Genomic DNA, 45,825 nt, shown 5'->3' on the forward strand with positions numbered 1-45,825 from the left:
GTGGGAAGCGGTCGATGTGTTTGGCAATCATGGCTTGTGCGGTTTGCCGGAAGAAGGTGCTCATGGAAAATCCCCTAAATGTCTTGGTGGGAATTTAGGGGATTTTGGGGAATTTTGCAAAGGTCTCTGCTTGTCAGTATCAGGAAAACAATCCAGACCGATACACCGCTATTGCATAGTGGATTAAATTTAAATCAGTACAAGGCGACGAAGCCGCAGACAGTACAGATAGTACGGAACCGATTCACTTGGTGCTTCAGCACCTTAGAGAATCGTTCTCTTTGAGCTAAGGCGAGGCAACGCCGTACCGGTTTACAGTTAATCCACTATAAATTAGCGGCTTTCCGCCCATCGTCAGGGCTTTAGGAAATCACCGCGTTGTTAACGCCACGCGGCGACAAACTCGTTCCAATGCTGCTTGTCCTGAGCCTGTCCGGTCAGGTAATGCTTCAGCCGTTTGACTTCCACTTCATACTCGTCCGCGTCCAAAGCGCCGCTCATCAGGCGGAAGCGCAAGAACATTAAATAAGTGTTTGCCGCATCGGTTTCGCAATAATCGCGGATGTCTTTCAGACGACCTGCGTGGAACGCCTCCCAAACTTTGCTGCCGTCCATGCCCAGTTTGCCAGGGAAGCCGCAAAGTTTCGCCATATCGTCCAGCGGCACATTGGCACGCGGTTGGTACAGGGCGAGCAGATCCATCAGGTCGCAATGGCGGTTGTGGTAGCGGCTGATGTAGTTGTTCCACTTGAAATCACGGCTGTCGCCGAAATCGCCCTCGCCCATATCCCAATAACGCGCCGCCGCAATGCCGTGTATCAGCGCGCGGTAATGCAGGACGGGCAGATCGAAGCCGCCGCCGTTCCAACTGACCAATTGCGGCGTATGGCTTTCGATAAGGTCGAAAAACTTGGCGATCATTTCCTCTTCGCTGTCGTGCATTTCGCCTATGGTGCCGACATGGATTTTGTCCTGCCCCCAGCGCATACAGCAGGAAATGGCAACTACTTGGTGCAGGTGGTGCTGCATAAAGTCAGAGCCGTTTTGGGCGCGGCGTTTCTGCTGGGCAAACAAGACCACCTCGTCGTCCGGCAAAGAGGCAGGCAGGTCGTACAACAGGCGGATGCCGTTCACATCAGGTACGGTTTCAATATCGAAAGCCAAAATCGGGGTCATGGGCGACTCCTCAAATTCAATCAAAACAGATTAAAACAGACAACAGGATAACGGCATTGTGGCATGTTTCCGCATTTATTGACAGTCAAATCACACCGCCGCCCCGTCATTCCATCTGCCTGTACACCTACCCAAAACACCGTCAAAACAGTAAAATCCCCCTTTTATCCCAATCCGAAACATAAGCCATGCTCACCTTCCAACAAATCATCTTCAAACTGCAAACATTCTGGGCAGACAAAGGCTGCACCGTCATCCAACCTTTCGACATGGAAGTCGGCGCCGGTACTTCCCACCCCGCCACCTGCCTGCGCGCGCTCGGTCCCGAGCCTTGGTTTGCTGCCTATGTCCAACCCAGCCGCCGCCCCAAAGACGGCCGCTACGGCGACAACCCCAACCGCCTGCAACACTATTACCAATTCCAAGTCGCCCTCAAACCCGCGCCCGCCAATATCCAAGACCTCTATCTCGATTCCCTGCGCGAATTGGGCATCGACCCCAAAGTCCACGACATCCGCTTCGTTGAAGACGACTGGGAAAACCCCACCCTCGGCGCATGGGGCTTGGGCTGGGAAGTCTGGCTCAACGGCATGGAAGTGACCCAGTTCACCTACTTCCAACAAGTCGGCGGCATCGACTGCACGCCTGTACTCGGCGAAATCACCTACGGCATTGAACGCTTGGCGATGTATCTGCAAGGCGTAGAAAACGTCTATGACCTCGTTTGGGCAAAAACGCTCGACGGCAACACCGTCACCTACGGCGACGTGTACCACCAAAACGAAGTCGAACAATCCACCTACAACTTCGAATACAGCGATGCCGACTGGCTGCTGCGCCAGTTCAACGACTACGAAGCGCAAGCCAAACGCCTGCTCGCCGAAGAAAACGCCAGCCTCGCCCTGCCCGCCTACGAGCTGGTCCTCAAAGCCGGACACACCTTCAACCTCTTAGACGCACGCGGCGCCATTTCCGTTACCGAACGCGCCACCTACATCGGCCGCATCCGCGTGCTGAGCCGCACCGTAGCGCAGAAATACGTCGAAAGCCGCGAAGCATTGGGCTTTCCTTTAATTAAATCAAAATCCTAATAGGTGTTGATATGTTCCGCAAAACGCTTGCTGCCGCAGCATTGTCCCTCGTTTTCTTTGCAAATGTTCAGGCTGCTCCTTTATCGTTTCAATCCAAAACCTTGGAAGCCAAATCCTGTGACGGAAAAAACAGTGAAGGCAAACCCCTTTGCCATCAACTTACTGTCGGCTATCCGATTACCGGCGATAAACATTTGGATGACTGGATCAGAAAACAAATGGGGGGCAAACTGCCTACGCAGAAATCGGTTCAGACGACCTTAATACGCGACAAAGACGTAAAGGAGACCAATCGGGAAAATAGGAAACTCGGCAAAGATGATGGCTCTCCTTGTGCGTTGGACTATGTGGATACGTTAGAACTGGAAGGCTATACGCCCAATTATGCCGTTTTCGGACAAGAAGACTGGGAATATACCTGTGGCGCACACGGAAACGGCGTGCACACGCTGATGGTGTTGAAACGCGGCATTGCCAATCCGAAGCCGCTTAAATTGGATGATATCCTGTTGCCCGGACAAAAAGCAAAGCTGACGCATCTGATTAAAGAAGCCTATGTCAAATACCTGAAGGAAAATAGTGATGACACCGAAGAAGAAGCACGTGATTACATTAGTGGATACAATAGTGACAAATTTTCCGCCACGGAAAACTGGCGTTTCGATAAAAACGGCTTGACTTTCCTGTATCAAAGTTACGAAATTGGTGCGTATTCTTTAGGCAGACCTGAATTGACCATTCCCACTAAGAATTTACAGGGAATTGTGAAACCTGAAATCCTGAAGGAAGCGGAGCATTTCATACAACCCAAAAAATACTTAAGGAACTGAAGTAGATTATCTCCCCTTAGCTTCTGACCGATTCAAGTATTTGCAGTTAATCTTCAAAAAAAGGTCGTCTGAAAACCTAATTTGGTTTTCAGACGACCTTTTAGCTTTGGCAAATCAAGCCTGACGGCTTATCGTCTGCCACGCGCCATAAGCGTTTATAGTGGATTAACTTTAAACCAGTACGGCGTTGCCTCGCCTTGCCGTACTATCTGTACTGTCTGCGGCTTCGTCGCCTTGTCCTGATTTAAATTTAATCCACTATAGTTTATTTGAACCACCGCGACAACGCCGGAATCCGCGACAGCAAAGCCGTATCCAAAATCCAAATCACGGCGATGGCGGCGATGGCAGTTGGGAACAATACCGCCACAATCAACAGCGGCACAGCCATTGCCCACCATACCGGCAGCTCGATTTTCTGCGCCGGAGGAACCAGTCCGCCCGCTTTTGTAGGACGGCGTTTCCACCACATCACGCAGCCGCTGACGCAGATGAAGATGACCGCCAAGCAGAACAAAACGTTCGCCAGCACGCTCCACCAACCCATCGTACCGATGTGCAGCGCGATGCTGACCGCCATGAATTTGCCGAAGAAGTTGTAATCGTCGTAATGGATGTCGGCAAGCACTTTGCCGCTGTATTGATCGATGTGTACCGTGCGGTCGGCGGTCGGACTCGGCATATCGTAGCTCATCGAGTCCTGAGACAGCGTCCACACGCCTGTTTCGCCTTTAGGCAGATTAAGCTTGTAGCGGCCTTCGAAACCGATTTCGCGGGCAAAGCGGTCAACCGTTTCCAAAGTCATCGGTTCGCTCGGATTGATGCCGTTTTCGCCCTTCGTCGTACCGGAAACAGGCATAGGCGTAAGCTCCAGAACCCACGGTACTTCTTTGATTTTGCCGTCGTTCAAGACATCGCCGTGGGTCGGCACGGTAGATACAGGGTTCGGTTCGACGCCCCATTTACCGGCAGGGAATTGGCTCCAAGACTGAACCAGCTTACCGCCCCAAATACCCGCCCAAGCAACGCCCGACAGGCAGAACAGCAATAGAAGCAAAGAAACCCAAGTACCGAATGCGCCGTGCATGCTGCGCCACCATGTGCGTCCTTTGCCTGCTTTCGGCACAAGCATGGATTTCAGGCTGCGCTGTTTCGCCCACCACAGGTAAATCCCGGTAATAATCATCAGGATAGTCAGCGAAGCCGCTGTTTCCAGTATATAGTCGCCCACCGGACCGATCATCATATCGCCATGGATTTCGTCCATGATGTGATACCAGCCGTCATTGCGCGGCGTTGAATTGACGACCTTCGCCGTATAGGGATCAACGGCGACCATCATCGAGTTGTCGCCATTGTCCACACGGAACACGGCAACCATATCATTGGCGCGCGGCGCGACATATTGCACCACCGACGCGGTTTCAGGGTTCACAGATTGCCGTGCCGCTTCTGCCTGCGCCGACAAAGGCTGCACTTGCGCCTGCGGGGTAACGTTTATACGCTCACCCTCTTTGCCGGTAATATTGGCAAACAGCAGCATTCCCAGACCTGTTACGGCAAGCAGGGTCAGAAAGGGAGCGACCAGAAGTCCGAAATAAAAATGCCACCGCCACACGGTCAGATAGCGGCGGTTGGCTTGTTGTTCGGAACGGGGAGTAGGTTTGGTTGTGTCCATAAATTCTCTCTGTTGTTTTGAGTGGATTGAGATAAAACGCCAAGCTCCTGCTTTGCCTGTTTATTTAAATCCACCGAGAAAAACGGCAATCGAAATACGCATCGCTGCCATTTTTTACATAACGGTCTTCAATCGGGCATTGGCAGATTCAGACTAAAAAGTGAATCTACAATAATGGATTATAAACCAAAAGCACTAATACTTTATGAGTATAATCAAATTTTCGGATATTAACAATTTTTGCAAATAAAGCCGTAACAAAAGACGATACCTTGGGAAAAGACAATAAAGAAGAAAAATAGTTAGGCATAAACACAGACTTGTCTCAAACCATCAGGCAGTAAAAGCCATCCCAAACCTCAAGCACGCCCAAACACACCTCAGATTTCCACCCATATTCAATAAATACCGCCAAGCCCGTTTTATGACAAAGGTCGTCTGAATCAAACTATACTTTCAGACGACCCCTATTCAATCACGGAGCTTATCCATGATCATCCGCATAACTGCCCTATCCCTCATACTCGCAGCCACAGCCTGCACGCCCACCGCGTCCCCATCGGCAGAAACTTCGCCAACCGTTACCAAAACCGCCATCGACACCGCCTACTGGACCGAACAGCCTTATTGCAGCGGCCGCTATCAATTGCGCCTGCCGTCCAAACGCCGTCATGGCAGTACGCACATGACTTACAACGGCTGGAGTGTGATGGTTATGTTTAATGATTGGGATAGAAACGTTAGGACTATCAATAGGTTCAAACATAGTGGGTATGATGGAACCGATATTGTCGTCGATACCCGCACCCTGATTCCGGATCGGGCAATGATGCAGGTAACACGCGGCGGATTCCATTGGGAAAATATTATCGGGAAAGATGGCATGCCTTACGAAGCCGATTTATATTTCAAGCTGGATAATGATGACGCTTATATCGTACGCAGTTTTTTCTATATCCCCGCCGAAAACGGCAAAGCTCCTGCCAACTGGAAAGCCCAAGAAAAAGAAGCGATAAACACCATAGAGAAAAAATTCCGCCAAGAAATCCTCAGCGGTTTGAAAACAAGACAGGAATTTGAAGTGCCAAATAAACACGGCATCTGCCTGATAGGCGGTTTTATCGCTGATGACGGTAAAATGCCGTTTGAGGTTCATAGCACCGTCGCATTTGCCAAACAACACGATATGAGTTTGGAAATCATGCACGGCGATGTGTTGAAAGCAGGCGAAGCGACACTGTTGAAACGCAAGGTTAATTTAGATAAGGGTGTAATGGTTAAAGCCCTAACGCACACCATCCGCCAAGGCAAACGTACCATCAACGGCATGTCGGGAGAGGAAAAATTGGTGAAATGGGGCGGTAACAAATATATGTTCTTTTGGGAGCGCGACGGTGGCGATCCGCGCATCATGATGCAGTTTGGCACTGAGAAAAAAGACGGGACGAAGCGCAGCGAAGCCGAAGTCCTTGCCATTTGGGATACGGTTTTGCCGACTTTGAAGCCTGTGAAGCAATAGCGATGAAAAGGTCGTCTGAAAACGCAGCTTCCATGGTATTAAACCTTGAACATAGCTTTCAGACGACCTTTCCTCACACTTTTCTCTTGATAGCCTTTCATCCTTCCAAACAACACAAGACCGTAAGACAAAATTTTCAGACGACCTCCAAACATAATCATTGTCATTCGAACTGGAAAATATCCAACCCGCCCTTCCCTCGCAAACGGTATCAAAACTATTCCACAAACCGCATGATGCCAAGCAGCCGGCAAACGAAAGGGCGTCTGAAAACCTGAAACAAGATTTTTCAGGCGACCTTTTGATTTGGACTTGTTATAGTGGATTAACTTTAAACCAGTACGGCGTTGCCTCGCCTTGCCGTACTATCTGTACTGTCCGCGGCTTCGTCGCCTTGTCCTGATTTAAATTTAATCCACTATAGAATGTTCTCCCCTATTTAAACTTATCCCAGCAAATTTTTCATATTTTCCAGTCAATCCAAAAAATAAAAAGCACGGTAATCAACCGTGCTTTTTGTAAAGCAAATCTGTTTATTTGTTTTTGTGCGAACGAAGATAATCCAAGGTTTTGAGCTGGGCAATCGCAGCGGCTAAGGCTTTGTGCGCTTCAGCCAACGACTTATCGTCTTTAGCTTGAGAAATGCCGGTTTCCGCCGCTTTTTTGGCAGCTTCGGCGCGCTCGCGATCCATCTCGGAACTGCGTACGGCAACATCCGCCAATACAGTAAGTTGGTTAGGCTGTACTTCCAGCACCCCGCCGGAAACGGCAACAAGCACTTCTTCGGCTTCGCCGGGCACGGTCAAACGCAATGCACCGGGACGTACCAAACTCATAATCGGCTCGTGTCGCGGATAAATACCGAGCTCACCTTGAACAGTCGGAACCACTACAAAACTGGCTTCGCCTGAATAGATGTTCTGCTCGCTACTTACCACTTCAACTCGCATGATGCTCATGCCGACCTCCTTAGTTTAAGGTTTTCGCTTTCTCGACCGCTTCTTCGATACCGCCTACCATGTAGAAAGCTTGTTCAGGCAGATGGTCGTATTCACCGTTCAAGATAGCTTTAAAGCCGGCAATGGTGTCACGCAGCGATACATATTTGCCGGGAGAGCCGGTAAATACTTCGGCAACGTGGAACGGTTGCGACAGGAAGCGTTGGATCTTACGCGCACGCATCACGGTCAGTTTATCTTCGTCTGACAATTCGTCCATACCCAGAATGGCAATAATATCGCGCAATTCTTTGTATTTTTGCAGGGTAGATTGTACGCCGCGGGCTACGTCATAGTGTTCTTGACCCAATACCATCGGATCCAGTTGGCGCGAAGTGGAATCGAGCGGGTCAACTGCTGGGTAAATACCCAAAGAGGCAATGTCACGGCTCAAAACGACAGTGGCGTCCAAGTGGGCAAATGTCGTTGCAGGAGACGGGTCAGTCAAGTCATCTGCAGGTACATATACGGCTTGAATAGAAGTAATGGAGCCTGTTTGGGTAGAGGTAATACGCTCTTGCAAACGACCCATTTCTTCAGCCAATGTCGGTTGGTAACCTACTGCTGAAGGCATACGGCCCAACAATGCGGATACTTCGGTACCGGCCAGGGTGTAACGGTAGATATTGTCCACGAAGAACAATACGTCACGACCTTTACCGCTTTCGTCTTTTTCATCACGGAAGTATTCGGCCATCGTCAAACCGGTCAAGGCTACACGCAGACGGTTACCCGGAGGTTCGTTCATCTGACCGTAAACCATCGCCACTTTGTCCAATACGTTGGAATCTTTCATCTCGTGGTAGAAGTCGTTACCTTCACGGGTACGCTCACCCACACCTGCGAACACGGACAAACCGCTATGTGCTTTGGCGATGTTGTTAATCAATTCCATCATGTTGACGGTTTTGCCTACACCGGCACCACCGAACAGACCTACTTTACCGCCTTTGGCAAACGGACACAGCAAGTCAATCACTTTAATGCCGGTTTCCAACAGCTCAGTAGTCGCAGACAGTTCATCAAATTTCGGAGCTGTCTGATGGATGGCACGGTGTTTGTCGGTATCAATCGGACCTGCTTCATCAACAGGCGTACCCAATACATCGACAATACGTCCCAACGTGCCTTTACCTACCGGCACTGTAATCGGCGCACCTGTATTGCTTACAGTCATGCCGCGTTTCAAACCATCCGAACTACCCATTGCAATAGTACGGACTACGCCGTCACCCAGAAGCTGTTGCACTTCCAAAGTCAGGCCGTTTGCATCCAATTTCAGGGCGTCGTAAACACGCGGAATGGCATCACGTGGGAACTCCACGTCAACTACCGCACCAATAATTTGTACGATTTTGCCTTGGCTCATTATCGTATCCTAATTTCCTGTTCAGGTTTTAGACGACATTAAACTGCCGCCGCACCTGCTACAATTTCTGACAATTCCGTGGTAATCGCAGCTTGACGCGATTTGTTATATACCAAACGCAACTCTTTAATGGCATTGCCCGCATTGTCGGTGGCCGCTTTCATTGCCACCATACGCGCAGCTTGCTCAGATGCCATATTATCACTCAATGCCTGGTAAACCACAGACTCTAAATAGCGGCGAACCAGATATTCCAACACAGCGACAGGACTTGGCTCATAACGGTATTCCCAACTGAATGAAGAATAACTCTCCTCGTCTTCTATCACATTTTCGCCGATAGGCAGCAGAACCTCCAACCGTGGTTCTTGACGCATGGTATTCACAAAACATGAATACACCAGATGTATCTTATCTAACTCATGCTTCTCGTAACGTTGGAAGATTTCAGTCAATGGACCAAGCAGCAATTCCATTCTTGGGGTATCACCCAAATTAATCGCACTGGCAATAACGTTCAAACCGATATTTTGACAAGCTGCCAAACCTTTACTACCTAAACAGACGACATCAACTTCAATGCCTTGTTCTTGGTATTCTTGGACTTGCGCTAAGAATTTCTTCAAAACATTCGCGTTCAAACCACCACAAAGACCTTTATCAGAGGTGATTAAAATGAAACCTACCCGACGTGTTTCACGATGAGGTGCCAATAATTTAATACCGTGATCTTCATGGGTTCGCGCCAAATGACTCATAACTGTCCGCACTTTTTCGGCATACGGACGCGCCAAGCGCATCCGTTCCTGAGTCTTCCGCATTTTAGAGGTTGACACCATCTGCATTGCTTTAGTGATCTTTTGGGTATTTTGAACACTACGGATTTTGGTGAGAATCTCTTTTCCGACTGCCATTTCAGACTCCTTTCATTTCAGCTCTTAGGCTTGGTAAGCATAAGAAGATTTGAAAGAATTCATGGCTTCGGTCAATGCTTTTTCACTTTCATCGGACATCGCACCTGATGCATTGATTGCTTCTAAAACACCAGGATGCTGAGTGCGTACAAAGCTCAAAAATTCTGCTTCGAAGGCCAATGCTTTGGATACCGGTACATCTTCGTAAGAACCATTATTAATGGCCCACAAGGTCAAAGCCATTTCGGCTGTATCCAAAGTGCTGAATTGTTTTTGCTTCATCAATTCAGTAACCACTTCACCGTGCTGCAGCTGTTTGCGTGTAGCTTCATCCAAATCGGAAGCAAATTGCGAGAAGGCTGCCAACTCACGATATTGAGCGAGTGCCAAACGGATACCACCACCCAATTTTTTAATTACTTTAGTTTGCGCTGCACCACCTACGCGCGATACCGAAATACCGGCATTAATCGCAGGACGGATACCAGCATTAAACAAGTCGGTTTCCAAGAAAATCTGACCGTCGGTAATCGAAATCACGTTTGTCGGTACGAACGCAGATACGTCGCCGGCTTGGGTTTCAATAATCGGCAATGCAGTCAAAGAGCCTGTTTTACCCTTCACTTCGCCATTAGTCAGTTTTTCAACTTCGTGTTCATTTACACGGGCAGCACGTTCCAACAAGCGGGAGTGCAGATAGAAAACGTCGCCAGGATATGCTTCGCGACCGGGAGGACGGCGCAGCAACAGGGAAATTTGACGGTAAGCAACAGCTTGTTTGGACAAGTCATCATATACAATCAATGCGTCTTCACCGCGGTCGCGGAAGAACTCGCCCATAGTACAACCTGCATAAGGTGCGATATATTGCAGAGCCGCAGCTTCAGAAGCAGTCGCAGCAACCACAATCGTGTGTTCCATTGCACCATGCTCTTCCAATTTGCGTACTACGTTAGCAATAGAAGACGCTTTTTGACCGATTGCAACATAAATACAGATAACGCCTGTACCTTTTTGGTTAACAATAGCATCCAATGCTACGGCTGTTTTACCTGTTTGGCGGTCACCAATGATCAGCTCACGTTGACCGCGACCAATCGGAACCATTGAGTCAATGGCCTTCAGACCAGTTTGCATAGGCTGGTCAACCGATTTACGGGCAATCACACCTGGTGCAATTTTTTCAATGGGTGCAGTAGAAGATGTGTTGATCGGACCTTTGCCATCAATCGGACGACCCAGTGCATCTACAACGCGACCAACCAACTCGCGACCGACAGGTACTTCCAAAATACGACCGGTACAAGTAACTGTGTCGCCTTCTTTAATATGTTCGTATTCACCCAACACTACGGCGCCGACGGAGTCACGCTCCAAGTTCATCGCCAAACCGAAAGTGTTACCCGGGAATTCGAGCATCTCGCCTTGCATTGCGTCTGACAAGCCATGAATACGAACAATACCGTCTGTTACAGAAATAACCGTACCACGAGTACGCACTTCTGTATTTCCAGACAGATTTTCAATTTTAGCTTTAATCAAATCGCTAATTTCAGCAGGATTAAGCTGCATGAAAACTCTCCTAATTTGTCATAGTCGCATACAGGGCATTCAATTTACCCTGCACCGACAAATCCAAGACCTGGTCACCCACTTCAACTTTGATACCGCCAATTAATTCAGGCGCAACTTCAGTTGTAATTTGCAACTTACTGTCAAAGCGTTTTTTCAATATTTCAGCCAACTCAGCCAGTTGATCTTCAGTCAATGGATAAGCGCTGTAAATTACAGCGGACTTAGTATGATTGAATGACAAGGTTAAAGCTTGATATTGAGCATAGACTTCAGGCAATACAGGCAAACGTTTTTGCTCTGCCAAAACAGTAATGAAATTTTTCAATTCATCACTTTTTAACTCAACGAGTTCGGCAAGCAAATTTACCTTCTCAGAAGTATTTGTTTCAGGTTGCTCGATCAAAGAAATCACTTTCTGATTTTGAACAACCGCTGCTAATTCTTCCAGTCCGCCCAACCAAGACTCAATTTGGTTTTTTTCCTGCGCCAGATTGAATAATGCTTTTGCATAAGGTCTGGCAATCGTTGCGAACTCAGCCATAAGATTACAGCTCCTGTTTTAAAGCACTGAGCAACTGCGCATGTTTGGAAGTATCCACTTCACTGCGCAAAATAGACTCGGCACCTTTAACCGCCAACGCAGCAACCTGTTCACGCAAAACTTCGCGTGCACGATTCATTTCTTGCTGGGCATCAGCTTTAGCTTGTGCTGTAATCCGCACTGCCTCGACAGTAGCTTGCTCTTTCGCTTCTTCTACGATTTTGGCGGCACGTTTTTCGGCGTTAGCTACCATTTCGGAAACTTGGTTACGCCCTTCAGCCAAGAGTTCTGCAACTTTCTTCTCTGCCTGTTCAAAATCGCTCTTACCGCGCTCGGCAGCAGCCAAGCCTTCGGCAATTTTTGCGGCACGCTCATCTAATGCTTTTGCGATCGGCGGCCACACAAATTTCATGGTAAACCAAACCAAACCGAAAAAGACGATGATTTGAGCGAATAAGGTTGCATTAATATTCACGTTAGTTAACCTTCGTACTAGTGTTAATCAAACAGACCAAAGTCTGTACCTAGACGGAACACGCCGTTTGATTATGCACCAAATGGTTTAACGAAGGCGAACAACAGTGCAATAGCCACACCAATCAGGAATGCAGCATCAATCAGACCAGCGATCAGGAACAATTTAGTTTGCAGCGGACCAATCAATTCAGGTTGACGCGCAGAAGACTCCAAATATTTGGAACCAACCATTGCGATACCGATAGAGGCACCCAATGCACCCAATGCTACGATCAAACCACATGCAATTGCTACCAAACCCATTTTTTACTCCTTGAGAAAACAAAGAAAGTTAATGAAAAACTACCTAATAATTAATGTGCATCATGAGCTTGTCCGATATAGACAAACGCCAAGGCCATAAAGATAAATGCCTGCAGGGTAATCACCAAAATATGGAAAATTGCCCATGCCAATCCGGCAAGGATGTGGAAACCAAACAGAATCGGATCCAACACTTCAACGCTTCCAGATGATGCCCAAGCACCACCCAGCAAAGCAATCAGGAGGAACACCAGCTCACCGGCATACATATTACCGAACAACCGCATACCGTGAGAAACTGTTTTAGAAAGGAATTCAACAAGATTCAAAAGAAAGTTGGCAGGAGCGAGTTTGGCGCCGAACGGAGCGCTAAACAACTCATGAATCCAACCACGAACACCTTTGATTTTGATATTGTAATAAATACAAATTACCAAGACACCGATAGCCAACGCCAAAGTAGTATTCAAATCTGCAGTCGGCACAATGCGCAGCAATGCATGATGGTTACCTGTAATAATGTTTTGCCACAGCCACGGGAACAAATCCACCGGCAGCATATCCATGGCATTCATCAGGAAAATCCATACAAACAGCGTCAAACCTAACGGTGCAATGGCTTTTCGAGATTGCTCGTTGTGAATAATGCTTTTGCACATATCATCCACAAACTCAAACAAAATCTCGACAGCAGCTTGAAAACGCCCGGGCACACCCGCCGTCGCCTTCTTAGCCCCATGCAAAAGTAGGAAACTTCCGATTACACCCAACAATACAGAGAAAAATATTGCATCAATATTAATAAAAGAAAAATCAGCAATATTGTCCAAGCCCTGTCCTTTAGCCACATCGGAAAGGCTGGTTAAACTTTGCAAGTGGTGCGTGATGTAATCAGTAGCAGTAATTTTGTCACCTGCCATAATGCTTCACTCTCAACGATACTAAAAAAACTAAATGGCTGACACCGAGCAATCCGAACAAGAACGGAAAGAATATCAAAGACTGATGCCAAACCATGAATACGGCAAGCATCATCACCAGCGACAGCACTACTTTTAAAACTTCCCCAATAATGAACGCCTTACCATGATACAAAGGGTTATGTTTGGAAAGTTTTAAAAGTAAAACTGCGAAAGCGGAGGGAATAAGATAGGAAAACCCACCTGCGACAGCAGACCAAAATCCCGGCGAACCTGAAAATGCGGCGCTAATCAGCGCAACCGCTGTCAAAACCAGAATTTGTAAAATGAGAATCTGCTTCATAAAAACGGGAAATCCCGACAGTAATGCGAGGCTAAATATAATCAAGAAGCCTATGTCCGTCAAGCAATATGTTAATCTTTGTGAGTCTATATCTGACCTCACCTTAACGTAAGGCAAAGAACTCGCATTATATCACGCATTACATACAATTACAGACATTTAACTCGGGGAATTTCTGATATTTCCATCTTAACTTTAAAAGCAGGTCGTCTGAACGTTTCAGACGACCTGCAATATCAAGCCTTACTGAGAGCTTCTGATTTATTTTGTTTAAAAAAACGATGCGAACTTGGCAAACATTTGGGCAATCAAGTAAATTGAATCTTCTCTTCACGAGATGCCTGCGATTTAACATATAACCCATGTTAATACAATTATCGCTTAACAACTGCCCTTCCCTCTTGTTTCAGACGACCTCCTACTCTCAAACGTCGTCTGAAACCCGCTTCCACTCCAATGCCAAATCGTACAAAGCTTTTTTGCTTTCGCCGGTAATTTTGGCGGCAAGTTCGGCAGCCTGTTTGGTGGGCAATTTGGCAGCGAGGATTTTCATAACGTTTTGCGCGGCATCGGGCAAGGTATCGTGTTTTTCACGGGTAGCGGGATGGAGGATGAGCACCATTTCGCCGCGCGCCTGATTGCCGTCGTTTTTCAGGGCCGTCTGAATTTCAGTAACGGTACCACTAAGAAAGGTTTCGAAGGTTTTGGTGATTTCTCGGGCGAGGGTAAGGCTGCGCTCTGGGAACAGTGCTGCCATGTCGGCGAGGGTGGCTTCGATGCGGTGCGGGGTTTCAAACATCACAACGGGAAAATCAGCCTGCACCCATTTGGCGAGCAGCTTCTGCCGTTCGCCGGATTTAGGCGGCAGAAAGCCGTTGAAGTAGAAATTGGGTTCGGTAACGCCCGCAACGCTCAACGCACCCATGACCGCGCTCGCGCCGACAACGGGGACAACTTTAAACCCTGCCTCGCACACGCGGCGGGCGAGTTTCGCACCGGGATCGCAAACCGCAGGCGTACCAGCATCGGAAACTTGTGCGACAGTGAGGTCGTCTGAAAGATGGTTGATGATTTTGTCCGCCATTTGCTGTTCGTTATGCTCGCGCACGCTGACGAGCTTGCCCTGTATGCCGTATGCGCTCAGAAGCTGTGCGGTAACGCGCGTATCTTCGGCGCAGATAATGTCGGCTTTTTGCAGGACGGCGAGCGCGCGCAGGGTGATGTCCGCCAAATTGCCGATGGGCGTGGCGACAACGTATAATGTCCGTTTTTCAATACTGTCGGCGGCTTTTTGAAGGTGTTTTTGAAACATGGCTTTATCAGGTCGTCTGAAAACAATATAACGATATTATACGGGGTAAACCTCCATGCGTCTGAACCACAAACAAGGGGTGGCGGGCGAAGATAGCGCGCTGGCGTTTCTTCTTTCGCAAGGCTGCAAACTCATCGCACGCAACTGGCACTGCGCTTACGGCGAAATCGACTTGATTGTCAAAAACGGTAACATGATTCTGTTTGTTGAAGTAAAATACCGCAAAAATCAGGGTTTCGGCGGTGCCGCATACAGTATTTCGCCGTCTAAGTTATTGAAACTGCAACGGTCTGCGGAGTATTATCTGCAACAAAACGGCATGACGGATAGCGCGTGCCGCATCGATGCGGTGCTGATAGAAGGAAACCGCCCGCCCGAATGGATAAAGAATATTACAGGTTGACGATATGACGACATTACAAGAGCGCGTTGCCGCCCATTTCGCCGAAAGCATCCTTGCCAAGCAGGAAGCCGAAAAAGTATTGGTCGGGCCGACTGCTCAAGCAGCGGAATTGATGCTGCAATGCCTGATGAACGACGGCAAAATTTTAGCCTGCGGCAACGGCGGTTCGGCTGCCGACGCGCAGCACTTCGCCGCCGAAATGACCGGACGCTTTGAAAAAGAGCGCATGGAACTTGCCGCCGTCGCGCTGACGACGGACACGTCCGCGCTGACCGCCATCGGCAACGACTACGGCTTTGACCATGTGTTCAGCAAACAAGTGCGCGCGCTCGGACGTGCCGGCGACGTTTTGGTCGGCATCTCCACCTCCGGCAACTCCGCCAACGTTATCGAAGCCATCAAAGCGGCACACGAACGCGATATGCACGTCATCGCCATGACCGGCCGCGACGGCGGCAAAATCGCCGCCATGCTCAAAGACACCGACGTGTTGCTCAACGTCCCCTACCCGCGCACCGCCCGCATTCAGGAAAACCATATCCTGCTGATACACGCCATGTGCGACTGCATCGACTCCATGTTGCTTGAAGGAATGTAAGCCTTTTTTTCAGACGACCCCTTTTAAAGGTCGTCTGAAACATATCCGCCGAACCCATCATCAAGGAAAAAATATGAACATCAAACGTCATACCGCACCCGTTCTGACCGCCCTCCTCCTCAGCCTGACACTCAGCGGCTGTGTCGGCGTACTCCTCGGCGGCGCGGCAGTCGGCACCAAATCCGCCGTCGACCGCCGCACCACAGGCGCGCAAACCGACGACAACGTAATGGCGGTACGCGTCGAAACCACCGCCCGCTCCTACCTGCGCCAAAACAACCAAGCGCAGGGTTACACCCCCAAACTCAACGTCGTCGGCTACAACCGCCACCTGCTGCTGCTCGGACAAGTCGCCACTGAAGGCGAAAAACAATTCGTCGAACAAATCGCCCGTGCCGAACAAGCCGCCGAAGGCGTGTACAACTACATCACCGTCGCCCCCCAAGGACGCACCTTCGGCGACGTAACCAACGACACATGGGGCACATCCAAAGTCCGCACCGCCCTTTTGGGCCTCAAGCCCACCACGCAGGCGCGCGTCAAAATCGTGACCTACGGCAACGTGACCTATGTGATGGGCATCCTGACGCCTGAAGAACAAGAAAAAGTTACCCAACGCGTCAGCACCACCGTGGGCGTACAAAAAGTCGTTACCCTGTATCAAAACTACACCCCACAGCCATAGGATTGCCCCTTGACTGACAGGTCGTCTGAAACCTGATTTTGTTTCAGACGACCTATTACGATACAATCCGCCCGATTGATTTCATTTTTACCGATTTATCATGTCCAAAACCCCTAAATCCTCATTCCAACTCAAACCCAAACATTTAATCAGAGCCTTTTTCGGCGTCTGCATCATTGCTGTTGCCGCCTTGGTTATCGGCGTCATCAGCACCATCAAGAGCCACGACTCCCAAGAACGCGAAGCCATTAAAAATAAACCCGTTCCCAAAGACACCCCTGTCGAAGTCTGGCGTCCCATCGGCGCTCCCGAAGAGGACAGAACCAAGCCTGCCGCCAAAGCCGAGCTTGACGACGACGAAAAAACCGATTCCCGCAATCCCGTCATCCCGCCTAAAAACAAATCAAACGGCAAAAACAGCAACACCACCCCGACTGAGGACGAAGCCTCAGAAGATAAACCCGCCAATAACAAAGCAAATGCCAAACCTGCTGTAACCGAAACGCCCGATACCGAAGAAAAAACGCCGCGCAGTACACTTCCCGCAGCAGGCAACAGACGTACGCCGTCGGAACAGTCGACCGAATCCAAACCTGCGGCAAAACCCGAACAACGCCAACCCGAAGCAGCCAAGCCTGCACCTAAGCCGACTCCGAAACCTAAGGCCCCTTCCAAATCCAAAGAAGTCATCGACAATCTATTCTAGTGCGGACTGGCGTTCGGCTTTAATCTGAACTTCCGGCATCAGTCGCGAATCCAAAAAAGCCGAAACGTCCGCACGCCTCGTTGCAGTGTGCTTAAAGCAAGCTGCCGACTCATCCCCTTCCCTTTCAGACGACCTTTGTGCCGCACTAAGGTCGTCTGAAACCATCAAGGAAACAACATGAACGAAATCATCATCAAAACCCCTGAAGAAATCGAGAAAATGCGCGAACTGGGCAAGCTCGTCGCCGAAGCCCTCGACTACATCGGACAATTCGTCAAACCCGGCGTGACCACCAACGAAATCGACAAACTCGTTTACGACTACCACGTCAACGTCCAAGGCGGCTATCCCGCCCCCCTGCACTACGGCAACCCGCCCTACCCCAAATCCTGCTGTACTTCCGTCAACCACGTCATCTGCCACGGCATTCCCGACGACAAGCCGCTCAAAGAAGGCGACATCATCAACATCGACCTGACCATCAAAAAAGACGGCTTCCACGGCGACTCCAGCCGCATGTTTACCGTCGGCAAAGTCTCCCCTATCGCCCAGCGCCTGATTGACATCACCCACGAATCCATGATGGCGGGCATCGCTGCCGTCAAACCCGGCGCAACCTTAGGCGACATCGGCTACGCCTGCCAACAAGTTGCCGAAAACGCAGGCTATTCCGTCGTACAAGAATTTTGCGGCCACGGCATCGGACGCGGTTTTCACGAAGCCCCACAAGTCCTGCACTACGGCCGAAAAGGACAAGGCGTCGTCCTGAAGCCCGGCATGATTTTCACCATCGAGCCGATGATCAACCAAGGCAAACGCCACCTGCGCATCCTAAACGACGGCTGGACGGTCGTGACCAAAGACCGCTCCCTCTCCGCCCAATGGGAACATGAAGTTTTAGTGACAGAAACCGGCTACGAAATCCTGACCATCAGCCCTGCCACCGGCAAACCCTAATCTGTCAAACCATCCCGCTCTCAAAGCAAAAAGGTCGTCTGAAATATAAACAAGGTTGTTGGCGAAACCCGCAAACCTCGTTTTCAGACGACCTTTTAAATTGCCCCTATCAAAACCATTCCCGATCACCCAATCCAGATCTAAACATCAGGCTGAGATATAGACAAATCTGCCCATCTCCACTGCACTTTCTCCATAATTTCATGCAAAACAATTATGTATAATAAATAATGTCAAACGCAACATTCCCGAAACGACTGTTTATTTGTGTAAAATATTACCGACACCCAATTACTATCCTATTGTTTTAAATGTTTTTTCTTCTATAAAATATTTAACTTGGAAATATTTAGCCAATTTATGAAGAATTCCACAAAACTTCTTTCGAATATACTGTCTAACAATTCAGTATAGATAGTTTTCTATGTCGCAATTAATGATTTCCCCTGTAAGGAAATTTGCCGCCGAAAACTAATTTGCACTTTCCCAATGTGAAGAAGCAGAATTGCTTATCAACAAACAATACAGAAGAAAAAGGAATTTTCATGAAGTCGTTTGAGAAAATTGACAACATCCGCGATATCCGCAAAAAACTCGGTTTGAACCAAATGGACTTTTGGAGCCGTATCGGCGTAACCCAATCCGGCGGTTCACGTTACGAATCCGGCCGCAATATGCCCAAACCTGTACGCGAGCTGCTGCGCTTGGTACACATCGAACGCGTTGACTTGGCAAAAGTAAACCGCGACGATTTGGCGATTGCCTCCCTGCTGAAAAACCGCGACCCTGAGTTGTACGCTTCCCTGAAGAAAGAAGCCAAATCCGACAAAGGCAAATAAGCCCGTTTCGATTTGTTTCAAAAAGGTCGTCTGAAACGATATTCCGTTTCAGACGACCTTTTTGCGCTATAATCCGCAATTATTTTTTAAACAGACGTTTGCCCGCAAACCCTTTTACAGACAGCATTTTTTACCATGTTAGACAAATACAATCCCGCCGAAATCGAATCCAAACACTATCAAAACTGGGAAACCCAAGGTTATTTCCAGCCCGATATGGATTTGACCAAACCGTCTTTTTCCATCCAACTGCCGCCGCCCAACGTAACCGGCACGCTGCATATGGGCCATGCCTTCAACCAAACCATCATGGACGGCCTGACCCGCTACTACCGCATGAAAGGCTGCAACACTGCCTGGATTCCCGGCACCGACCACGCGGGCATCGCCACGCAGATTGTGGTCGAACGCCAGCTTGCCGCGCAAAACGTATCCCGTCATGATTTGGGTCGTGAAAAATTCTTGGAAAAAGTGTGGGAATGGAAAGAAGTTTCCGGCGGCACGATTACGCAGCAGATGCGCCGCGTGGGCTGTTCCGCAGACTGGACGCGCGAGTATTTCACGATGGACGATGTGCGCGCCGAAACCGTGACTGAAGTGTTCGTGCGCCTGTTTGAGCAAGGCTTGATTTACCGCGGCAAACGCTTGGTGAACTGGGATCCCGTGCTTGGCACGGCGGTGTCGGATTTGGAAGTGGAAAGCGTGGAAGAACAAGGTTCTATGTGGCACATCCGCTATCCACTGGCGGACAATCCTGCCGAAGCCGTTATCGTGGCGACCACCCGTCCCGAAACGCTGCTGGGCGACGTTGCCGTTGCCGTTAATCCCGAAGACGAACGTTATACCCATTTGATTGGTAAAGAATTAATCCTGCCGCTGACCGGCCGCACCATCCCCGTGATTGCCGACGAATACGTTGAAAAAGACTTCGGTACAGGCTGCGTGAAAATCACGCCTGCGCACGACTTCAACGACTACGAAGTCGGCAAACGCCACGACACGCGCTTGGTTAACGTGTTCGATTTGGAAGCCAAAGTGCTGGCAAACGCCGAAGTGTTCAACTTCAAAGGCGAAGCGCAACAAGGCTTTGCCCTGCCTGAAAAATACGCAGGCTTAGACCGTTTTGCCGCGCGCAAACAAATGGTTGCCGATTTGCAGGAACAAGGCTTGTTGGTCGAAATCAAAGCGCACACGCTGATGACGCCGAAAGGCGACCGCACCGGCTCGGTGATTGAGCCGATGCTGACCAGCCAATGGTTTGTCGCCATGTCCGCCACACCGAACGGCGGCGAACCTGACAGCGAATTCAAAGGCTTGAGCCTCGCCGACAAAGCCAAAAAAGCCGTCGACAGCGGCGCGGTACGCTTCATCCCCGAAAACTGGGTCAACACCTACAACCAATGGATGAACAACATCCAAGACTGGTGCATCTCGCGCCAACTGTGGTGGGGCCATCAAATCCCCGCGTGGTACGACGAGGCAGGCAATGTTTACGTCGCCCGCAATCAGGAAGAAGCCGAAAAACAAGCCGGCAAAACAGGCTTGACCCGCGAAGAAGACGTATTGGACACATGGTTCTCCTCCGCGCTCGTGCCGTTTTCCACGCTCGGCTGGCCGTCTGAAACCGACGAACTCAAAGCCTTCCTGCCGTCCAACGTCTTGGTCACCGGCTACGAAATCATCTTCTTCTGGGTGGCGCGCATGATTATGATGACCACCCACTTCACCGGCAAAGTACCGTTTAAAGACGTGTACATCCACGGCATCGTGCGCGACTATGACGGTAAAAAAATGGCCAAATCCGAAGGCAACGTCATCGACCCCGTCGATTTGATTGACGGCATCGACTTGGACAAGCTGCTGGTGAAACGCACGACCGGTCTGCGCAAACCCGAAACCGCGCCAAAAGTGGAAGAAGCCACGAAGAAACTCTTCCCCGAAGGCATTCCCAGCATGGGTGCGGACGCATTGCGCTTCACCATGGCGAGCTACGCCAGCTTGGGTCGCAGCGTGAACTTCGACTTCAAACGCGCCGAAGGCTACCGCAACTTCTGCAACAAAATCTGGAACGCCACCAACTTCGTCTTGATGAACACCGAAAACCAAGACTGCGGCTACGGCGCAACCGCCACCGAACCGCGCGGCTACTCCTTCCCCGATATGTGGATCATAGGCCGTCTGAATCAGACCATCGAGCAGGTTACGCAAGCCTACGAAACCTACCGCTTTGATTTGGCAGCAGAAACCCTGTACAGCTTCGTGTGGAACGACTATTGCGACTGGTATCTGGAACTCGCCAAAGTACAGCTCCAAACCGGCTGCGCCAGCCGTCAGCGCGCCACACGCCATACCTTATTGCGCGTACTCGAAGCCGCCCTGCGCCTGCTGCATCCGATTATCCCCTTCATCACCGAAGAATTGTGGCAAACCGTCGCCCCCATGTGCGACGCTAAAACCGCCGACAGCATCATGCTCGCCCGCTTCCCAGAAGCCGACCGCGAACAAATCGTTCAGACGACCTTCGAGCAAATGACCGTGTTGCAGGATTTGATTGGCGCCGTCCGCAACCTGCGCGGTGAAATGGGCATCCAGCCTAACGTGAAAGCCCCGCTGTTTGTCGAAAGCGCGGACGACTTGGCGGACTACCTCAAATACCTGCCGATGATGACCCGCCTGACCGAAGCACAGCAAGTCGCCGCCCTGCCCGAAAGCGAAGACGCCCCCGTCGCCGTCTGCAACGGCGCGCGCCTGATGCTGAAAGTCGAAATCGACAAAGCCGCCGAAACCGCCCGCTTGAGCAAAGAAGCCGAGAAGCTGCAAAAAGCCTTAGACAAACTCAACGCTAAACTCTCCAAACCCGGCTACACCGAAAAAGCCCCCGCGCATCTGGTGGCAAAAGACAAAGCCGATTTGGCGGAGTTGGAAGACAAAATGGCAAAAGTTCAAAATCAGTTGGCGAAGTTGAAAGACTGATAGGTTGAAGAAACAGAAAGGTCGTCTGAAAATGGGTTTCAGACGACCTTTTTAGAAAGGAAAAAAATGTCTGATCATCGCTACTATATAGTTCCTGTATCTCCCGTAGGGAAGAAAAAAAAGGAGCTTGCAGAACAGATCCGAAATTATATGCTGGAGCAAGGTTGGATTTATCCTGAGTTGCAAGAGGTTTTTTATTATGGAGAACTAGGTTATACGTTTACCAACAAAGGAATTATTGAATTTGTAGGTGAAAAAAATGCCCGATATTCCCGCGGCATCTACTTTCAGATTGAAGATGAGCCGACGCTGTTCACTGCTTTGGAAAACTTTGGAAAAGGCGAGCTTGTTTGTCCGCATTGCAGTCAACATTATGCTCAAGGTGAGGAGATGGATATAGAAGACCTATTGCCTTCGTTTGATTTTGATGACGAAGGTGGCTATCTCACTTGTTCTGTTTGTGGAACTGAAGATTTGTATTATCGCTTTTTACCGTCGAATACCACTGATGCCGATATGGCTTATTCCGATTTTGCTGTTGTTTTCCCGCATGTTGGCGAAGTGTCAGCTAGCAGCTTGTGCAAGAAAATTGCTGAATTTGCAGGCATCCCTTGTGTGACTATATACGAGGTCTCTTAATTGTTCTTGATAATAACAAAGGTCGTCTGAAACTTGGTTTCCCTATCTTTTATCACTTTTAACGAACTGTCGCTCTAGGGTCGATACGGTTTGCCGCATACGCCGCAATCCGGATTTTTGTGGACGCGGAATGTCTGCCATTTGGCAGAATTGGAAGACAAAATGGCGAAAGTTCAAAATCAGTTGGCGAAGTTGAAAGACTAAATCAGCCCTGTATTTGAAGAACAAAAGCTACCTGAAAACCGAAAATAGGTTTTCAGGTAGCCTTTATTTCGTCCGGATTTGTCGCCTCTGCCGCAGCCTTCAACTCCATCGCTCGGGTATAAAACGCGTGGGCATCCATTCCCGCCTCTGCAAAAGCGGCAATCGGAATAAAATAGGCGATGTTACGGTCGATATAAAACAGCAGGAATGCTTGGTCTTCGATGATACGTTCCACGCCTGCCCAATGATGAAAATGCCTGTTGCGCCCTGCTTCCTCCTGTGTCAAGCCTTCGGCTGAAAGGCTAAGGGAGAAACGCCGCCCTTCCAGAGGATGGGCAGCTCTGCGGGCAAAGCTGCGATATGTCCAACGCTGATCAAAATACATCACCATGGAGGTGGCGTAGATGAGACCCGCCATTATCCATAGGGAGCTGCTGTCGTCTCTGGCTTTATACAGACAGTACTCCAAACTGTCAGTTTGCGAATCGGCAAACAGATAGCAGTTTTGAACATAGGTGTTATTGATGCCGTTAAACAACCAACAAGCAAAGACGAATAGAATGCCCCACATCAGCAGGAACGCAGCCGAACCAAACCAATATTTGCGCCGCCAATCAGGCTCTATATAACGCAAAAGCCGCTTTCCCGCATAGCGTCTGTCTTGATCAGTAGGAGAGAAGGATATTTGCAGGTGGTCAGTTTGCCGGGGTTCTGTGTACATAGCGCATCCCAAGATTGCTCGTGATTCAGGCAATCACATTTTATGTGAAATAAGCCGTGTGGTGCAGTTTTATCGATGCAAAACCGACCTTTCCTACGACTTAAATCTTCTTGAAAAGGTCGTCTGAAACACCGTTTCCGCATCTTTTATTACTTTTAGTGAACCTTCCTACTACGCCTTGTTCGGTTTGCCGCATACGCCGCAATCCGGATTTTTGTGGACGCGGAATGTCTGCCATTTGGCGGTGAGGGTGTTGTAGGTCGTCAGTTTGCCGTGTGCCGGTTCGCCTGCGCCGGTGAGGATTTTAAGGGCTTCGGCGGCTTGGGTGGCGCCGATGATGCCGACCAGCGGAGAAAATACGCCGAAGAGGGCGCAGGCGCCGTCGTCGGCGGTGTCACCGTCAAACAGGCAGGCGTAGCAAGGACTGTCGGGCAAATCGGGACGGTACACGGCGATTTGCCCTTCAAAACGCACGGCGGCGCCGGAAACCAGCGGGGTACGGGTGGCGACGGCGGCGCGGTTGATGGCTTGGCGGGTGGGGTAGTTGTCAGTGCAGTCGAGGACGATGTCGGCGGTGCGCATGAGTTCGGTCAGGCGGGCTTCATCCAGCTTTTCGGTCAGGGCGGTAATGTCGCACGCGCTGTTGACGGCTTTCAGACGACCTGCCATCACTTGCGCTTTGGCTTGTCCGATATCGGCTTCGGTGAAGGCGGTTTGGCGTTGGAGGTTGGTATCGTCTATGGTGTCGTGGTCGGCGATGATGAGTTTGCCGACGCCTGATGCGGCAAGATACGGGAGGGCTGCCGCGCCCAGTCCGCCGCAGCCGACGACGAGGACGCGGGCGGCAAGGATTTTTTCCTGCCCTTCGATACCGATTTCGTCGAGAAGGATGTGGCGGCTGTAACGGAGCAGTTGGTGGTCGTTCATGATGGGTCGTCTGAATGTTGTATCGCGGATGGAATCGGCAAAACGGGCAACGCCGTCCCGATGTTTGCCCCCTGTTGTATAGTGGATTCACTTTAAACCAGTACGGCGTTGCCTCGCCTTAGCTCAAAGAGAACGATTCTCTAAGGTGCTGAAGCACCAAGTGAATCGGTTCCGTACTATCTGTACTGTCTGCGGCTTCGTCGCCTTGTCCTGATTTAAATTTAATCCACTATATTTATCCGTATGCCTCATGCCAAAGGTCGTCTGAAACCTCAAAGTGGCTTTCAGACGACCTTTTTTTGTTCAATCAGAATTCGATGTTTTCGTAGGCATCGTCGAATACGAACGGGCCGCGTTCGCCGCCGCTTTCGGATTCGAGGTGGATGCGGGTCATCATCATGGACTGGTCGACTTCTTTCATCATGTCGTAAATGGATATGAGGGCGATGTTGACACCGGTGACGGCTTCGGTCGTGATGCTTTTGCCGACTTCCGAGGAAACGGTTACGGTGGCTTTGACGTAGGCGAGTTCGACATCGACATCGAAATCGACGCGGACGTGTTGCAGCGGGAGGGGCTGGTAAAGCGGGACAAGTAGTCCGACCTGCTTGATGCCTTGGACGGCGGCGATACGGGCGACGTTGAGGATGCCTGCGTTTTGGGTGGCGTTTTCCGCTAAAACTTTAATGGCGGAGGTGCTCATGTTGATGGAGCCACTTGCCACGGCGGTGCGGATGGTGGGTTGGCGTTTGTCGTTTTCGCGTACGGAATTGAAGTTGAACATACTGTGCCTGCGTGAAAAGAAGGTTTTATGGCGCAGTATTTTACGGGATTTCTACACTTCGGACTATGCTGCGGATACGAACGGCAGAATAATCGGACTGAAATGCACGGACGGTTTTGTTAAGGAATTAACGGCTCGGCTTGTGCGGACGCGGGTTACATCAAGTTTCAGCGTTTTGCAACACCTTTTCCGATGGCGGTTTCAGACGACCTGCTATACAATGTTTTACGTTTGTTTTTGAGATAAATAAATAAAGAGAGAAAATCATGCAACTGCATATCCTGAACAATCCCAAGGACGCCGCTCTGGCAGCAGACGCGGAATTTTTAAAACAGTCTTTGTACAAACTTCTGCACGAAGAAGCTTCGCCTTTGGTGGTGGAAACGGTCAAGCTGTTGTCCACTTCGGACGACAGCGCGGCTTTGATTGAGAAGGTTTTGCCGCAACTGGACGAACAGCAAACCCACGACCTGACACTTGCCTGCGGTCTGTTTGCGCAGATTCTGAACATCGCCGAAGACGTCCACCACGAACGCCGCCGCCAAATCCACGAAGAGGCGGGACACGGCGGCGCGGAAGGCAGCTTGGCGGAAACGGTACGCAAACTCAAAGCGGCGAAAATCGGCGGCAAGGCGGTTCAAAAACAATTAAATACGACCAATGTTACCGCCGTTCTGACCGCGCACCCGACCGAAGTGCAACGCCAAACCGTGTTGAACTTCAACCGCCGCATCCGCGCCCTCCTGCCCCGCCGCGAACGCTGCACCCATGCCGACGCGCTGGCGGAATTGCGTCGCGAAATCGACACTATTTTGCTGGGCTTGTGGCAAACCAGCGAAACGCGCCACCACAAACTCAGCGTCAACGATGAAATCAACAACGGCGTATCCATCTTCCCGATGAGTTTCTTCGAGGCGCTGCCCAAACTCTATCGCAGCATGGAACGCGAATTTCAGACGACCTATCCTGATGTTGACGTGCCCGACATCTTAAAAATCGGCGGCTGGATAGGCGGCGACCGCGACGGCAATCCGTTCGTATCTGCCGAAACCTTGCGTTTCGCTTTCCGCCGCCATGCCGACGCGGTGTTCCGTTTTTACCGAGGCGAACTCGACAAACTCTACCGCGAGCTGCCGCTTTCCGTCCGCCGCGTCAAAGTCAACGACGACGTGATGGCGTTGTCCGACGAATCGCCCGACGAAGAAATCGCCCGCACCGAAGAGCCGTACCGCCGCGCCATCGCCTACATTATGGCGCGCGTGATGGGCAAAGCCCGCTCGCTCGGTTTGGGCATGGGTTGCAAATTCGGCTTCATGATGCCTTATGCCTCTGCGCAAGAGTTTTCAGACGACCTCCACAAGCTGCAACGTTCCCTGCGCGACAACGGCAGCGCGCTTTTGGGCGAAGGCAGGCTCGCCGACCTGATCCGCTCCGTGTCCGTGTTCGGCTTCCACATGATGCCGCTCGACTTGCGCCAACACGCGGAAAAACACGCCGATGTCGTTGCCGAACTCTTCAAACACGCCGGTTTGGAAGACTACGGCAGCCTTTCTGAAACGGAAAAACAAACCGTCCTGCTGCGCGAGCTGAAACACCAGCGGCCGCTGTCCAGCCCGTTCATCACTTACAGCGAACACACCCGCCGCGAAATGGCGATTTTCAACGAAGCGCGCAACATCAAAGACGAATTCGGTGAAAACGCCGTTACCCAAAGCATCATCTCCAACTGCGAACAGCCCAGCGACCTGCTCGCCCTCGCGCTGCTGCTCAAAGAAAGCGGCCTGTTGACGGTCGAAAACGGCAAACCGCAAAGCCGCATCAACATCGTCCCGCTCTTCGAAACCATCGAAGCCCTCGAAAACGCCTGCCCCGTCATGGAAACCATGTTCAGCAACGAATGGTACCGCGACCTGCTGCAAAGCCGCGACAACATTCAAGAAATCATGCTCGGCTATTCCGATTCCAACAAAGACGGCGGCTACGTGACCAGCTCTTGGTGCCTCTATCAGGCGGAATTGGGCTTGGTCGAACTCTTCAAAAAATACGATGTCCGTATGCGCCTGTTCCACGGTCGCGGCGGCAGCGTCGGTCGCGGCGGCGGCCCGTCTTACCAAGCCATCCTCGCCCAACCGGCGGGCAGTGTGGCCGGACAAATCCGTATCACTGAGCAAGGCGAAGTCATCACCGCCAAATACGCCGATCCCGGCAACGCCGTGCGCAACCTCGAAACCCTCGTCGCCGCCACGCTCGAAGCCAGCCTGCTGCCCGATCAAAAAAACCCCGAACCCGTGCTCATGCAGGCATTGTCGGATGTATCGTTCAAATACTACCGCGAGCTGATTACCCACCCCGACTTCATCGACTATTTCCTGCAAACCAGCCCCATACAGGAAATCGCCACCCTCAACCTCGGCAGCCGCCCCGCCAGCCGCAAAACCTTGGCGCGGATTCAGGACTTGCGCGCGATACCGTGGGTGTTCTCATGGATGCAAAACCGCCTCATGCTGCCCGCGTGGTACGGCTTCGGCAGCGCAGTGGAAAGCTTGTGCGAAGGCAAACCCGAAACCCTCGCCGCCCTGCAGGAACACGCGCAGCACAACCCCTTCTTCCAAGCCATGCTCTCCAATATGGAACAAGTCATGGCGAAAACCGACATCACCCTCGCCGAAAACTACGCCGGCTTGAGCGAATCGCCCGAAAAAGCCGCCGTCATCTTCGGCATGATTAAGGAAGAATACCAACGCAGCCGCAAAGCCCTGCTCGACCTTTTGCAAACCGACGAACTCTTGCGCGACAACCGCAGCCTCGCCCGTTCGCTCGCCCTGCGGATTCCGTACCTGAACGCGCTCAACGGCCTGCAAGTCGCCATGCTCAAACGCCTGCGCAAAGACCCGCACGACCCGCACACCCTCCTGATGGTGCACCTGACCATCAACGGCGTGGCACAAGGTTTGCGCAATACAGGTTAAGGCAGCACGAAAAAAGGTCGTCTGAAACCGTTTCAGACGACCTTTAGACCAAGCGCAAACCGTAACGCGGGCTTTATCCGCGAAAACCCATACTGTTCTGCTGCATCACTGTGTTTACTGGGATATGGCAGCCGCTTCGGCGTTGCGGATGAGCACGGCACTACTCTATATCGCCGCACCATAACATTTCAGACGACCCCGAGGTCGTCTTAAAAACAAAAACATCTTACTCACAAGGAAATTATTTTATGATGTTACTCTTTGCATCCATCTTTTTTGACATTGCTTTGATATTGGCATTCGGCAGATTTCAAGCTGTGGGGACACTGGATTTCCCCGACAGGCTCTATCCCATCTGGAAATGGGCGGTAGGCGCGGGCGTGCTTTACACACTGAAACCTGCAATAATCGTCTACGTCTCTTATTCATCTGTCTCCCTCTTAGGCTGTTTACTGATTTTCGCCATCTCATCCGCCACGTTCGCACTCTATTTCAAACTGCTGCGCGCCACCACTGACAAACCTACGCAGCACCGATCTATTTACTGGGGTGTCGGCATCGCTTCGGCATTTTTACTGTCTTTCGTTTAGGCTATCTTGGCGCATTGATAAACCGCCTTCCGCAATAACCCTTTTCAGACGACCTTTTCCACACTTCCGCATACTATGCCGACCAAACCGCCCGCCTACCACATCACGCACAAAATCCGCCAAACCCGCCGCATTTCGCGCAAAAGCATTGCTTTTCTGTTCCTGCTGGCAGGTTCGGCGCTGGTCGCACTGACCGCCCTCCTGTTTGCCTGGATGGCGGATTTCGCGTTAGAAACGAATGCAGAGCTGGTGCAAAAATATCCTTGGTTTGCCTGGGTCGCCCTGCCCTTCGGGTTGCCGCTCATCGTCTGGATTACCCGCCGTTTCGCCCCCTACACCTCTGGCAGCGGCATCCCGCAAGTGCTCGCCAGCCTCGCCCTGCCCTACGGCGCCAACAAAACCCGCCTGATCCGCTTGCGCGAAACCCTCCTTAAAATCCCGCTGACTTTCCTCGCTATGTTTGCAGGCGCATCCGTCGGACGTGAAGGGCCGTCCGTCCAAGTCGGCGCGGCAGTCATGAGCGCGTGGGGCGCATGGTGCAAAAAACACGGCTTCGCATTCCGCGGTATGCAGGAAAACGACCTTATCGCCGCAGGCGCGGCAGGCGGGCTTGCCGCCGCGTTCAACGCCCCGCTGGCAGGCGTGATTTTCGCCATCGAAGAACTCGGGCGCGAAGTCATGCTGCGTTGGGAGCGGCAAATCCTGCTCGGTGTCCTCGCCGCCGGTTTCATCCAAGTCGCCATCCAAGGCAACAACCCCTATTTCTCAGGCTTCAGCGGCGGCGCACTCGACAATATGCTCGGCTGGGTATTGGGCTGCGGACTCGCGTGCGGCATCGCAGGCGGACTGTTCGGGCGCACCCTGTATCTCGGCGCCACCGCCTTCGCCCCCGCCAAATGGCGCGAACACATCCGCCGCCATCCCCTGATTACCGCCGCCCTCATCGGCATCCTGCTCGCCGCCATCGGCACGCTTTACCAAGGCAAAACCTACGGCACAGGCTACCACGAAGCCGCCCAAGCCCTGCGCGGCATCCACGAAGCCCCCGCCGGACTCGCCGTCGCCAAATGGTTCTCCACCGTCCTGACCTACTGGACAGGTACGCCCGGCGGCATCTTCACCCCTTCCCTCACCATAGGCGCAGTCTTGGGCGAACACATCGCCATCCTCACCGGACTCACCCAAGGCACCCACGTCCTCGTTCTAATCTGCATGGCAGCCTTCCTCGCCGGCGCCACCCAATCCCCGCTCACCTCCGCCGTCGTCGTGATGGAAATGACCGGCGGACAAAACCTCCTCTTCTGGCTGCTCATCGCCTGCATCTTCGCCTCACAAGTCTCCCGCCAATTCTCCCCCCGCCCCTTCTACCATGCCGCAGGCACACGCTTCAAACGGCAGGTGGAACAAAGCGGACAGAAGTGAAGCCAGATATTGCCGATGCGGGAAGGTGTAGGAAAGGTCGTCTGAAATGTTTAGTGATTCGTGGGCAAAGCCCACGCTACAAAGTTTTTTGGCAACATTTGCGCCGTGGTTTCGTAGCGTGGACTTTGTCCACGAAAATGATTGAAAACAAAGGTCATCTGAAAACCCGAACATCAAGTTTTCAGACGACCTTCTTAAGGTATAGGGATTCACTTACCCCAGTCATCAGACCAAGAAAAAACCCTCGGCAGAACCGAGGGTTTGAAAATTTGGTTGCGGGAGCAGGATTCGAACCTACGACCTTCGGGTTATGAGCCCGACGAGCTACCATGCTGCTCCATCCCGCGTCAGAAAATAGAACTATACAGATACTTGAAAAAACTGTCAAGCTATTTGTCGCCGAATTTGAGCAATTCATTAACCATTCAAATTCGCAACGGTAAAATCAATTCCAACAACCTTATGATTTTAAAAAGCTCAAACCAAAATTCGACCCATCAACGTTACTCAAAATCCCATCGTAAACCGTCCAATCTCAAAGAGCCTTTAAACATGATTGCAAGCGGTTTTTGGGCTTTTCACTATTGATAAAAAGATCCTCTCATCACACCTAACGGATTGTAAAACACACTGAAATATAGATTCTCAAAGATATCCTGATCGTTTGAGTTTTGCTGATACTGCCCAAGCCCTATTAAGCCGACAGCCCATATCAGACAAATCATGATTGCCAACCTGACAATCAGGCGCTGTTTGTGCGGCATAAGGCTACATAACCAATCCGCACATAGAAGCATACCTGACATCACCCAAACCACGTACCCCCAACCAAATACACCAGGCAACATAAATATCGACCCCGGTATCATCAGGATTAACATTAAACAGGGTAACCAAGGTAAGGTCTCTTTCTCATCATTCAATCTGAAATATAAAACAATAAAAATTACATTAGCAAATGTAGGCCAGCTTGCCGGATGCCAAAAAACAATCAAACCTGTCATCCATATTTCTAAACCTAGCGCTCCTTTTACGGCAGGCAAGCACAAGGATAAGAAGAACAGCATTATCGCCATCCTTCTTAAGGATTTTCTTAAACCTATGTGATAGTCGAGTGGCAGTAGCTTGCCCGGCATATTATTTCCTTACACGATAAACGGCAGCCAATCAAATGTCGTCTGAAACCTAGTTTTAGAGTTTCAGACGACCTTTTGCCTTTGCTTCAATCCAATGTTTTTATTTCTTGGCTCTAAAGCCCAACAGATGTTGCGTGGTGGCAAGCCATGCGCCAAAGACACCTAAGGCGATGACGAAGCCGAATACCAGCGAAACTTCGCTGAAATGGAAGAAACGCCAGCCGATATTGAGTCCGTAGGGTTTGAAGATGGCATCTGACAACGACAGACTCTTGAAAAAACTGTCAAGCACTTTATCGTTACACTTCAGTAAAACATTACCCAATCAAAATCCATACGACAAAATAAGTTATAGCACTATGATGATTTTAAAGAGTTTAAATCAAAAATCGACCCATCAACGTTACTCAAAACCCCATCGTAAACCGTCCAATCTCAAAGAGTCTTTAAAGATGGTTACAACCGGATTTGGCTTTTCACTGTTGATACAAAGCTTATAGATGACCTAACGGATTGTAAAACACACTAAAATGATCTCCAAAGGCACCCTTATCGTTTGAGTTTTGCTGATACTGCCCAAGCCCTATTAAGCCGACAGCCCATATCAGACAAACCATGATTGCCAACCTGACAATCAGGCGCTGTTTGTGCGGCATAAGGCTACATAACCAATCTGCACATAAAAGCATACCCGACATCACCCAAACCACATATCCCCAGCCAAATACACCAGATAACCCAAATATCGACCCCGGTATCATCAGGGTTAACATTAAACAGGGTAACAAAGGCAAGATCTCTTTCTCATCATTCAATCTGATATATAAAACAATAAAAATTACATTGGCAAATGTAGGCCAACCTACCGGATGCCAAAGGAAAAATAAGCCTGCCGACCAAATTTGCAAACCCATATCTCCATTCACGGCAGGTAAGCACAAGGATAAGATGAACAGTATCTGCGCCATCCTTCTCAAGAATTTGCTCAAACTCAGGTCATAGTCGAGTGGCAGTAGATTCCCCTGCATATTATTTCCTTACACGATAAACGGCAGCCAATCAAAGGTCGTCTGAAACCTGAACTGCACCCCAAAAGTTGGACACATCCCCTCCAACTCACAAGGTGCAGTTTTTTTATGACCAAATATACATTACACTTCAAATACCAAGCCGTACTCCACTACCTGCATATACGCAGCCAACAGCGTACTGCAGATCACTACGGCATCTCCCGAACCCGCCTGCGGCGATGGATACGCGCCTATCAGGAAGGCGGCATCGGCGCACTCGAACATCCCCAATCCAAAACCATGACCGACCACCGCAAAAACCCCTTCATCGCCGACAAACCCGACCAAGAAAAAACACAGGCAGAACTTATCGAAGAGTTGTGCTATATGCGCGCAGAGGCCGCCTACCTAAAGGAGTTAAAAGCCCTCAGCCAAAAGCGGACCGAAAAGGACAAAGCCAAACCGTCCAAACACTGAGGGCGCAACACCCGCTCAAATACCTGCTGCACATCGCACACCTGCCAAAAGCAGCTTTTACTACCACCACCAAGACCGACCCGACCCCGACGCAGCCGACAAAGCCCTCCTCGTCGAAACCTACCGGCGGCATAAAGGACGCTACGGGCAAAGGCGCATTGCCGCAGCATTGGGTTGGAACCGCAAAAAAGCAGCGCGGTTGATGAAACAGATGGGGCTGAAAGCCAAAATACGGGCGAAAAAAGCCTACCGCCATCCCGCCATGGGCGAAATATCGGAACACCTCCTCAAACGCCGGTTCAAAGCCGAAAAACCCAACGAAAAATGGCTGACCGACGTGACCGAACTCAAAGGGAGCGACGGCAAACTGTACCTCTCGCCGATATTGGACCTGTTCAACCGCGAGATCGTCGCCTACGCCATGAGCCGCAATGCTAACAGCGAAATGGTGAAGGAAATGCTCGAAAAAGCTGCACCCCGTCTGACTGATAAGGGAACGATGCTGCATTCCGACCAAGGTGTGCTGTACCGTACGGCGGGATATAGGGAATTGCTTGCCCAACATTCCATGGTTCAAAGCATGTCGCGTAAGGCGAATTGTTGGGACAATGCGCCGATGGAAAGCTTCTTTGCGGTGTTGAAGACAGAGTGTTTCTATCGTGCAGGGGAATTGACGGTGGATGAATTGATGAAACAGATAGATGATTATATGGATTACTACAACTGGGAACGTTGCAGTTTGAAATTGAAAAAGCTGAGTCCTGTCGCATACAGAACCCAGCTTACACAGAGCGTCTGAATAGGCTTTTATCGGGTGTCCAAGATTTGGGGGCCAGTTCAACCTTGTTTTAGAGTTTCAGACGACCTTTTGCCTTTGCTTCAATCCAATGTTTTTATTTCTTTGCCCTAAAGCCCAGCAGATGCTGCGTGGTGGCAAGCCATGCACCGAAGACGCCTAGTGCGATGACGAAGCCGAACACCAGCGAAACTTCGCTGAAATGGAAGAAACGCCAGCCGATGTTGAGCCCGTAGGGTTTGAAGATGGCATCGACCAACGGACGAACGGCGGAGAGCAGCCAGCCGCACAGTCCCAAGCTGACGGCGGCGGAGAAGATGCTCTGCCACATGGCTTGGTAGAGGAATGGGCGGCGGATAAACGATGCGGGCGCACCGAGCAGCTTGGTGATTTCGATTTCTTCTTTGCGGCTGAGGATTTGCAGACGGATGGTGTTGTGCGCGACCAGGACGAACGCCATACCCAGCGTCAGTGAAAGAAACCATAAAATTTTTCGGATGAACTCGTTGATTTGATACAGCGTTTGCACCCACTCAGTATCCATGGTGGCGGATTCGACCATGGGCAGCTTGACCATATCCTGATAAATCGCCTGCATTTGTGCGGGCGGTGTAGCGGGGTCGGGCGTTACGATAAATGCGTCGGGCAAGGGGTTGCCGTCGAGCATGGAAACGAGGTTTTGGTCGAGGTTGGATTGCAGCTCTTCCAAGCCTTCCTGCTTGCTGATGAAACGGATTTTGTTGAGGCGGGCATCGCGTTCCAACAGGTTGCGGACGGTATCGCTGTCGGCTTTGGAAGCGTCGGTTTCCATATAGAGGGTAATTTGCGGCGACTCGTTGAGCTTGCCTAAAACGCTTTGTCCGCTTTGGATGCCCAAATACATGAAAAGCGGCAGGGTCATGGCGACGGCAAGCATCAGGAGGGTGAGCAGCGTGCCGACGGGTTGGCGCAGGAGTTGTTTGAGCGCAGTACGCGCGGATTCGACATGCAGCGAGACGTAGTGGATGATGCTCATGCGAGTCGTCCTTTCGAGAGGCGCAGGATGCGGTGGCCGTAGTCTGCCATGAGGGTTTCGTCATGGGCAGCGACGATAACGGTGGTTCCTGCTTCGTGGAAGGTTTTGAACAATTCCATGATGTCGAGCGCGTAGGCGCGGTCGAGGTTGGCGGAGGGTTCGTCGGCAATCAGGAGGCTGGGTTGGTGGACGACGGCGCGGGCGATACACAAGCGTTGCTGTTCGCCGCCTGAAAGGGTTACGGGATCGTCCAATTCTCGGCCTTTTAAGCCGACTTTTTCAATGGCGATGCGGGCGCGCTCTTCGGCTTTGCGCGGTTGATAACCGATAATCCGCAGCGGCAGGATGACGTTTTGCAGGACGTTGCGGTCATAGAGGATTTTGTGGTCTTGGAACACGATGCCGATATGCTGGCGCATGAAACCGATTTGGTTGTCGCTCAATTCGCCCAAGTCTTGGTTGTTGAACCACACCTTACCTTTGCTGGGCTTGGTAATACCGGAAATCAGCTTGAGGATGGTGGACTTGCCGGAGCCGGAATGGCCGGCGATAAATATCATTTCGCCTTTTTTGATTTGGAAGCTGACGTTTTTCAGGGCTTCAAAACCGCCGGGATAGGTTTTGGAAACTTGTTCGAAACGGATCATAAGGTATTCCTGGAAAGGGGTCAGGACAAACTTATCCACAATTAATCCACAAAAGGATGCGCTATCGGAGATAGGTCGTCTGAAAAATAGGATATGTGCCGAATTATAAAGATTTCGGCATTTTTTTGATAGTTTGCTCGGATATGGACGGCGGTAGGTAAAGCGTCGGACTGACGGCTTTACAACACAATATTACAAGTGTGATTGTCGCCATCATTTTATTTATAGTGGATTAAATTTAAATCAGGACAAGGCGACGAAGCCGCAGACAGTACAGATAGTACGGCAAGGCGAGGCAACGCCGTACTGGTTTAAAGTTAATCCACTATACCGGCATTTATCCACAAAACGCCTGAAACAAAGAGGTCGTCTGAAAATTTTCAGACGACCTCTGCGCATCATAAACATCAAAAACCGCGTATCCGACTGAATCGCAGATACGCGGTTTGAGATTTGAAGCACATATTCGGGTCTTGCTTCCTAAACGTGCAGACAACGGCAAAGCACCGACTTAATTAATGTCCAAACGTTCCATACGGTAGCGCATGGAGCGGAAGCTGATACCCAAAAGCTTGGCAGCCTGAGTGCGGTTGTAACGGGTTTGCTGCAACGCTTGTTCGATAATGCCGCGCTCGATTTGGTCAAGGTAGTCTTGAATCTGCATGGTGCGCGGGTCAAACGGCGGAAGTGGCTGGTGATCCAAAGTTTCGCCTTTTCGTGTTTCGGAGTCGTCGAGGTCGTCAAGGGCAAGGCTTGGATGGTCGTTTTTCGGCGTCGGCGTATTTTGGATTTGCAGGTCGTCTAGCTGGATAACTTGTCCGACAGTCAGTGCGACGGCGCGCTCAAGGATGTTTTCAAGTTCGCGGAAGTTGCCGGGATAGCTGTAATGCAGCAGGGCTTCTTGCGCTTTGGGGCTGAGTTTGTAGGTTTGCGTACCGTGGCGGTGTTTGTAGAGCAGGTACAAAATCAGCGCGCCCAAGTCTTCACGCATTTCGCGCAGGGGCGGCATGTGCAGGGTAACGACGTTGAGGCGGTAATATAAGTCTTGACGGAATGCGCCGCTGTCAACAAGGGCTTCGAGGTTTTTGTGGGTGGCGCAGATGATGCGGACATCGACGAAGGTTTCGCGGGCATCACCGATGCGGCGCACGGCTTTTTCTTGGATGGCGCGCAGGAGTTTGACCTGCATGGCAAGCGGCAAGTCGGCAACTTCGTCGAGGAACAGCGTGCCGCCGTCGGCGTGTTGGAAGAAGCCGAGACGGTCTTGGTCGGCGCCGGTAAAGCTGCCTTTTTTGTAGCCGAAGAATTCGCTTTCCATCAGGTTTTCAGGAATCGCGCCGCAGTTCACCGCGATAAAGGGCTTGTCGGCGCGATCGGACAATTCGTGGATGGTGCGCGCCGCCTGCTCTTTACCGGTACCCGATTCGCCGGAAATATAAACGGGCACGCCGCTGCGGGCGAGGCGACGGATCAGGTGGCGGACCTCGACCATTTGGGGCGAACTACCGAGCAGCCGCGGCATATCTTCTTCGCCGCCCAATTCCGGCACGTCTTCGTTCGCACGCATGGCGATTTCGCCGGTGGCGAAGCGTTCTTTCATGGAACGCAGGCCTTCAGGAACGGTAACGGAGCCGCTCAAATCGCGCTTGGGCGGTTTGGGGGGCGTTTTCGGTTTATTGAATGCGGCAGCGACGGGCGCAGACGGTTTTTCTATCGGCGGTTGTGTAATTTCGTCCGTGCTGTTGGAAACAGAAACGGCGGATTTAACCAGCGAGCGCAGTTGTGAAAGAGTAATCGGCTTTTGCAGGTAGTCGAACGCGCCCGCATTAAGGGCTTCGACCGCCTGGTCGGCATTACCGAAGGCGGTAATGACGGCGACAGGGGTGTCGAGCATGAGTTCGTCTATGTATTGGACGACTTCGAGACCGGAGCCGTCGGGCATCCGCATATCGGTCAAGACGAGGGAATAGTCGTTGTTGTCGAGCTTGTCTTTGGCATCTTCTACGCCGACGGCGGTCTGCACGCGCAGTCCCATCTTCATCAGCGTCATTTCCATCAAGTCACGGATGTCGGCCTCGTCGTCGACGACCAATACTGGGTCTTGCAGCTTACTCATTGTGTTCTCTCGGTAAAATCAGTTCGAATCCGTTCATTTCGGGGTGGTAATGGAGTTGGCCCATATTGGCGTGCGCCAGTTCGCGGGCAACGTACAATCCCAATCCCGTACCTTGTTTTTCCGTGGTGTAGAACGGCTCAAAGAGATGGTTGCGGACTTCGGGCGAAATGCCTTTGCCGTTATCGGCAACGACGATGGAAATGTGCATCCTGCCGCTGGGGCGGATCAGGACGGTAATCGCGTTTTCGTCCTGACGGCTGTGCCTCCATGCGTTATTGCAGAGGTTCCACATGATTTGTTGGATGTGCATCACATCAGCGAGGACGGTAAGGTTGTTGCCGTCCATGTTCATGCGCAGGCAGCCGATGGCTTCAGAATTGTTAAGCGTGAACTCTTGTTTGAAGTCGAGCCAGAATTTCATCAGGTTAATCGGCTCGCGGCTGATGTTGTCGCGTTTGTTGAGCAGGGAGATGTCTTCCAACATTTTGTCGATGCGCTGGATGTTGCTGTCGATGATGCCGCAAAGCTTGGCTTTAACGGGATCGGGTTCGACATCATCATCACTTTCTTGCAGCAAATCGCTGGCGTGACGGATGGCGGACATCGGATTGCGGATTTCGTGGGCAAGGTTCGCAGTAAGCTGTCCGAGCGAGGTAAGCTTGGTGGACATGGCTTCCGCTGCAACTTCGCGCAGCGAACGGACATATAACATAAGCAGCTCCGTCTGTTCCTGAATCAGGGGGACGGCACGGACATGCATGGCGTGTTGGAAGATGTGGATATCGGTTTCAAACGGTTTGTCGGGATGATATTGCCAACGTGTCACCAATTCGCCGAACACAACTTCTTGCTGGTCAACTACCAAACCGGGGAAATAAGTTTTTGCCTGTTTGTTGAAAAGCCAAACGCGCTGGGTGCTGTCGATGACGATAACGGCTTCCTGCACACGGTTGAGAACGAGGCGGTTCAACCCGCTGATACGGCGGTAGGCAAGCTGATGGCGGCTGGCGGATTCGGTTGCTTGTTCCAGATAGCGGGCGGCGAACGAAGTCAGCATGGCGACAAGGTAACACGCACCGCTAAGCAGGACCGTAGTAATCAGAGGCTGCGTATCCCAATCAAACGGATGCAGGCGGATGCTGCCGTCGAGCAGCAGATTGAAGAAAAACAGCATGGACGCGTAGCCTGCGTACAGCATGGGGTAATGCCCGTAGCTGAGGAGACAGGACGTCGCAACGAAAGGAAGAACAAGGATGCCAAAGCCCGAATCGACTCCGCCGGCGATATACACCAGTATCATCATCATCGAAATATCGACGACTGCGCTGGCATTGGGCAAATCCAAAGTCTGCCATTGCCAGTCCGGACGGGCGACGGATAACAAGATGAGGAAGGAATACAGCGCTGCCCAGCTGTAAAATTCGACGGGAGGGAATGACATGCCGATATGGGTGCCATTACTGTAAACGCCGAAAGCATGCATGACCAACAGCGGCAGCACGATGGCAATACGGGCGATATTGATTAAACCGGGTATCCGCTCGCTCAGGTTTCCCAGTTCCTGAAAGCCGGATTTACTCATATCCGCAACCCTTTTTGTTTATTTTTATCATTATTAGTACCTGTTTTGAAATCGTTCTGCGATATTTCCGCAGACGGTCGTAAATATTTTTTTAATTTTTTCAGCATAACATAAAACGACCGTGTTTTCTAGGTTTTCAATGTGTTACCGCGCCTTTTTGTTGTTTATGCGGAGGCAGCGGACAAGGTTTTCAGACGACCTGATACGTCCAAAACCTTCCCTTTTTTGCCGCGCTTGCCGTCGATGTCGCAAATACGCAATTTTTCCTGATGCGCCGCGCCGCGCTTGCCGACGGTTTCGACGATGAATTCCGCAGCTGTGGTCACAAGAACGTGTTCCAAAGACGCGCCGTCGGTCAGCGACATCAACTGCAAACCGCGCCCTTTGGGCATGACTTTGAGTTCGCCGATGGAAAACGCCAAGAGGCGGTGGTCGCTGCTGGCCAGTACGACTTTGCAGTCGGGATTGATGAGAGAAGAGGCATAAACCGCAATCGGCGGCAGGACGGTTTCGCCGCTGTCCACGGTCATCACCACTTTGCCCGCTTTTACGCGTCCGACCATATCGCCCAGCTTGGCGATGAAGCCGTAGCCGCCGCTGCCTGAGAGCAGGTAGTGCTGTTCGGGCTGCCCGGTGAGCATGGCGACGGGCTTCGCGCCGTTTTGCAGCTCGATTAACGATGAAACCGGCACGCCGTCGCCGCGCCCGCCGGGGATTTCGGCGGCATCGAGCGTGTAGGTTCTACCCAATGAGTCGAGAATGACGACGGGTAAAACGGTACGGCCTTCAAGGGTTTGTTTGAGGCGGTCGCCTTCTTTGAACGCGGTTTGGCTCAAATCGAGATTATGTCCGGCTCGGCTGCGTATCCAGCCTTTTTCCGACAGAATCAGCGTGATGGGTTCGTCGGCGGTGGTTTGCGTCAGCACGGCGCGTCCGGCTTCTTCCACCAGCGTGCGGCGCGCGTCGCCGAACTGCTTCATGTCCGCCTGCATCTCTTTGATAATCAGCTTGCGTTTTTCGTTTTCGTCGCCCAAAAGAATATTCAGACGACCTTGTTCTTCGCGCAATTCGTTCAATTCTTTTTCGAGTTTGAAACCTTCCAAACGCGCCAACTGGCGCAGGCGGATTTCCAAAATGTCTTCGGCTTGGATTTCGGTCAGCCCGAACACCGCCATCAAATCGGCTTTCGGATCGTCTGACTCGCGGATAACTTTAATCACTTCGTCGATGTGCAGAAAGACTTTCAGACGACCTTCAAGGATATGCAGCCGTTTTTCCACTTGGTTCAAACGGAATTTCAGACGACGTGTTACGGTCACGACGCGGAAATCCAGCCATTCCTGCAAAATCGTTTTCAGGTTTTTCTGCGCAGGGCGGTTGTCCAGCCCCATCATCACCAAGTTCATGGACACATTGCCTTCCAGCGAAGTCTGCGCCATCAGCGTGTTGATGAAGGTATCGGTATCGATGCGGCTGGATTTTGGTTCGAACACAAGGCGTACGGGATGCTCGCCGTCTGACTCGTCGCGCACGCGGTCGATTAAATCCAGCATCAGCTTTTTGGTATTGAGCTGGTCTTGGTTGAGCTGCTTTTTACCCGCTTTCGGTTTCGGGTTGGTTTGTTCTTCGATTTCGGCAAGGATTTTGGCGGAATTGGCGTTCGGCGGCAGCTCGGTCACAATCACGCGCCATTGTCCGCGCGCCAGCTTCTCGATTTCGTAACGTGCACGCACGCGCACGCTGCCCTTGCCGGTTTCGTAAATCCGGCGCAATTCGTCCGCCGGCGTGATGATTTGACCGCCGCCGGCAAAATCAGGCGCGGGAATGTACTGCATCAGGTCGGCGGTTTCCAGCGTCGGCTTCTTCAACAGCGCAATCGCTGCCTGCGTGACTTCGTTCAAATTGTGCGACGGAATTTCAGTCGCCATACCCACCGCGATGCCCGACGCACCGTTGAGCAGCACCATAGGCAGGCGGGCGGGCAGGTGCAGCGGTTCGTCAAACGCGCCGTCGTAGTTCGGCACGAAATCCACCGTCCCCTGATTGATTTCGGACAACAGCAATTCCGCAATCGGCGTGAGGCGCGCTTCGGTGTAACGCATCGCCGCCGCCCCGTCGCCGTCGCGCGAACCGAAGTTGCCGATGCCGTCGATTAAGGGATAGCGTAAGGTAAAATCCTGCGCCATGCGTACCATCGCTTCATAGGCGGAACTGTCGCCGTGCGGGTGGTATTTACCCAAAATCTCACCGACCACGCGCGCCGATTTCACCGGCTTCGCCCCCGCCGTCAAACCCATATCGCGCATGGCAAACAAAATGCGCCGCTGCACGGGCTTCTGGCCGTCTGAAACTTCAGGCAGCGCGCGGCCTTTGACCACGCTCATGGCGTATTCGAGATAGGCGCGTTCGGCGTACTGACCTAATAGCAGGTAGTCTTCGCCGACGGGGGATGGGACGGAAACGTGTTCGTTCATAAGGAAGCTGGAATGAAAGGTAAAGGGAGGTATTGTAAAGGATAGCGAATGAAAATAAAAATGTCGGAGAATGGTTTCGCCGCGTATCTTTTTATAGTGGATTAAATTTAAATCAGGACAAGGCGACGAAGCCGCAGACAGTACAGATAGTACGGCAAGGCGAGGTAACGCCGTACTGGTTTAAAGTTAATCCACTATATTTTTGAATGGAATTGCTGACAATCTAAATGGATTTGAGGTCGTCTGAAATATTTTCAGACGACCTCTCTGAGCATCATGGTGGGTTAACTTTTAATCAAAACAAGGTAATACCGCATCAGCCTACTACAATGTGCTACACACCCCAAAGCAGGCATCAAGTCTTTTCACGTTCGTCCAACAGCAAAAACACCATCAGCGACAGCAGCATCAAAACCGTCGTCAACACCATTGCCCGCGCATAATTGTCCTCCCCTGCCCTACCCAGATAGGAATAAATTAAAGTGGTCAGCGTCTGCCATTCGGGGCGCGACAAAAACAGCGTGGCGGCAAACTCTCCGATACAGGTTGCCGCAGCCAAAGTCAAACCGCGTCGCAAAGCAGGTTTCAATAACGGAGCGGTCACATACAAGGTCGTCTGAAAAGCATTTGCACCCATACCGCGCGCGGCGGATACATAATCTTCAGGCAAATCGTCCCAAGCCGCCAACACATCTTTTGCCACAAACGGATACGCCAACAGCGCATAAGTGGCAACCAACAAAGGCAGCGATGCCGTCCATTGCGGATAAAGCAGCAATATACCGGCGGCAATGCAGACAGGCGAAACCATAAACGGCAAAAACACCAAACCGCGCACCCACGCCACCCGTCGCGCAACCGCCGCATACATCACACCCAGTACAACCGCCGTCAAAACCGCCATCCCTGAAAACCGCAGCGTATTCCATCCCGCAGCCAAGGTTTCCTGTTCCAACAACACGCCCCAAGACCCGCCTGCCGACGCCGCCAGAAAAACCACCGCTGCCAAAGGCAACAGGCAACACAGCAGCAACACCATTAAAGAAAAACCCAGCAAAACACGTTCGCCGAAAGATTGCGGACGATGAGGCAGCAAAGCACGAACCGCCTTATCAGAAGCCGTTTGCCGGCTCAAATACGCATACAGCAGCCCCGCCAATGCCGTCACGCCCAACACCATCCACACCAAAACTGATGCCTGAGCCATATCCAGCTCATACATCACCAACTGATAAATCTCCACCTCAACCGTCGTATAACGGCTGCCACCCAGCAACAAAGCCAGTCCGAAACCCGAAAAACAATACAAAAACACCAGACAAGCCCCGCCCGCCAACCAAGGGCGCAACACCGGCCATTCCACAAAGCGAAACCGCTGCCAAGCCCCCGCACCCAGTGTCTGCGCCGACTGCAGCCTCGCCTGCGGCACCTGCAAAAATCCCTGATACGCCGCGCGCACCAACACAGGCAAGTTGAAAAACACATTGCCGTAAAGCAACAAATACGGCGTATCCTGCCAGCCCGCCCACAACACACCGTTTGCCCCGAACAAAGCCAACACGCCGACCCCGACCACCAAAGTCGGCATCACAAACGGCAACATCAAAAGCCGCAAAATCACCTCACGCCCGCGAAACGACAACCTCGCCAACGACCACCCCACCGGAATCCCAAGCAGCAAAACCAGCACACAAGTGACCGCCGCCTGAACCACCGTCCAAACCAAGCGATGCTGCATATAATCATCGGCCAATACCAACGACCAAGCCGACCCGTCATAAGCCGCCATCGCCACCAATGGCGCAACCACCATCACCACCAAGAAACCCAAAGGCAACAGCGCAAGCAAAACAGTAGCAGGAAACGAGCGAAACAGAGTTTTCATGGAACGGGTAGGCAGGGTTTAAAACAGATATTGTAACGGATACGAAGCAAAGGTCTCAGATAGAGACCTTTACAATAACATAAGTTATTAAAATTTTCGGCCTGTTCGTTTACATGGCAGCCGCACCGACTGCCGCCGTACCTACTCCTAATAGAAGTCAAAAAAACCTTAACCGAAGCGGTGTACGGAACTGTACCCGTCCCAGCGGTAAAAAACGTGACCACCACGCCGATGACAATAACCAGAACCACGACGTACCGACAGCGATGACCTGCATCCAGCCTATCTTTTTAATTTCCTCTATCGTCCAGTCGGTCGCCTTTTTTAGGGTTTCAAGGGCTGCATCAACTACTTTTGCGTCCAGGCTTTAATCATCCTGCCCCGTTCGTTTATCCATCTCCATGCAAATATAGATTAAGTTGCCTCTAAAAAAGTTATTGAACGATCTAAAATGTAGGAATCATGATCAACCTACACTTGTTGATCCTTAACTACGAAATTTACTTACTTCCATAAGTCCATAAACCATCTAAATAACGAATCTAACCAGCTTATCCGTTGTTTTGTATCAGAAGAAGATAATATTTCAACTTTATCTACACACCTATTCTTTGAAAAATCAAAATCTTGAACCTCAAATTTTCCATTAGTATTTTTTAAGCAATACGTACTGCTAAATCCATCAAAATTATTAGGAATATACCTATCATCTCTAGGTACTGAAGCTGCCTTTAGAGTAAAACTATAACTTACATTATTCCTAAAATTTATATTTGGAAAGTTTGACTCATCCGCAAAAATACATTTTTCCTTTACAGGATATTGTTTTTCGAATGAACTTAAATAACGCCAATATTCTGAATTTCCGGTATTTTCGTCAACATAACCAATCCTTAACATATAACTACCCGTTAAACCATTAGCATCAATATAGACACAAGATTTATTATTTTTTATAATAACATTCACATCTCCGTCAGGATAAGGCATATGAGAAAATCCGTATGCGTTTAAACTCAATATGACATAATAAATAAATAAAAATTTACTTCTTCTCATAAAAATCTTCTATAAATAATTTTATTTTAAAAAGTACGAACTTTAGTCATCGCCTCATACCAAATTCTATTATTTTCTTTCTCTCTCTGATGATGTATTTTCGTTGTCCATTCTTCAGATTTTAATTTTCTATCTAAAGGGTTTCTCAAAAAATCTCTCAAAACATATTCTCTACGTGATTGTTGACTGATCAAATTCCGTAATTGTGGTTCTTGAGATACATAGTTCGCATGATATTTAACTAAGTAACAATGGCACACGATATCTGCCTGTTGTTCAATATTGAAATCCTTAAACTCTTTACCTCTATCTATGCCTAATAAGTCATATGCATAAGCCATTAAACGTCCTGATGTATCTCTTTCAGTATATCCTCCAATTGATGCCAATCGCACCCCTCTACAGGCTACACTTAAATCCATTGCAAAATATTGCCAAATGTGTGTCATTTCATGAATAAACCATCGTTGATTATCCTCTTTGTTTGTCAAAGGACCAGAAAAATCTTTAATCACATCATAAACTTTAATCGGCAAGTGAATTTCGCCAAATGGAGTCATTGCATTTCTTGAATTGTCAGGTATACCCAGCAACCCTCCCCTTACAATCCTAACTTTTTCATAAGGAATCGACTCTTTGAAGATAAGTCGTGCCAAAGCGATTTCTCCTGAAGTTAATTTTCTTGATTTGGGAGGAAGTCTTACCGGAAAAGGTTTTCCCGGCGAATTTATTAATACGGTAGTTGCTTCTTCCGTTGTAACTGTCATATATGTACCATGTGTTTCTATTTTGTCTGCCATGATTTACTCCCTGGTTTCAATTTCAATACGGATTTCTTCCATATTTTCAGTGGTTACGAATTTGGTCAGTCCATTTTTATCCGACCTTCCTTTTAACAAAAGTTCTTTCCCTCTATATATCTTATACAGTACTCCTGCCAAAACCTCGCCTGTCCATTCATCCTGTAAGACAAACTGCCGAGCATATCGATGTAGCGGTGTTGTCGGTAACGGGATATTGATTTCTTCTGCCCCACTCACCTCCATCGGCGCCTTCACCCTAACCAGCTTCGGACTCCCAATCTCAACCTCCCCGTTCGCCAGTTTGATATACGCCCCTTTGCAGGTAATCAGAATCTCCTCCTTCGCCGCAATGGTGATTTTCC

The 45,825-nt window shown here is 50.6% G+C and carries 42 protein-coding genes, 1 tRNA gene and 2 pseudogenes; 17 read left to right on the forward strand and 28 right to left on the reverse strand.

Annotation, left to right across the window (positions count from 1 at the left end):
• Window positions 1-187, forward strand: a pseudogene (locus tag AAG834_RS07165) (hypothetical protein); the annotation flags it as partial.
• Window positions 188-381: 194 nt separating this feature from the next.
• Here AAG834_RS07165 and AAG834_RS07170 read toward each other — a convergent pair.
• The gene (locus AAG834_RS07170; protein WP_003744040.1) at window positions 382-1,176 is read right to left on the reverse strand and encodes a 3'-5' exonuclease; all 795 of its coding nucleotides are present in this window, start codon (window positions 1,174-1,176) and stop codon (window positions 382-384) included.
• Window positions 1,177-1,364: 188 nt separating this feature from the next.
• Between AAG834_RS07170 and glyQ the strand changes: the two genes are divergently transcribed.
• Both glyQ and AAG834_RS07180 read left to right on the forward strand, forming a co-directional pair.
• Window positions 1,365-2,267: a glycine--tRNA ligase subunit alpha gene (gene glyQ, locus AAG834_RS07175; RefSeq protein ID WP_342031714.1), complete on the forward strand. Its 903-nt coding sequence runs from the start codon at window positions 1,365-1,367 to the stop codon at window positions 2,265-2,267.
• Window positions 2,268-2,278: 11 nt separating this feature from the next.
• The gene (locus AAG834_RS07180; RefSeq protein ID WP_342031715.1) at window positions 2,279-3,097 is read left to right on the forward strand and encodes an RsiV family protein; all 819 of its coding nucleotides are present in this window, start codon (window positions 2,279-2,281) and stop codon (window positions 3,095-3,097) included.
• A 265-nt stretch (window positions 3,098-3,362) separates the two neighbouring features.
• On the opposite strand, the gene AAG834_RS07185 is transcribed toward AAG834_RS07180, so the two are convergent.
• Window positions 3,363-4,775 carry a PepSY-associated TM helix domain-containing protein gene (locus AAG834_RS07185; protein ID WP_342031716.1) on the reverse strand — a complete coding sequence of 471 codons (1,413 nt, stop codon included), beginning with the start codon at window positions 4,773-4,775 and terminating at the stop codon, window positions 3,363-3,365.
• 490 nt (window positions 4,776-5,265) lie between these two features.
• Between AAG834_RS07185 and AAG834_RS07190 the strand changes: the two genes are divergently transcribed.
• The gene (locus tag AAG834_RS07190; RefSeq protein ID WP_342031717.1) at window positions 5,266-6,294 is read left to right on the forward strand and encodes a T6SS immunity protein Tli4 family protein; all 1,029 of its coding nucleotides are present in this window, start codon (window positions 5,266-5,268) and stop codon (window positions 6,292-6,294) included.
• 533 nt (window positions 6,295-6,827) lie between these two features.
• On the opposite strand, the gene AAG834_RS07200 is transcribed toward AAG834_RS07190, so the two are convergent.
• The 10 genes from AAG834_RS07200 to rsmI form a co-directional block, all read right to left on the reverse strand.
• Window positions 6,828-7,253, reverse strand: coding sequence for a F0F1 ATP synthase subunit epsilon (locus tag AAG834_RS07200; protein ID WP_003741652.1), 426 nt, complete (start codon window positions 7,251-7,253; stop codon window positions 6,828-6,830).
• 10 nt (window positions 7,254-7,263) lie between these two features.
• The gene (gene atpD, locus AAG834_RS07205; protein ID WP_003760432.1) at window positions 7,264-8,661 is read right to left on the reverse strand and encodes a F0F1 ATP synthase subunit beta; all 1,398 of its coding nucleotides are present in this window, start codon (window positions 8,659-8,661) and stop codon (window positions 7,264-7,266) included.
• A 38-nt stretch (window positions 8,662-8,699) separates the two neighbouring features.
• Window positions 8,700-9,575, reverse strand: coding sequence for a F0F1 ATP synthase subunit gamma (gene atpG, locus AAG834_RS07210; protein ID WP_003780079.1), 876 nt, complete (start codon window positions 9,573-9,575; stop codon window positions 8,700-8,702).
• Between the two features lie 24 nt (window positions 9,576-9,599).
• Complete coding sequence (gene atpA, locus AAG834_RS07215) at window positions 9,600-11,147, reverse strand: F0F1 ATP synthase subunit alpha (protein ID WP_003760437.1); 1,548 nt, start codon at window positions 11,145-11,147, stop codon at window positions 9,600-9,602.
• Between the two features lie 10 nt (window positions 11,148-11,157).
• Window positions 11,158-11,691 carry a F0F1 ATP synthase subunit delta gene (locus AAG834_RS07220; protein ID WP_342031718.1) on the reverse strand — a complete coding sequence of 178 codons (534 nt, stop codon included), beginning with the start codon at window positions 11,689-11,691 and terminating at the stop codon, window positions 11,158-11,160.
• A gap of 4 nt (window positions 11,692-11,695) precedes the next feature.
• Window positions 11,696-12,166 (reverse strand): F0F1 ATP synthase subunit B, encoded by a 471-nt coding sequence (locus AAG834_RS07225; RefSeq protein WP_003760441.1) that lies wholly within the window; start codon window positions 12,164-12,166, stop codon window positions 11,696-11,698.
• A 71-nt stretch (window positions 12,167-12,237) separates the two neighbouring features.
• On the reverse strand, window positions 12,238-12,471 hold the full coding sequence (gene atpE / locus AAG834_RS07230; protein ID WP_003760443.1) for a F0F1 ATP synthase subunit C: 234 nt from the start codon (window positions 12,469-12,471) through the stop codon (window positions 12,238-12,240).
• 50 nt (window positions 12,472-12,521) lie between these two features.
• Window positions 12,522-13,391, reverse strand: coding sequence for a F0F1 ATP synthase subunit A (gene atpB / locus AAG834_RS07235; RefSeq protein WP_342031719.1), 870 nt, complete (start codon window positions 13,389-13,391; stop codon window positions 12,522-12,524).
• On the reverse strand, window positions 13,381-13,734 hold the full coding sequence (locus AAG834_RS07240; RefSeq protein ID WP_342031720.1) for an ATP synthase subunit I: 354 nt from the start codon (window positions 13,732-13,734) through the stop codon (window positions 13,381-13,383). The genes atpB and AAG834_RS07240 overlap by 11 nt, the downstream gene beginning before the upstream one ends.
• 424 nt (window positions 13,735-14,158) lie before the next feature.
• A complete protein-coding gene (rsmI, locus tag AAG834_RS07245) occupies window positions 14,159-15,046 on the reverse strand; it encodes a 16S rRNA (cytidine(1402)-2'-O)-methyltransferase (RefSeq protein WP_342031721.1) in 888 nt (295 codons plus the stop codon).
• Between the two features lie 55 nt (window positions 15,047-15,101).
• Between rsmI and AAG834_RS07250 the strand changes: the two genes are divergently transcribed.
• From AAG834_RS07250 to AAG834_RS07285, 8 genes are all read left to right on the forward strand, one after another.
• Entirely contained in the window at window positions 15,102-15,449 is a 348-nt protein-coding gene (locus AAG834_RS07250; RefSeq protein ID WP_342031722.1) for a YraN family protein, read from the forward strand.
• Window positions 15,450-15,453: 4 nt separating this feature from the next.
• Entirely contained in the window at window positions 15,454-16,047 is a 594-nt protein-coding gene (locus AAG834_RS07255; protein WP_193618066.1) for a phosphoheptose isomerase, read from the forward strand.
• Between the two features lie 73 nt (window positions 16,048-16,120).
• Window positions 16,121-16,732, forward strand: a complete 612-nt coding sequence (locus AAG834_RS07260; RefSeq protein ID WP_070514357.1) for a BON domain-containing protein — start codon at window positions 16,121-16,123, stop codon at window positions 16,730-16,732.
• A gap of 100 nt (window positions 16,733-16,832) precedes the next feature.
• On the forward strand, window positions 16,833-17,438 hold the full coding sequence (locus AAG834_RS07265) for a ribonuclease E (protein WP_342031723.1): 606 nt from the start codon (window positions 16,833-16,835) through the stop codon (window positions 17,436-17,438).
• A 177-nt stretch (window positions 17,439-17,615) separates the two neighbouring features.
• Window positions 17,616-18,395 (forward strand): type I methionyl aminopeptidase, encoded by a 780-nt coding sequence (gene map, locus AAG834_RS07270; RefSeq protein ID WP_003768885.1) that lies wholly within the window; start codon window positions 17,616-17,618, stop codon window positions 18,393-18,395.
• A gap of 545 nt (window positions 18,396-18,940) precedes the next feature.
• The gene (locus AAG834_RS07275; RefSeq protein WP_003744960.1) at window positions 18,941-19,234 is read left to right on the forward strand and encodes a helix-turn-helix domain-containing protein; all 294 of its coding nucleotides are present in this window, start codon (window positions 18,941-18,943) and stop codon (window positions 19,232-19,234) included.
• 135 nt (window positions 19,235-19,369) lie between these two features.
• Window positions 19,370-22,207, forward strand: a complete 2,838-nt coding sequence (locus AAG834_RS07280; protein WP_342031724.1) for a valine--tRNA ligase — start codon at window positions 19,370-19,372, stop codon at window positions 22,205-22,207.
• Window positions 22,208-22,273: 66 nt separating this feature from the next.
• Window positions 22,274-22,846 carry a hypothetical protein gene (locus AAG834_RS07285; RefSeq protein WP_342031725.1) on the forward strand — a complete coding sequence of 191 codons (573 nt, stop codon included), beginning with the start codon at window positions 22,274-22,276 and terminating at the stop codon, window positions 22,844-22,846.
• A gap of 256 nt (window positions 22,847-23,102) precedes the next feature.
• Here the strand turns inward: AAG834_RS07285 and AAG834_RS07290 are convergent, their stop codons facing one another.
• The 3 genes from AAG834_RS07290 to AAG834_RS07300 form a co-directional block, all read right to left on the reverse strand.
• Window positions 23,103-23,771: a YcxB family protein gene (locus tag AAG834_RS07290; RefSeq protein ID WP_049222826.1), complete on the reverse strand. Its 669-nt coding sequence runs from the start codon at window positions 23,769-23,771 to the stop codon at window positions 23,103-23,105.
• 171 nt (window positions 23,772-23,942) lie between these two features.
• On the reverse strand, window positions 23,943-24,698 hold the full coding sequence (locus AAG834_RS07295; protein ID WP_342031726.1) for a HesA/MoeB/ThiF family protein: 756 nt from the start codon (window positions 24,696-24,698) through the stop codon (window positions 23,943-23,945).
• Between the two features lie 307 nt (window positions 24,699-25,005).
• The gene (locus tag AAG834_RS07300; RefSeq protein WP_003780054.1) at window positions 25,006-25,482 is read right to left on the reverse strand and encodes a cyclic pyranopterin monophosphate synthase MoaC; all 477 of its coding nucleotides are present in this window, start codon (window positions 25,480-25,482) and stop codon (window positions 25,006-25,008) included.
• A 266-nt stretch (window positions 25,483-25,748) separates the two neighbouring features.
• Here AAG834_RS07300 and ppc point away from each other — a divergent pair, with 266 nt between their 5' ends.
• The 3 genes from ppc to AAG834_RS07315 all read left to right on the forward strand — a co-directional run bounded on the left by ppc (window position 25,749) and on the right by AAG834_RS07315 (window position 30,463).
• Window positions 25,749-28,451 carry a phosphoenolpyruvate carboxylase gene (gene ppc / locus AAG834_RS07305; protein ID WP_342031727.1) on the forward strand — a complete coding sequence of 901 codons (2,703 nt, stop codon included), beginning with the start codon at window positions 25,749-25,751 and terminating at the stop codon, window positions 28,449-28,451.
• Between the two features lie 248 nt (window positions 28,452-28,699).
• Window positions 28,700-29,041 (forward strand): hypothetical protein, encoded by a 342-nt coding sequence (locus AAG834_RS07310; RefSeq protein ID WP_342031728.1) that lies wholly within the window; start codon window positions 28,700-28,702, stop codon window positions 29,039-29,041.
• Window positions 29,042-29,116: 75 nt separating this feature from the next.
• Window positions 29,117-30,463 carry a chloride channel protein gene (locus AAG834_RS07315; protein ID WP_342031729.1) on the forward strand — a complete coding sequence of 449 codons (1,347 nt, stop codon included), beginning with the start codon at window positions 29,117-29,119 and terminating at the stop codon, window positions 30,461-30,463.
• 270 nt (window positions 30,464-30,733) lie between these two features.
• Here the strand turns inward: AAG834_RS07315 and AAG834_RS07320 are convergent.
• From AAG834_RS07320 to AAG834_RS07335, 4 genes and pseudogenes are all read right to left on the reverse strand, one after another.
• Window positions 30,734-30,810, reverse strand: a tRNA-Met gene (locus AAG834_RS07320).
• Between the two features lie 234 nt (window positions 30,811-31,044).
• A complete protein-coding gene (locus tag AAG834_RS07325; RefSeq protein ID WP_070512698.1) occupies window positions 31,045-31,599 on the reverse strand; it encodes a hypothetical protein in 555 nt (184 codons plus the stop codon).
• Window positions 31,600-31,699: 100 nt separating this feature from the next.
• Window positions 31,700-31,861, reverse strand: a pseudogene (locus AAG834_RS07330) (permease-like cell division protein FtsX); the annotation flags it as partial.
• A 232-nt stretch (window positions 31,862-32,093) separates the two neighbouring features.
• Window positions 32,094-32,513, reverse strand: a complete 420-nt coding sequence (locus AAG834_RS07335) for a hypothetical protein (RefSeq protein ID WP_342031730.1) — start codon at window positions 32,511-32,513, stop codon at window positions 32,094-32,096.
• A gap of 222 nt (window positions 32,514-32,735) precedes the next feature.
• Between AAG834_RS07335 and AAG834_RS07340 the strand changes: the two genes are divergently transcribed.
• Both AAG834_RS07340 and AAG834_RS07345 read left to right on the forward strand, forming a co-directional pair.
• Entirely contained in the window at window positions 32,736-33,086 is a 351-nt protein-coding gene (locus AAG834_RS07340; protein ID WP_342031731.1) for a helix-turn-helix domain-containing protein, read from the forward strand.
• 19 nt (window positions 33,087-33,105) lie between these two features.
• The gene (locus AAG834_RS07345; protein WP_342031739.1) at window positions 33,106-33,885 is read left to right on the forward strand and encodes an IS3 family transposase; all 780 of its coding nucleotides are present in this window, start codon (window positions 33,106-33,108) and stop codon (window positions 33,883-33,885) included.
• A 94-nt stretch (window positions 33,886-33,979) separates the two neighbouring features.
• On the opposite strand, the gene ftsX is transcribed toward AAG834_RS07345, so the two are convergent.
• The 9 genes from ftsX to AAG834_RS07400 all read right to left on the reverse strand — a co-directional run.
• Window positions 33,980-34,897 carry a permease-like cell division protein FtsX gene (gene ftsX / locus AAG834_RS07350; protein ID WP_003765321.1) on the reverse strand — a complete coding sequence of 306 codons (918 nt, stop codon included), beginning with the start codon at window positions 34,895-34,897 and terminating at the stop codon, window positions 33,980-33,982.
• Window positions 34,894-35,544: a cell division ATP-binding protein FtsE gene (gene ftsE / locus AAG834_RS07355; protein ID WP_003765335.1), complete on the reverse strand. Its 651-nt coding sequence runs from the start codon at window positions 35,542-35,544 to the stop codon at window positions 34,894-34,896. The genes ftsX and ftsE overlap by 4 nt, the downstream gene beginning before the upstream one ends.
• A gap of 511 nt (window positions 35,545-36,055) precedes the next feature.
• Window positions 36,056-37,660: a sigma-54-dependent transcriptional regulator gene (locus AAG834_RS07365; protein ID WP_342031732.1), complete on the reverse strand. Its 1,605-nt coding sequence runs from the start codon at window positions 37,658-37,660 to the stop codon at window positions 36,056-36,058.
• Window positions 37,653-39,242 carry a sensor histidine kinase gene (locus tag AAG834_RS07370; protein ID WP_342031733.1) on the reverse strand — a complete coding sequence of 530 codons (1,590 nt, stop codon included), beginning with the start codon at window positions 39,240-39,242 and terminating at the stop codon, window positions 37,653-37,655. The genes AAG834_RS07365 and AAG834_RS07370 overlap by 8 nt, the downstream gene beginning before the upstream one ends.
• Before the next feature lie 164 nt (window positions 39,243-39,406).
• Complete coding sequence (gene parC, locus AAG834_RS07375; protein WP_342031734.1) at window positions 39,407-41,716, reverse strand: DNA topoisomerase IV subunit A; 2,310 nt, start codon at window positions 41,714-41,716, stop codon at window positions 39,407-39,409.
• A 355-nt stretch (window positions 41,717-42,071) separates the two neighbouring features.
• On the reverse strand, window positions 42,072-43,601 hold the full coding sequence (locus tag AAG834_RS07385) for an ABC transporter permease (protein WP_342031735.1): 1,530 nt from the start codon (window positions 43,599-43,601) through the stop codon (window positions 42,072-42,074).
• Window positions 43,602-44,105: 504 nt separating this feature from the next.
• Window positions 44,106-44,591 (reverse strand): hypothetical protein, encoded by a 486-nt coding sequence (locus tag AAG834_RS07390; protein ID WP_342031736.1) that lies wholly within the window; start codon window positions 44,589-44,591, stop codon window positions 44,106-44,108.
• Between the two features lie 95 nt (window positions 44,592-44,686).
• Window positions 44,687-45,460, reverse strand: a complete 774-nt coding sequence (locus AAG834_RS07395) for a hypothetical protein (protein WP_342031737.1) — start codon at window positions 45,458-45,460, stop codon at window positions 44,687-44,689.
• A gap of 3 nt (window positions 45,461-45,463) precedes the next feature.
• Window positions 45,464-45,825 (reverse strand): DUF2345 domain-containing protein (locus AAG834_RS07400; RefSeq protein ID WP_342031738.1); only part of this gene is annotated, 362 nt, incomplete at its 5' end.

This window comes from Neisseria sp. Marseille-Q2251 (assembly GCF_940793045.1).
Taxonomy (GTDB): domain Bacteria; phylum Pseudomonadota; class Gammaproteobacteria; order Burkholderiales; family Neisseriaceae; genus Neisseria.

Coding starts and splice junctions, on each gene's coding strand:
- AAG834_RS07170 (WP_003744040.1), bottom strand. CDS start 1,176: ATGACCCCGATTTTGGCTTTCGATATTGAAACCGTACCTGATGTGAAC.
- glyQ (WP_342031714.1), top strand. CDS start 1,365: ATGCTCACCTTCCAACAAATCATCTTCAAACTGCAAACATTCTGGGCA.
- AAG834_RS07180 (WP_342031715.1), top strand. CDS start 2,279: ATGTTCCGCAAAACGCTTGCTGCCGCAGCATTGTCCCTCGTTTTCTTT.
- AAG834_RS07185 (WP_342031716.1), bottom strand. CDS start 4,775: ATGGACACAACCAAACCTACTCCCCGTTCCGAACAACAAGCCAACCGC.
- AAG834_RS07190 (WP_342031717.1), top strand. CDS start 5,266: ATGATCATCCGCATAACTGCCCTATCCCTCATACTCGCAGCCACAGCC.
- AAG834_RS07200 (WP_003741652.1), bottom strand. CDS start 7,253: ATGAGCATCATGCGAGTTGAAGTGGTAAGTAGCGAGCAGAACATCTAT.
- atpD (WP_003760432.1), bottom strand. CDS start 8,661: ATGAGCCAAGGCAAAATCGTACAAATTATTGGTGCGGTAGTTGACGTG.
- atpG (WP_003780079.1), bottom strand. CDS start 9,575: ATGGCAGTCGGAAAAGAGATTCTCACCAAAATCCGTAGTGTTCAAAAT.
- atpA (WP_003760437.1), bottom strand. CDS start 11,147: ATGCAGCTTAATCCTGCTGAAATTAGCGATTTGATTAAAGCTAAAATT.
- AAG834_RS07220 (WP_342031718.1), bottom strand. CDS start 11,691: ATGGCTGAGTTCGCAACGATTGCCAGACCTTATGCAAAAGCATTATTC.
- atpE (WP_003760443.1), bottom strand. CDS start 12,471: ATGGGTTTGGTAGCAATTGCATGTGGTTTGATCGTAGCATTGGGTGCA.
- atpB (WP_342031719.1), bottom strand. CDS start 13,391: ATGGCAGGTGACAAAATTACTGCTACTGATTACATCACGCACCACTTG.
- AAG834_RS07240 (WP_342031720.1), bottom strand. CDS start 13,734: ATGAAGCAGATTCTCATTTTACAAATTCTGGTTTTGACAGCGGTTGCG.
- rsmI (WP_342031721.1), bottom strand. CDS start 15,046: ATGTTTCAAAAACACCTTCAAAAAGCCGCCGACAGTATTGAAAAACGG.
- AAG834_RS07250 (WP_342031722.1), top strand. CDS start 15,102: ATGCGTCTGAACCACAAACAAGGGGTGGCGGGCGAAGATAGCGCGCTG.
- AAG834_RS07255 (WP_193618066.1), top strand. CDS start 15,454: ATGACGACATTACAAGAGCGCGTTGCCGCCCATTTCGCCGAAAGCATC.
- AAG834_RS07260 (WP_070514357.1), top strand. CDS start 16,121: ATGAACATCAAACGTCATACCGCACCCGTTCTGACCGCCCTCCTCCTC.
- AAG834_RS07265 (WP_342031723.1), top strand. CDS start 16,833: ATGTCCAAAACCCCTAAATCCTCATTCCAACTCAAACCCAAACATTTA.
- map (WP_003768885.1), top strand. CDS start 17,616: ATGAACGAAATCATCATCAAAACCCCTGAAGAAATCGAGAAAATGCGC.
- AAG834_RS07275 (WP_003744960.1), top strand. CDS start 18,941: ATGAAGTCGTTTGAGAAAATTGACAACATCCGCGATATCCGCAAAAAA.
- AAG834_RS07280 (WP_342031724.1), top strand. CDS start 19,370: ATGTTAGACAAATACAATCCCGCCGAAATCGAATCCAAACACTATCAA.
- AAG834_RS07285 (WP_342031725.1), top strand. CDS start 22,274: ATGTCTGATCATCGCTACTATATAGTTCCTGTATCTCCCGTAGGGAAG.
- AAG834_RS07290 (WP_049222826.1), bottom strand. CDS start 23,771: ATGTACACAGAACCCCGGCAAACTGACCACCTGCAAATATCCTTCTCT.
- AAG834_RS07295 (WP_342031726.1), bottom strand. CDS start 24,698: ATGAACGACCACCAACTGCTCCGTTACAGCCGCCACATCCTTCTCGAC.
- AAG834_RS07300 (WP_003780054.1), bottom strand. CDS start 25,482: ATGTTCAACTTCAATTCCGTACGCGAAAACGACAAACGCCAACCCACC.
- ppc (WP_342031727.1), top strand. CDS start 25,749: ATGCAACTGCATATCCTGAACAATCCCAAGGACGCCGCTCTGGCAGCA.
- AAG834_RS07310 (WP_342031728.1), top strand. CDS start 28,700: ATGATGTTACTCTTTGCATCCATCTTTTTTGACATTGCTTTGATATTG.
- AAG834_RS07315 (WP_342031729.1), top strand. CDS start 29,117: ATGCCGACCAAACCGCCCGCCTACCACATCACGCACAAAATCCGCCAA.
- AAG834_RS07325 (WP_070512698.1), bottom strand. CDS start 31,599: ATGCCGGGCAAGCTACTGCCACTCGACTATCACATAGGTTTAAGAAAA.
- AAG834_RS07335 (WP_342031730.1), bottom strand. CDS start 32,513: ATGGGTTTGCAAATTTGGTCGGCAGGCTTATTTTTCCTTTGGCATCCG.
- AAG834_RS07340 (WP_342031731.1), top strand. CDS start 32,736: ATGACCAAATATACATTACACTTCAAATACCAAGCCGTACTCCACTAC.
- ftsX (WP_003765321.1), bottom strand. CDS start 34,897: ATGAGCATCATCCACTACGTCTCGCTGCATGTCGAATCCGCGCGTACT.
- ftsE (WP_003765335.1), bottom strand. CDS start 35,544: ATGATCCGTTTCGAACAAGTTTCCAAAACCTATCCCGGCGGTTTTGAA.
- AAG834_RS07365 (WP_342031732.1), bottom strand. CDS start 37,660: ATGAGTAAGCTGCAAGACCCAGTATTGGTCGTCGACGACGAGGCCGAC.
- AAG834_RS07370 (WP_342031733.1), bottom strand. CDS start 39,242: ATGAGTAAATCCGGCTTTCAGGAACTGGGAAACCTGAGCGAGCGGATA.
- parC (WP_342031734.1), bottom strand. CDS start 41,716: ATGAACGAACACGTTTCCGTCCCATCCCCCGTCGGCGAAGACTACCTG.
- AAG834_RS07385 (WP_342031735.1), bottom strand. CDS start 43,601: ATGAAAACTCTGTTTCGCTCGTTTCCTGCTACTGTTTTGCTTGCGCTG.
- AAG834_RS07390 (WP_342031736.1), bottom strand. CDS start 44,591: ATGCCTTATCCTGACGGAGATGTGAATGTTATTATAAAAAATAATAAA.
- AAG834_RS07395 (WP_342031737.1), bottom strand. CDS start 45,460: ATGGCAGACAAAATAGAAACACATGGTACATATATGACAGTTACAACG.